At 34.7% G+C, this 57,671-nt stretch carries 51 protein-coding genes, 1 tRNA gene and 4 pseudogenes (1 of these 56 running past the window's edge); 21 read left to right on the top strand and 35 right to left on the bottom strand.

Annotated elements, in window-relative coordinates; genetic code table 11:
• The 7 genes from selB to KHA94_RS03880 form a co-directional block, all read right to left on the bottom strand.
• A protein-coding gene (gene selB / locus KHA94_RS03910; RefSeq protein WP_213100812.1) for a selenocysteine-specific translation elongation factor crosses the window boundary here: on the bottom strand, positions 1–1,480 show its 5' portion. Its footprint begins 404 nt before the window's first position; 1,480 of the gene's 1,884 nt are visible here — the first part of the coding sequence; its start codon is at positions 1,478–1,480; its stop codon lies beyond the left edge, outside the window.
• Between the two features lie 9 nt (positions 1,481–1,489).
• On the bottom strand, positions 1,490–2,209 hold the full coding sequence (locus KHA94_RS03905; protein ID WP_213100811.1) for a YwaF family protein: 720 nt from the start codon (positions 2,207–2,209) through the stop codon (positions 1,490–1,492).
• 29 nt (positions 2,210–2,238) lie between these two features.
• Positions 2,239–2,931: a Dph6-related ATP pyrophosphatase gene (locus tag KHA94_RS03900; RefSeq protein WP_213100810.1), complete on the bottom strand. Its 693-nt coding sequence runs from the start codon at positions 2,929–2,931 to the stop codon at positions 2,239–2,241.
• A 159-nt stretch (positions 2,932–3,090) separates the two neighbouring features.
• Positions 3,091–6,222 (bottom strand): AAA family ATPase, encoded by a 3,132-nt coding sequence (locus tag KHA94_RS03895; protein ID WP_213100809.1) that lies wholly within the window; start codon positions 6,220–6,222, stop codon positions 3,091–3,093.
• Entirely contained in the window at positions 6,219–7,364 is a 1,146-nt protein-coding gene (locus tag KHA94_RS03890) for an exonuclease SbcCD subunit D (protein WP_213100808.1), read from the bottom strand. Before KHA94_RS03890 ends, KHA94_RS03895 begins: the two co-directional genes overlap by 4 nt.
• A gap of 194 nt (positions 7,365–7,558) precedes the next feature.
• A complete protein-coding gene (locus KHA94_RS03885) occupies positions 7,559–7,759 on the bottom strand; it encodes a cold-shock protein (protein ID WP_213100807.1) in 201 nt (66 codons plus the stop codon).
• A gap of 211 nt (positions 7,760–7,970) precedes the next feature.
• Positions 7,971–8,111 (bottom strand): YvrJ family protein, encoded by a 141-nt coding sequence (locus KHA94_RS03880; RefSeq protein ID WP_420828133.1) that lies wholly within the window; start codon positions 8,109–8,111, stop codon positions 7,971–7,973.
• A 323-nt stretch (positions 8,112–8,434) separates the two neighbouring features.
• Here KHA94_RS03880 and KHA94_RS03875 point away from each other — a divergent pair, with 323 nt between their 5' ends.
• Positions 8,435–8,698: a phage holin family protein gene (locus tag KHA94_RS03875; RefSeq protein ID WP_213100806.1), complete on the top strand. Its 264-nt coding sequence runs from the start codon at positions 8,435–8,437 to the stop codon at positions 8,696–8,698.
• 53 nt (positions 8,699–8,751) lie between these two features.
• Here the strand turns inward: KHA94_RS03875 and KHA94_RS03870 are convergent, their stop codons facing one another.
• Positions 8,752–10,443 (bottom strand): methyl-accepting chemotaxis protein, encoded by a 1,692-nt coding sequence (locus tag KHA94_RS03870; RefSeq protein ID WP_213100805.1) that lies wholly within the window; start codon positions 10,441–10,443, stop codon positions 8,752–8,754.
• Positions 10,444–10,759: 316 nt separating this feature from the next.
• On the opposite strand from KHA94_RS03870, the pseudogene KHA94_RS03865 reads away from it, so the two are divergent.
• The 3 genes and pseudogenes from KHA94_RS03865 to KHA94_RS03855 all read left to right on the top strand — a co-directional run bounded on the left by KHA94_RS03865 (position 10,760) and on the right by KHA94_RS03855 (position 14,696).
• Positions 10,760–11,854 (top strand): annotated as a pseudogene (locus KHA94_RS03865) (CdaR family transcriptional regulator).
• A 106-nt stretch (positions 11,855–11,960) separates the two neighbouring features.
• Positions 11,961–13,371, top strand: a pseudogene (glcD, locus tag KHA94_RS03860) (glycolate oxidase subunit GlcD).
• Entirely contained in the window at positions 13,368–14,696 is a 1,329-nt protein-coding gene (locus tag KHA94_RS03855; protein ID WP_213100804.1) for a (Fe-S)-binding protein, read from the top strand. The pseudogene glcD and the gene KHA94_RS03855 overlap by 4 nt, the downstream one beginning before the upstream one ends.
• Positions 14,697–14,911: 215 nt before the next feature.
• Here the strand turns inward: KHA94_RS03855 and kynU are convergent, their stop codons facing one another.
• Positions 14,912–16,231: a kynureninase gene (gene kynU, locus KHA94_RS03850; protein ID WP_420828132.1), complete on the bottom strand. Its 1,320-nt coding sequence runs from the start codon at positions 16,229–16,231 to the stop codon at positions 14,912–14,914.
• 147 nt (positions 16,232–16,378) lie between these two features.
• Positions 16,379–16,843, bottom strand: a complete 465-nt coding sequence (locus KHA94_RS03845) for an NUDIX domain-containing protein (RefSeq protein ID WP_213100802.1) — start codon at positions 16,841–16,843, stop codon at positions 16,379–16,381.
• 298 nt (positions 16,844–17,141) lie between these two features.
• Here KHA94_RS03845 and KHA94_RS03840 point away from each other — a divergent pair, with 298 nt between their 5' ends.
• The gene (locus KHA94_RS03840; protein WP_213100801.1) at positions 17,142–17,333 is read left to right on the top strand and encodes a hypothetical protein; all 192 of its coding nucleotides are present in this window, start codon (positions 17,142–17,144) and stop codon (positions 17,331–17,333) included.
• Positions 17,334–17,450: 117 nt separating this feature from the next.
• On the opposite strand, the gene KHA94_RS03835 is transcribed toward KHA94_RS03840, so the two are convergent.
• Positions 17,451–17,547, bottom strand: a tRNA-Sec gene (locus tag KHA94_RS03835).
• Between the two features lie 147 nt (positions 17,548–17,694).
• Between KHA94_RS03835 and KHA94_RS03830 the strand changes: the two genes are divergently transcribed.
• Entirely contained in the window at positions 17,695–18,120 is a 426-nt protein-coding gene (locus KHA94_RS03830; protein ID WP_213101282.1) for a DUF2621 domain-containing protein, read from the top strand.
• Positions 18,121–18,208: 88 nt separating this feature from the next.
• Here KHA94_RS03830 and KHA94_RS03825 read toward each other — a convergent pair whose 3' ends face one another.
• The 3 genes from KHA94_RS03825 to KHA94_RS03815 all read right to left on the bottom strand — a co-directional run bounded on the left by KHA94_RS03825 (position 18,209) and on the right by KHA94_RS03815 (position 20,134).
• Entirely contained in the window at positions 18,209–18,685 is a 477-nt protein-coding gene (locus tag KHA94_RS03825; RefSeq protein ID WP_213100800.1) for a CcdC family protein, read from the bottom strand.
• Positions 18,686–18,832: 147 nt separating this feature from the next.
• Positions 18,833–19,192, bottom strand: a complete 360-nt coding sequence (locus KHA94_RS03820) for a response regulator (protein ID WP_213100799.1) — start codon at positions 19,190–19,192, stop codon at positions 18,833–18,835.
• A 234-nt stretch (positions 19,193–19,426) separates the two neighbouring features.
• Positions 19,427–20,134, bottom strand: a complete 708-nt coding sequence (locus tag KHA94_RS03815; RefSeq protein ID WP_213100798.1) for a cytochrome c biogenesis CcdA family protein — start codon at positions 20,132–20,134, stop codon at positions 19,427–19,429.
• 315 nt (positions 20,135–20,449) lie between these two features.
• Here KHA94_RS03815 and KHA94_RS03810 point away from each other — a divergent pair, with 315 nt between their 5' ends.
• Complete coding sequence (locus KHA94_RS03810) at positions 20,450–20,605, top strand: Spo0E family sporulation regulatory protein-aspartic acid phosphatase (protein WP_213100797.1); 156 nt, start codon at positions 20,450–20,452, stop codon at positions 20,603–20,605.
• A gap of 92 nt (positions 20,606–20,697) precedes the next feature.
• On the opposite strand, the gene KHA94_RS03805 is transcribed toward KHA94_RS03810, so the two are convergent.
• Positions 20,698–22,488: an ABC transporter ATP-binding protein gene (locus KHA94_RS03805; protein ID WP_213100796.1), complete on the bottom strand. Its 1,791-nt coding sequence runs from the start codon at positions 22,486–22,488 to the stop codon at positions 20,698–20,700.
• 3 nt (positions 22,489–22,491) lie between these two features.
• Positions 22,492–24,217 (bottom strand): annotated as a pseudogene (locus KHA94_RS03800) (ABC transporter transmembrane domain-containing protein).
• 346 nt (positions 24,218–24,563) lie between these two features.
• Here KHA94_RS03800 and KHA94_RS03795 point away from each other — a divergent pair.
• Together KHA94_RS03795 and KHA94_RS03790 are read left to right on the top strand one after the other, a co-directional pair.
• On the top strand, positions 24,564–25,238 hold the full coding sequence (locus KHA94_RS03795) for a DUF421 domain-containing protein (protein ID WP_338030700.1): 675 nt from the start codon (positions 24,564–24,566) through the stop codon (positions 25,236–25,238).
• A gap of 137 nt (positions 25,239–25,375) precedes the next feature.
• Positions 25,376–25,528, top strand: coding sequence for a hypothetical protein (locus KHA94_RS03790; protein WP_213100794.1), 153 nt, complete (start codon positions 25,376–25,378; stop codon positions 25,526–25,528).
• Between the two features lie 682 nt (positions 25,529–26,210).
• Here the strand turns inward: KHA94_RS03790 and KHA94_RS03785 are convergent.
• The 7 genes from KHA94_RS03785 to yneA form a co-directional block, all read right to left on the bottom strand.
• Positions 26,211–27,674 carry a transposase gene (locus tag KHA94_RS03785; protein ID WP_213100793.1) on the bottom strand — a complete coding sequence of 488 codons (1,464 nt, stop codon included), beginning with the start codon at positions 27,672–27,674 and terminating at the stop codon, positions 26,211–26,213.
• A 623-nt stretch (positions 27,675–28,297) separates the two neighbouring features.
• Positions 28,298–28,513, bottom strand: a complete 216-nt coding sequence (locus KHA94_RS03780; protein ID WP_213100792.1) for a YneF family protein — start codon at positions 28,511–28,513, stop codon at positions 28,298–28,300.
• Between the two features lie 86 nt (positions 28,514–28,599).
• Complete coding sequence (sirA, locus tag KHA94_RS03775) at positions 28,600–29,037, bottom strand: sporulation inhibitor of replication protein SirA (RefSeq protein WP_213100791.1); 438 nt, start codon at positions 29,035–29,037, stop codon at positions 28,600–28,602.
• A gap of 235 nt (positions 29,038–29,272) precedes the next feature.
• Positions 29,273–31,279, bottom strand: a complete 2,007-nt coding sequence (tkt, locus tag KHA94_RS03770) for a transketolase (protein WP_213100790.1) — start codon at positions 31,277–31,279, stop codon at positions 29,273–29,275.
• 165 nt (positions 31,280–31,444) lie between these two features.
• A complete protein-coding gene (locus KHA94_RS03765; RefSeq protein ID WP_213100789.1) occupies positions 31,445–31,678 on the bottom strand; it encodes a DUF896 domain-containing protein in 234 nt (77 codons plus the stop codon).
• Positions 31,679–31,775: 97 nt separating this feature from the next.
• A complete protein-coding gene (locus KHA94_RS03760) occupies positions 31,776–32,432 on the bottom strand; it encodes a YneB family resolvase-like protein (protein ID WP_213100788.1) in 657 nt (218 codons plus the stop codon).
• A gap of 26 nt (positions 32,433–32,458) precedes the next feature.
• Positions 32,459–32,785 (bottom strand): cell division suppressor protein YneA, encoded by a 327-nt coding sequence (yneA, locus tag KHA94_RS03755; protein WP_213100787.1) that lies wholly within the window; start codon positions 32,783–32,785, stop codon positions 32,459–32,461.
• Between the two features lie 153 nt (positions 32,786–32,938).
• Between yneA and lexA the strand changes: the two genes are divergently transcribed.
• From lexA to KHA94_RS26790, 4 genes and pseudogenes are all read left to right on the top strand, one after another.
• Complete coding sequence (gene lexA / locus KHA94_RS03750; RefSeq protein WP_213101281.1) at positions 32,939–33,562, top strand: transcriptional repressor LexA; 624 nt, start codon at positions 32,939–32,941, stop codon at positions 33,560–33,562.
• Between the two features lie 358 nt (positions 33,563–33,920).
• Entirely contained in the window at positions 33,921–34,655 is a 735-nt protein-coding gene (locus KHA94_RS03745) for a polysaccharide deacetylase family protein (RefSeq protein ID WP_420828142.1), read from the top strand.
• A gap of 118 nt (positions 34,656–34,773) precedes the next feature.
• On the top strand, positions 34,774–35,163 hold the full coding sequence (locus tag KHA94_RS03740; protein ID WP_249365287.1) for a DUF1259 domain-containing protein: 390 nt from the start codon (positions 34,774–34,776) through the stop codon (positions 35,161–35,163).
• A 260-nt stretch (positions 35,164–35,423) separates the two neighbouring features.
• A pseudogene (locus tag KHA94_RS26790) lies at positions 35,424–35,607 on the top strand (site-specific integrase); the annotation flags it as partial.
• 140 nt (positions 35,608–35,747) lie between these two features.
• On the opposite strand, the gene glnA reads toward KHA94_RS26790, so the two are convergent.
• From glnA to hflX, 4 genes are all read right to left on the bottom strand, one after another.
• On the bottom strand, positions 35,748–37,082 hold the full coding sequence (glnA, locus tag KHA94_RS03735; protein ID WP_213100785.1) for a type I glutamate--ammonia ligase: 1,335 nt from the start codon (positions 37,080–37,082) through the stop codon (positions 35,748–35,750).
• Between the two features lie 35 nt (positions 37,083–37,117).
• On the bottom strand, positions 37,118–37,516 hold the full coding sequence (locus KHA94_RS03730) for a MerR family transcriptional regulator (protein ID WP_338030683.1): 399 nt from the start codon (positions 37,514–37,516) through the stop codon (positions 37,118–37,120).
• 136 nt (positions 37,517–37,652) lie between these two features.
• Positions 37,653–38,924: a methionine gamma-lyase family protein gene (locus KHA94_RS03725; protein ID WP_213100784.1), complete on the bottom strand. Its 1,272-nt coding sequence runs from the start codon at positions 38,922–38,924 to the stop codon at positions 37,653–37,655.
• A gap of 13 nt (positions 38,925–38,937) precedes the next feature.
• Positions 38,938–40,194 (bottom strand): GTPase HflX, encoded by a 1,257-nt coding sequence (hflX, locus tag KHA94_RS03720; RefSeq protein WP_213100783.1) that lies wholly within the window; start codon positions 40,192–40,194, stop codon positions 38,938–38,940.
• A gap of 225 nt (positions 40,195–40,419) precedes the next feature.
• Between hflX and KHA94_RS03715 the strand changes: the two genes are divergently transcribed.
• Positions 40,420–41,022 carry a trimeric intracellular cation channel family protein gene (locus tag KHA94_RS03715; RefSeq protein ID WP_213100782.1) on the top strand — a complete coding sequence of 201 codons (603 nt, stop codon included), beginning with the start codon at positions 40,420–40,422 and terminating at the stop codon, positions 41,020–41,022.
• 46 nt (positions 41,023–41,068) lie between these two features.
• On the opposite strand, the gene spoVK is transcribed toward KHA94_RS03715, so the two are convergent.
• From spoVK to miaA, 3 genes are all read right to left on the bottom strand, one after another.
• On the bottom strand, positions 41,069–42,016 hold the full coding sequence (gene spoVK, locus KHA94_RS03710) for a stage V sporulation protein K (protein WP_213100781.1): 948 nt from the start codon (positions 42,014–42,016) through the stop codon (positions 41,069–41,071).
• A 253-nt stretch (positions 42,017–42,269) separates the two neighbouring features.
• A complete protein-coding gene (gene hfq / locus KHA94_RS03705) occupies positions 42,270–42,500 on the bottom strand; it encodes an RNA chaperone Hfq (protein ID WP_213100780.1) in 231 nt (76 codons plus the stop codon).
• Between the two features lie 28 nt (positions 42,501–42,528).
• Entirely contained in the window at positions 42,529–43,497 is a 969-nt protein-coding gene (gene miaA / locus KHA94_RS03700) for a tRNA (adenosine(37)-N6)-dimethylallyltransferase MiaA (protein WP_213100779.1), read from the bottom strand.
• A gap of 370 nt (positions 43,498–43,867) precedes the next feature.
• Between miaA and mreBH the strand changes: the two genes are divergently transcribed.
• Positions 43,868–44,875: a rod-share determining protein MreBH gene (mreBH, locus tag KHA94_RS03695; protein ID WP_213100778.1), complete on the top strand. Its 1,008-nt coding sequence runs from the start codon at positions 43,868–43,870 to the stop codon at positions 44,873–44,875.
• 167 nt (positions 44,876–45,042) lie between these two features.
• Here the strand turns inward: mreBH and KHA94_RS03690 are convergent, their stop codons facing one another.
• Complete coding sequence (locus KHA94_RS03690) at positions 45,043–45,495, bottom strand: DUF1801 domain-containing protein (RefSeq protein ID WP_213100777.1); 453 nt, start codon at positions 45,493–45,495, stop codon at positions 45,043–45,045.
• Positions 45,496–45,939: 444 nt separating this feature from the next.
• On the opposite strand from KHA94_RS03690, the gene KHA94_RS03685 reads away from it, so the two are divergent.
• The 6 genes from KHA94_RS03685 (at position 45,940) to KHA94_RS03660 (ending at position 51,028) form a co-directional block, all read left to right on the top strand.
• Complete coding sequence (locus tag KHA94_RS03685) at positions 45,940–46,206, top strand: hypothetical protein (protein ID WP_213100776.1); 267 nt, start codon at positions 45,940–45,942, stop codon at positions 46,204–46,206.
• 220 nt (positions 46,207–46,426) lie between these two features.
• Positions 46,427–46,813, top strand: coding sequence for a RidA family protein (locus KHA94_RS03680; protein WP_213100775.1), 387 nt, complete (start codon positions 46,427–46,429; stop codon positions 46,811–46,813).
• Positions 46,814–47,063: 250 nt separating this feature from the next.
• Positions 47,064–47,708, top strand: coding sequence for a cupin domain-containing protein (locus KHA94_RS03675; RefSeq protein WP_213100774.1), 645 nt, complete (start codon positions 47,064–47,066; stop codon positions 47,706–47,708).
• Between the two features lie 492 nt (positions 47,709–48,200).
• Entirely contained in the window at positions 48,201–49,118 is a 918-nt protein-coding gene (locus KHA94_RS03670; RefSeq protein WP_213100773.1) for a class I SAM-dependent methyltransferase, read from the top strand.
• Between the two features lie 729 nt (positions 49,119–49,847).
• Positions 49,848–50,018, top strand: coding sequence for a hypothetical protein (locus KHA94_RS03665; RefSeq protein WP_213101330.1), 171 nt, complete (start codon positions 49,848–49,850; stop codon positions 50,016–50,018).
• An 800-nt stretch (positions 50,019–50,818) separates the two neighbouring features.
• Positions 50,819–51,028, top strand: coding sequence for a DUF4083 family protein (locus KHA94_RS03660; protein WP_338030699.1), 210 nt, complete (start codon positions 50,819–50,821; stop codon positions 51,026–51,028).
• Between the two features lie 281 nt (positions 51,029–51,309).
• Here the strand turns inward: KHA94_RS03660 and mutL are convergent, their stop codons facing one another.
• The 4 genes from mutL to KHA94_RS03640 all read right to left on the bottom strand — a co-directional run bounded on the left by mutL (position 51,310) and on the right by KHA94_RS03640 (position 57,364).
• Complete coding sequence (gene mutL, locus KHA94_RS03655) at positions 51,310–53,181, bottom strand: DNA mismatch repair endonuclease MutL (protein ID WP_213100772.1); 1,872 nt, start codon at positions 53,179–53,181, stop codon at positions 51,310–51,312.
• A gap of 43 nt (positions 53,182–53,224) precedes the next feature.
• Positions 53,225–55,822 carry a DNA mismatch repair protein MutS gene (gene mutS / locus KHA94_RS03650; RefSeq protein WP_213100771.1) on the bottom strand — a complete coding sequence of 866 codons (2,598 nt, stop codon included), beginning with the start codon at positions 55,820–55,822 and terminating at the stop codon, positions 53,225–53,227.
• Positions 55,823–56,054: 232 nt separating this feature from the next.
• On the bottom strand, positions 56,055–56,672 hold the full coding sequence (locus KHA94_RS03645; protein ID WP_213100770.1) for a PH domain-containing protein: 618 nt from the start codon (positions 56,670–56,672) through the stop codon (positions 56,055–56,057).
• A 65-nt stretch (positions 56,673–56,737) separates the two neighbouring features.
• The gene (locus KHA94_RS03640) at positions 56,738–57,364 is read right to left on the bottom strand and encodes a LysE family translocator (protein WP_213100769.1); all 627 of its coding nucleotides are present in this window, start codon (positions 57,362–57,364) and stop codon (positions 56,738–56,740) included.
• Positions 57,365–57,671: the final 307 nt, after the last annotated feature.

The following is a 57,671-nucleotide window of genomic DNA, read 5'->3' as shown; positions in this document are numbered from 1 at the left end:
CCTTCTTATCAAAAATAACCTCATTAATTCCTTGGTCTAATACAAAGTCAAGTAGTCTCTTAGGATATATGCTCTGCATTGACTGTAATAATTCTGCTTTATTTAAACCTTGTTTCATTGGATTAGCATTATGAAAATCCTTCAAACGATCAAATATTTCTTCTATTATTACTTCTTTGATAGATAGCAATGAATATTCATCTGCACCATACTTCAGAAAGACTTTATCGGATAAACAATTTAGCAGTTCTTGTTCATCAATAGAAGTTCTAGTCATTAACGCTGATAAAGAAAGACTTTTCGCCTCCACCAATGCAGCAATTACTCTTTCTTTCGGAGTACCTTCTTTTTTCTTTTCTAAATCTTCTACCGTTTTATTACCAAACTTATATTTCTCGCCTCTAGGATCTATTACCCAACCTCCGCCTATCGTTTCCTGTGGGCTAGGACGTCTTAATATAAAACGGTCTCCTCGTTTTGTAACGATCTCTTCTTCCAAGCGAATTTGACAAAGAACTTCTTCGTTGTCTTCCTTCAATTCATTGCGATCAAAAAATACAATCCTTCCCATTACTTCTGAGGTACCGATATGACATTTGATCGGCATCCTCTGTTTAACCATGTAATCCAAATCACCAGAAATTTTAAGTACTACATCGATTGTACGCGTAACGATAAAATGCTCTGAAGAAACTAGAACATCCCCTCTTTCTAAATCTTCCTTTGCAATACTAGACAAATTAATAGCTGTTCTTTGACCAGCAAAAGCGCTCTTTGCTGGCTGATGATGTACTTGCAGCTGACGTGCACGAGTCTCTAAGCGTTTGGGTAGAACCATTAAAGATTGTCCTTCTTCAACTGAACCTTCATAAACTGTCCCTCGAATAACAGTCCCCTGTCCCTTTACAGTAAAGACTTGATCGATTGGCAGACGAAAAGCTCCTCTTACATCTTTAGTGTCCTGCTCCTTAAGAAATTGAATAATTCGGTTTTTCAGTTCATCTACACCTTTATTCTTAATGCTGTCAACTAGTATGAATGGGGCTTTTTCAAAAACAGTCCCCTTTAGTTCTTCTTTAATGTCTTCCTTTACTAGGTCAATAAACTCATCTTCAACTCGATCGATTTTTGTAATGGCAACGATGCCACTTTCAATTCCTAAAAGCTCAAGAATATGTAAATGCTCTCTTGTCTGTGGCATGACTCCTTCATCCGCAGCAACAACAAGAACGACTAAATCAATCCCAGCTACTCCTGCAATCATTTGTCGAATAAATCGTTCATGACCTGGGACATCTACAACAGAGATCTGAACTTCATTATCTTCATATAATGGTGCAAAACCAAGCTCAATGGAGATTTGCCTTTCTTTTTCTTCTTTTAGCCTATCTGTATCAATATTTGTTAGCGCTTTCGTAAGCGTTGTCTTTCCATGATCAATATGACCTGCCATTCCAATCGTAAAATATCTTTTTCTCAAAACGCCCACCTACTTCTGTATCACTTTCATTATTACTTTATCGCAAATCAAAAACAGAAGAAAGAACAAAATCAAAGCCGATACTTCCAATGCTAATATATATAAAGGAAATGGACCAAAATAATCCAGTAAAGAACCATTCGTCGGTTTAGAGGCAAGAAACATATAATTTCCATTTGTTATCTTATTTGCAATATAGGCACACACCGCACTCAAATTTAGAAATAAGAACGAAGACAACATACCTCTTCTTGTTGGTGCTAATTGATGGATAAACAAAAAATATAAACAGGTCCAAATAATCAGTATATGCGTAATAAAAAATTGAAAATATCGAAAATGCGGAAACCCTAGAAAAAGTTCAGGGGTCAGAATCGCCATAAATGCTCCTGATATTCCTATGAAAAACACAATCTGAAATATTATTTTACATTGTGTATATAACAATATTAGACATAAAATAAGGCTTAATGAACAAAGCTGAAGAGGTAATGTAAAGGAAATATCCCAATAGCCATCTTTATACAGCCAAATATGATACAACGTCTCAAAAAGAAATAAACTTACAAACATAATTATTCTTGCAGTTTTGTCGTGTTTTCTCAAGAATTCTCTAAAATAATAGATTAAGACTGAACCTATGATTAACATAGTAATCATAAAAAAATGGGAAAAAGAATATGGTGAAAATGGGAAAGGATCGTATTCATGGCCAAAAAGATTGTGCATTGAATAAAACCTCTCTTTAAGAATGATTTTTATCCGTCTATCATTTCTTTTTCCTGAAGCTCATATTGATGAAACTCTAATTTTTTTGTCGTCTCAAATGAAATGATTTCTGGTTGTGTTAGAACTATTTTTTTGTTAAACAATGGGCCATCAAATACAAATGTATGGTATTCACCAGATTCACCCATTGGACATATTTCTGTCTTTTGGATATCTTCTAAAAATGACAAATCAAGATTTTTACCGAGCCAAGTTTCATCCAAGACATCTTCTCGTATACGTATAACTGTAGCTTGATAGCCTGAGTCAATAAAGGTTTGAAGTGCGTGAAGAGCTTCTTCTTTTTTTCCCCATAATGGATAAACTGCTTCAAGATTAGCAGCTTCAGCCACCTTTTCTCCCCATTCTCTATGGCCATCTAAATACAAATCACCAAATGCAATGCCATCAAGACAGTAATCTTCTTTAACCTTTTTTAGTACGGCCTCAAAACTTGAGGTATAATTTTCAAATGTGCATGGAATAAATTCAACTGGAACATTTAATGCTTTACCCTGAAGCTTCACTAAGGACATCTTTTCTCCATGCCCGAAGGTTCTTCCAAGTTCTCTTGGTACAGTTGTAATTAAACAAACCACATCAACGCCTTTTCCCTTTAAAACATCAAGTGCCAAGCAGCTATCTTTACCGCCACTCCAAGATAGTGCAACTCTCTTATTCATACTTATCATCCTTAATCTTTAAAAATTATAAAAAATACTTGGCATTTGTCGTCAATTTCTATCGACAAATGCCTTTGTTGCGCTCGTTTCACATTCTTGACTGAGAATTAATCGAAAACTTCATAATAATTTCTTCGTTAATTTAGTTGAACATACCTATTAGCTAAATTGAAACTCTGTCTGGCTTCCTGTTTGACTAGCATACACTTCAAGACGTGCATCAATTCTTTCCTTTAGCTCAGGTACATGCGAAATAATTCCAACAAGCCTTCCGCTGTTTTGTATTTCCATTAACGCTTCAATTGCTTGATCTAATGATTCCGGATCCAAAGTTCCAAACCCTTCATCAATAAACATCGTTTCCAAAGAAACACCTCCTGCAAATTGTTGAACAACATCCGCTAAACCTAATGCAAGAGCAAGTGCTGCTTTAAAGCTTTCCCCTCCTGAAAGTGTTTTTACATGCCTTTCCTGACCTGTATACTGATCAAACACAAGTAATTCTAACCCGCTTTGAACATTTCCTTTTGATCGATTTGTTTTCCGTAATAATTCATATCTCCCACTAGTCATTTTACTCAATCTACCATTCGCTTCGCGTAAAATATCATCTAAAAATGCTGCTAAGACAAATCGCTCAAAAGTAATACGATACGTATTTTGACCTTTAGTTATTTCGTAAAGATGTCCAATAATTTTGTATTTCTCTTCTAAGTCTTTAATTTGTCCATTAATAATAGTAATTTTTTCAACTATATCTTCATTTTGTCTTTTCTTAATAAATAGATTTGTATATTCTTCCTGTAACTGACTGATATGCTTTTCAATCTCTCTATATGCATCATTTAGTTTTTCTAAATCTGGCTTCTCCACATCTTTCAACAGCTTAGAAAGCTCTTCATATCTATCATTTACAGATCGGACCTCTTCACGATAATTTCTTAATGAATTCTCAAGCATTTTTATTTCATTTTCTGATTTTTTGGCTCCATTAAACTCACTATATGATTCAAATCCTTGATTCTTCATCCTTTGAACGAAGGCTTCTCTTTCATTAGCTAGATCTTCTTTCTTTTTTGCAGCCTGCTTTTCTATTATTTCGTATTTAGCTGTTTCAGCAAGAAATTTACCCTTTGTATCTTGAAAGCTTTGATTTGCTGATTCAAATCTTTTAATAAGATTGTCATGCTTATTCATCGCATTAAACAAGCGATCTTCAAAAACATCCATCGAACGAAGCTCAACAGGAATTTTTTCAGTCATTCTTGTTAAATTTGTTTTCTTTTCGGTGTATAAAATAGTAGCTTCATTCATTTGATCAATCAGTTTTTGAAGATTTATAGAATAATTCTCTTTATTTTTCTCCATATATTCCAATTCCTTTAAACATGAAGGCATTCTTTCAATTCTTTTTGAAAGTGAACTTTGAACCTTAGCAAGATCATTCCGTTCAGTTACAATTAAACTTTTATTGACTAAAAAATTTTCTTGAATAAGGTCAACTCGATGTTTCTGAATATCCGCCAAAAGTGAATTTAATGCATCCTTTACTGAGCGAACATTCGATTGAGACTCGTAGAAATCTGATTCAGCCTTTGCTTTTTCCTTTTCTACCTCTTCTACCTGCCTTTTTGCGGACTTTAAGTCTTTATCATTTGGAATAGTTTCTGTTAAAACAGCTGGATTCGGATGGTGCAAAGAGCCGCAAACCGGACAAGAATCCCCTTCTAGTAGCTTGCTTGCAAGTATTCCGGCTTGCCCATGCAGCCATTTTTGTTCTAAATGATCGATCATCTTCTTTCCATCTTCTAAACGTAAAAGAATGTTCTCAAGATATCCTTTTCTTTGCTCAAAATGATTTAATTCCTTTTCGTATCTTGTCTTTAACTCTTCAAATTTATCAAATCTTACTATTTCATCTTCTATTTTTTCTAATTTACTGGCATTTTCTAGAAACAACAGCTTATCTTTCTCTAATTGTTGTTTTTCTTCCAAGAGTATAATCAATGCTTGTCCCGATTTGGTCAAGAAATCAGCTATCTTCTCTTTCTCATTTTTTAGTGTTTCAAGTCTTTTCTCTATTATATGTGCTTCGTTGTTAATTATTGAAAAGGATTGAATGTCCTCTCTCATATTTTCAAGCATACGAATTTCATCAGCAAGAAGCTCTCTTTCATTTTCCCGAACTTTTTCTTCCTCCAGCCTAACTTCCTGCTCATGTAATTGGACACTAAGGATAGATTTCCGTGTTTGTAATGCAGATAGCTCGTGATTCGATATGTCTAATTCCTTTTTCAAGTGATGACAGAGTTCTTCCTGTTGAGCTAGAACTGCCGCTTTTTGAGCAAGAATAATAAGTCTTTCAACTTGAGAAAAGTTCTCCTTCTCTTCTTCAAGCTTAGCCTTTTTCAAAACCAAATCTTCCTTTGCCATTAGCTGTTTTACAATTGCTTCGGCTTCGTATAATTTCTGCTGGAGACTGTCTCTATTTTCTTGTTTCTCTTTTAATCTATTTGAAAGCTGTGCAAGTTCTCCTTCCATCAAATTAATTTCAGATTTTAAGAGTGGCATAATAATTTGGTCATTAATACTGCCTGCACCTAAATATGCTTGTAATTCTTCATTATAATGAGCTTGAATTTGCTGCATAGACTGATTTCGGTTTTCTATTTGGGTATCAACCGTTCTTTTTAATTCCACAGCATTTTCCTTTAGCTTTTCTTCAATCCTCTTATATATTTGCGTATGGAATAATCGCTGTAATATTACTTCCTTTTCTTTACTTTCCGAAGTTAATAGCTTTCTAAATTCCCCTTGAGGAATCATTAGGATTTGCCTAAATTGATTGCTATCTATAATCATAATTTCTTTAATTTTTTCATCAACATCACGAATATTTGCAGCAAGGAGCTGTTTGTCACCGTTCTTATCATAAATATATAATTCCGCTTTTGCACTTATCGTTGTATACCCATCGCCACGGTCTTTTTTCTTTTCTTGCTGTGGGGATCTAGTAATAAAATATGTTTTATTTCTTAAAGCAAATTCAAGAGAAACCTCTGTCAATAAATCATTCTTAGCAAATTGACTTCTTAAATCAGGTCCATTTCGATCTTCTCCGCTTGCTTTTCCATAAATAGCATAACTAATTCCATCAAAAATAGTCGTTTTTCCTGAGCCCGTTTTTCCTGATATAACGAACATCGTCCTATTACTAAGTTTTGTAAAATCAATCAGCTCTGTACTTGCATATGGACCGAATGCCTGCATCGTTAACTTTAACGGTCTCATTTCATCGCTTCCTCCTTCAGAACATTCTTAATTACATCTGTCATAACCGCTATTTTTTCATCTGTGAATTCAGAAGTTGTCATTTCTTGATAAAATTGTTTAAACAATTCGATCTCAGATTTTTTCTCTTCTTTAACAGAAGTAAAAAATTGCTTCTTCTTTTTGTCGATATTTTCTATTTTTCGTTCAAGATGAAGAATATTTGGGTAAATTTGTCTCAGCTTATTGATTGGATCAATTAAAGCTCCTTCATCATGCAAGATAATTTTTAAATAATCATCCAAGTTTTGTTTTTCATAAAAACCTGGATCCAAAACTTCATCAAGATATCCCTCAATTTCACGCATATTTTTTTTGGGAGTGAGTGAGCGAGAACGAATATCAAGTTGACCTTTTTCATCAATTTCAATTATTGAAACTGATTTTTCTTGCTTTGCTTCTGAAAAGGAATATTTAAGTAACGATCCAGAATACCGCACTTTTTCATGTTTAATCGCATCTGGGCTATGTAAATGTCCTAGGGCTGTATAGGAAAATGGTTCAAACAACTCTGTACCTACACAACCAGAGCCACCAACTGATAAAGTTCGTTCAGATTCACTCGTTTTTCCACCAAGAACAAAAGCATGACCAACAAATACGTTAGGCTCATTTGGATTCAATGAATCTTCAATTTTTCCTATTACACTTTTCATGGCATCCTGATGTGTATGGATTGTATCGTCGCCAAACAGTTGACGAACCATGCTTGGTTCCGCATAAGGTACTAGGTAAAAATTTACACCATTTATTTGTACAGGATGAATATCTATTTCAAGCTTTCCGGAAAGATAAAACTGACTTTTCCTATACCAAGAGCTCCCAAAAGAGAGCCTTTCAGCACTATCATGATTGCCGCCAATCGCAACAATTGGCGTCTTTAGTTCAACATTGATCTTGAACAATATTTCATTCAATAATTCAACAGCATCTGTCGGGGGAACAGAACGATCATATAAATCCCCAGCAATCACCACAGCATCGGGCTTTTCTTCCTCTACTAATTGAACAAATTGATCTAGAAAATAACGCTGATCCTCTGTCATATATATTCCATGCACAAGCTTACCCAAATGCCAATCTGCTGTATGGATAAATTTCATAATATTCACCCTCGTTTCTACTCATTTAATACAATACTATTATTATATCAAACAAAGATACTAAATAGCGGAACGTTCGTTCTCGAATCGCTTATTATATTGGAATTTTGACAAAAAATCTAAATAGGAGTCTAGTAACCAATAAAAAACAGCCTGGTCAAGAGACCAGACTGTCGATTATTGTTATCATTCTATTATAGTTTATTTACGTTAGCAGCTTGAGGTCCACGAGCTCCTTCAACAACTTCGAAAGATACTTCTTGACCTTCTTCTAATGATTTGAAGCCTTCAGTTTGGATAGCAGAGTAATGTACGAATACATCGTTTCCGTCTTCACCTTCGATGAATCCGAAACCTTTTTCAGCGTTAAACCATTTAACTTTACCATTTTTCATGAAAAAAATCCTCCTATTGGCCTTAAGGAAGCCATGTGTTAATTCACCATTTACAACGATTATAGCTTTCACTCATCATTACACATCCAAACTATATGATGCTTTGGAAAAAAACAGCTTGCAAAAATATAATACGATGCAGAACGGCTGATTTAAATTTAGCATTATTGGAATTGAAAGTCAATATAATGCGATTTTGTTGAATTTGGCATCATTCCTTTAGTCGATCAGGCAGGACCTGTATTGAATTCACCACTAAATCTAGTTTAGCTTCTATTCGATGAAGCAGAAATAGCGTAACAACGATAGGAAAGCCGACCTCGCTTATGAATGGTAGAAGTTCTTCCATCATCTGCACTCCTCTCTATATTATTTTATTATTGCCGTAACACTCCAAAAGCTTTATCACCATCAAAAATTCGCCTACTAAACTTCCGAACTCGAATTATTAATCTAGTTACAGCTACCCATATTACCCACCTCCCTTCAATTCTTATATATTGATAAGAATGAAAAAAGGACATAGGGATTTTGGTATTTCAAAATTTATCTGTACTAGAAAAAAAGGAAATACCTATTCATAAATTTTTTCTCTTTGTACTAGGGAACAAAACAAGCAAAATGAAGCTTACATACATTAAATATTAGTACTAAAAAGAATTGGGGGTGAAATATATGAATTTATTAGAGTATTTAAATCAAAATTATCTAATGCTTGTTCCAGCTCTATGGGTTTTAGGTTTTGCCATGAAACAAACTCCAGCATTTCCAAATTGGATGATTATTTGGGTACTTCTCTTTGTCTCTATTACAGTTGGAAGTTTAACATTTGGTTTTTCCTATGAGGGACTCATAAATGGGATTACTGCTGCTGGGGTTGCAGTTTTAGGACACCAAATGGTGAAACAAGCATTGCTTGGCTCGTCTAGAAAAAAATAAAAATGAAAAATATAAAGCACTAACCGATTCGGCTAGTGCTTCTAATGAAAAATCTAAATTTTAAAATGGGACACAACAGATTGCAATTCTTCCGCAAGGTTTGCTAGAGAGGTCGCAGAAGTTGAAACCTCCTCCATGGTAGCTAGTTGTTCTTCAGTTGCTGCAGAAGCTTTCTGTGTAGCAGCCACACTTTTTTTAGCTATCACTCTAACATTTGTAATTTCAGAAATTATTTGATCACTGATAGTTAATAGCTTACCTAATGCTGAAGATACAATCTCAACTTTATTCGTTACATTCTCCATTTCTTGAGCAATTTGCGAAAAGGCAAAATTCGCTACCTCTGTTTCTTTAAGTCCTTCATTAACTTGTTTATTTCCTTCTTCCATTACGTTCACTGCCTGAGAAGTCTCTAATTGAATCATTTCAAGCATTTGCTTAATTTGATCCGCGGAATTTTTTGATTCCTCAGCAAGTTTCCGGACTTCATCTGCAACGACTGCAAAGCCTTTCCCATGCTCACCTGCTCTTGCAGCTTCAATTGCTGAATTTAAAGCCAAAAGATTGGTTTGTTCAGCGATACTTGTAATAATGCCAATAATATTACTAATTTCATTGGATCTAATCTCTAATCCTTGAATGGAAGCAGTAGCATTACCAACAGTTCGGTTTACTTCGTTAATTTGCTTAACTACATTTTCAACCGATTGGAGCCCATTATTTGTAAGACCATTCGCGTGCTCTGTTACTTCTCTCATTTCATCACTGTTTGATGTAATTTCTTTTATACTTGCAGCCATTTCACCTATTGATGTTGATACTGAACGAAAGCTTAAAAGCTGTTGTTCAATATCTGTAGCATTTTGTTGAGAAATTTGGGCAACTTGCTCTGAAGCAAGTGAGCTCTGACCAGCACTTGCAGCTAATTCCTCACTGCTAGAAGAGACAAGTACAGAAGTCTCTCTTACTTGCCCAACTACTTTTCGCAAATCATAGAGCATTTTATTAAGGGATTGAATTAAAGATCCAATTTCATCCTTATTTTTTAATTTTATTTTCCCTATATTTAGTTCACCCTTAGCCACCCGATCAATCGCATTAGCGGCTGCTATGATGGGGTTTGTTATCATTTGGCTAATGAAATATGCAATTGTAAATGCCGCTATAAAAGCAATTATATTAAATATGAGTACGAATAATTTTGCTTCTTCTACATTTTTAGATGTATTTTTACTGTTTGCAATTAATTGTTCCTCATTGTAAGTAATAAGTTCATTAGCTACTCGATCGAATTCTTGCCCTATTTCCTTAGCTGAGGTATGCACAATTTTCATATATTCAGCTTCATTTTCTTCTATTTTGAACTTGATGGCATTATTAGCATTATTCTCGAATTCCTTATGTAAGTCATGAAGCCTATTTATTAAATCATGATTCTGATTATTTTTTGAAGTTTTAACCATTTCATCCAATTGCTGATTCAATCTTTTACTCGCCATATCATAATCAGACAAATATATGGATTCCCCAAAGAGTAAATATCCTCTGATCCCATTTGACTCGGCCATTATGTCTTCTTTTAAATTTTTCAAAAGAAGAAGATTCTTTACCTTATCTTCTATTAGGTCGGAGTACTCATTATTGATCTTATTTAGTTCATAATTAGATATCACACTATACAAGGCAAATAATAAAAGAACGGATACAAATCCAAATAAAAGCTTTTTTCTTACGGTAAATCTCATTTTACTTCCCCTTTTCATGCAGTAATACGGTCATTTTTATATATTACCATAATTCCAATGCAGTTGGGGATAATTACCTATTTTTCTTCTTATTAAAAAGACCGTTCACCAAATGATGAACGGCAAATGTAGTTCACACTAACCTAAGGGAGGAGATCTTCTATACTATATTATTAAAATGTTTCCATTTAGCTTGGACAGCCTCATCCGCTTATTCATTATTTTATAAAAATATTTAATTAATTCTTACAATGTCATTATTTCGGTAATTGTTAATGCTAAAATAGATATAATTCATTTATTTAGAGGTGCAGAAATGCTTTTACCTTCATTAGCAAAAAAAATTGTCATCGAAGTACGAAAACTTTTAGATGAGGATATCATCATTGTTGATACATCTGGCATTATCATCTCAAGCACTGACAACTCAAGGCTTGGAAACTTTCATGAAGGTGCACTTTTATCCATAAAGGAAAGAAAAAATGTAATTATTACAAAAGAAATGGAGATTACATTAAAAGGGGTAAAAGCTGGCATAAATTTACCCGTCTTTTTTCAACAAAAGGTTGTATGTGTTATCGGAATAACTGGGGATCCAGAGAAAGTCTCACAATATGGGGAACTATTAAAAAAAATGACAGAGCTTTTCGTCCAAGAAAGCTATTATGCCGAACAAATGGAATGGACATCAAGAGCACTTGAAGCATTTGTCTTTGATTGGTTACAGGACAAGAATTGGACTTCTGAGTTTTATGATCGAGCATCTATACTTGGAATAAACCTAAATGTTGATCGCCAATTAATATTAGGAAGCTTTGATAACCTCCCTACAATGACCGAAAGAGAACTATGGAACCAGCTGAAACAAAGACATTACGCAGATAAAAATAATATTTTTATAAGATGGGGAAATAATCGGTTTTTATTTTTACTTACTGCTCAGAAGAAACATGCCTTATTAGATTATCTAAAGCATTTAAAAACTCAAATGGAAACAAATTTCTCAGTCAATCTCTATTTCGGTGTCGGGAAAGCAGTAAAGCCAAACAATGTAAGTGAATCATTTAATTAAGCTGATAGAGCGTTATCTGTAGCCCAAAAAACGAAATCGATCATATTTGAAGAAGATTTAAAAATAGAAATGTTATTACAAGAAGTAAGTGAAAAAACAAAAAGAGAGTTTGTACAACGAACCCTCGGAAAACTTACTTCAGAAAAAGATTTAATTGAAACTTTATATGCATATATACAAGAAAATCAATCGATAAAAAATACAGCTGACTTGCTTCACATACATATAAATACCCTACATTACCGGATAAAAAGAATTGAAGAGCTGACGAATCTTAATCCAAAGGATTTCCAAAGCTTAGTAACACTCCATCTCTCCTTGCTTCTATTAGAGGAATAAACAAAAAATACCATTTAATATGATGCATCTTTGTATGTTTCACCATAGTCAAGGCTCCTTTATTTTCATATTCTTATAAATAATAGTTTAAAAGGAGGCCTTAAACATGATCTCAATTGATGCTCGTCAAAAATTAATTGAAATTGTCGGTCCTGTAAATTTCGATGATACAAAGGTGGGTCTACTCGTATACTCTTATGATGCAACTCCCCAATTTCAAGCAATGCCAGATGCAGTCATTGCCCCGAAATACGGAGGAGATTTCAAATGTACTTACACTTTGTAATGAATATAAAATCCCTATCGTTCCAAGGGGTTCAGGTACAAACCTATGCGCAGGAACATGCCCTACTGAAGGTGGAATTGTACTTCTTTTTAAGCATCTAAATAAGATTCTTGAAATTGATGAAGAAAACCTTACTGTTACTGTACAGCCAGGTGTAATCACTCTTGATATAACGAGAGCTGTGGAAGAGAAAGGTTTATTTTATCCACCAGATCCCAGCTCAATGAAAATCTCGACGATTGGCGGCAATATTAATGAAAATTCAGGGGGACTTCGTGGCTTAAAATACGGCGTGACTAGAGATTATGTTTTGGCTTTAGAGATAGTTTTAGCAAACGGCGAGATAATACGCACTGGAGGTAAACTCGCAAAAGATGTTGCTGGGTATGATTTAACACGTTTATTTGTCGGCTCAGAGGGAACATTGGGAATCATTACAGAAGCAACACTTAAGCTGATCCCTAAGCCTGAAACAAAGAAAACGATTTTAGCACATTATACTGATCTTGAAGCTGCAGCAAAATCCGTTTCAAAAATTATTGCTAGTAAAATTATCCCAACAACACTTGAATTTCTTGACCAACCAACTCTAGAAGCTGTTGAAGCTTTTGCACAAATAGGTCTGCCAACCGATGCAAAAGCTATTCTTCTTATCGAACAAGACGGACCAGCTGAAATAGTTGCAAAGGATATCGAAAGAATTATCGAAATATGCAAATCTGAAAATGCTGTATCTGTAGAAGCTGCGAAAACGGAAGAAGAAGCAGAAGCACTTCGAACCGCACGTCGAGCTGCACTCTCTGCACTAGCTCGCTTACGTCCTACGACTATTCTAGAAGACGCAACTGTCCCTCGTTCTGAAATTGCCAGTATGGTCAAAGCAATCAATGAAATTGCAGAAAAATATAAGCTATGGATCTGTACTTTTGGTCATGCAGGTGATGGAAATCTGCATCCAACTTGTTTAACCGATACGAGAAATAAAGATGAAATTGAACGAGTTGAGAAAGCATTTGAAGAAATTTTTGCAAAATCGATTGAGTTAGGTGGTACGATTACAGGCGAGCATGGAGTTGGAGTTATGAAAGCTCCCTATCTAGAAATGAAGCTTGGCCAAGCGGGGATTGCTGCCATGCAAGCTATTAAATCAAGCCTTGATCCAAACAATATTATGAATCCTGGTAAAATATTCGCGAAAGAGACTCGAAAGCGTGTGGTGGTCTCAAAATGAGTACATTAGAGGAAAAGCAGTTAATTCAAGCGGAATTTAAAAAGCGCATGGATGAAAATAAACTCCTAAACTGTATGCGGTGCGGATTTTGTTTGCCAACCTGTCCCACTTATATTGAATCAGGGTTTCAGGAATCTCATTCTCCTCGTGGACGTATTGCTTTAATGAAGGCTGTCGTTGATGGATTAATCGAACCGGATGAGGACTTTGAACGCTCGCTAAATATGTGTCTCGGATGCCGGGCATGCGAACCGGTATGTCCTTCTGGTGTCAATTATGGCCATATGCTCGAAGAAGCCCGAGATATTATTAACCAAAACAAAAAGCATTCTTTTTCGGCAAATCTGGTTCGAAATACGGTTTTTAAAGGTTTATTTCCATTTCAGAGCCGAATACGTACATTGACAAGTCTATTAAGCATTTACCAGCAATCAGGCATACAGAAAATGGTACAGAAAAGCGGCATGCTAAAGCTATTTCCAGAGAGCCTTGCAACAATGGAGAAAATCCTTCCTAAGGTCCCAAATAGAAAAGAAATGAAACAGCGTCCAGACCATCTCGAACCACTTGGTGTAAAAAAGAAAAAAGTCGCTTTTTTTTCTGGATGTTTAATGGATTCAATGTTCATGAAAACAAATGACGCAACAATGAAGCTCCTGCAGATTGCAGGCTGTGAAATTGTCATTCCAAAAACACAAACCTGCTGCGGAGCACTACATGCTCATAGCGGTGAGAAAAATGACGCTAGAGAGCTTGCTAAAAAGAATATAACTGCATTTGAAGAAGCAGATATAGATTATATTATTACAAACGCTGGTGGCTGCGGCGCCTTTCTTATCGATTATGACCACTTGCTAAAAGATGATTCAAATTGGTCAGATCGAGCTAAAGCATTTTCAAAGAAACTGAAAGACATTTCTTCTATATTAGTAGAATTAGATTTTCACCAAAAGGAGCTTACCCTCCCTTCACAAATCATTACGTATCAGGATTCATGTCATTTGCGAAACGTCATGAAGACAGCAACCGAGCCTCGAATGCTTCTAAAAGCTATACAAGGTTCAGCTTATATTGAAATGAAAAACGCCGATAGCTGCTGTGGCTCTGCTGGCATCTATAATATAGTCGAATCAGAAATGTCTATGAAAATATTAGATACTAAAATGGTGAATGTGAAGGAAGCAAACGCAAAAACGATCGTTACAGCCAATCCCGGCTGCCTTTTGCAAATGAAGCTTGGGATCGAGCGTGAGGGACTTACAGGAAACATGAGAGCTGTTCATATTGTAGATTTACTGTTGGAAGCTGTTGGAGAAAACAGTTAAAACTTAGGTGAAGAGCCTAAGGTTTAACTGTTCTTAATATTGTAAAAAACATTTTAAGGCATTGCTGAATTGACAGTGCCTTTTATCCTTCACAAATGATAGAACTTATATTTGTAAATCTAAGCAAGACCAGTTGCTCCGATTGGATGCACCCTTAAATCGTATTAACAGGAGCATTTCCACCCTGCGGCTAATAAATGGAATTCTATTTCAGATTATGCAATTACTCCACGCTTGTTTTCAAATTGCTTATATTGTTCATTAGCCATTATGTCTTTCAAAATATCCACGGATTTCCACACATCATCAAATGAATTATATAGAGCAACTGGAGCTAAACGAATTCCATTTGGGGCACGGAAATCTGGAATCACACCATTCATTTTTAATGCTTTACAAATCCGAGCTGCTTCCGAATGTTCAAGGTATATATGTCCCCCTCGCCTTCTCTCTTCAGCTGGATTTCCAAAAGAAAAGCCATAATCTTTTAACTTAAATGAAATAAGATTCATCATGTATCCGGTCATGTGTAATGATTTATCTCGTATTTTCTCTATACCTGCTTCTTCAAACATTCCAATCGAACCGATTAACGGAGCTATACTTAATACATGAGGTGTACCAATTTGGTATGCCCCAGCATTGGCTGCATGTAAAAATATATGCTCCATATCAAATTGTTTCTCCTTTTTAGAACCAAACCAACCAGCTAGCCCAGGTTTCTTTCCAAAATGCCTCTCATTCACATATAGGCCTCCAACACCTCCTGGACCGCTGTTTAAATATTTATAATGACACCACACTGCAAAATCAACATCCCATTCATTAAAATAGTGAGGTATCGCTCCAATTGAATGACAAAGATCAAACCCTATAATAATGTCTCGTTTATGAGCTTCCTCTGTTAATCGTTTCATATCAAGAACCTGTCCGCTGCGATATAATACACTTGGCAGAACAATTAACGCTATCTCATCTGACATTGCCGCAATGATATCCTCTTCTTCTAATAACCGACCATCTCGACTTTTTACTCTTATTAAGTGTGTATCAGGATTAAAGCCTCTAAGTAGTAGCTGGCTTTGTAATGAATAGATATCTGATGGAAAGGTTAACTCGTCAGCAAGAATTTTCGACTTTTTTCCGACTGGCTCATAAAATGTTGATACCATTTGATGAAGATTTGTTGTCGTAGATCCTGTTATGATTACTTCATCAGCTGATGCATGAATTAATGGTGCAACTAAACGTCCCAAATGTTCGGATAAAGTAAACCATGGATACTTACCTTCCGTCCACCCATCAATTCCATATTGCTTCCATGAATCTAGCATTTCTAATAACGCCTTTTCTGCCCTTTTGGAAAGTAGGCCTAGTGAATTACCATCTAGATAAATCGTGCCCTCTTTCATATAAAATTCACTTCGAAAGGAACGTAATTCATCTTGTTCATCTAATAAACATGCATATTCATAAGAAGCATCGAAGTCTTTTTCGTTCAAACGTCTCTCCTCCTTTATTTTTAGTATTTTCATAAATTATTACATTTTATAGAAATTAGAACAACAGATAACATCCTATTAGGTCTAAATATAAAAATAGAATGAGGATAAGTTGTAGCTCTCCTTCATTCCTTTAAAAACCAAATCATATAATCATAATTCAATAATTTATCAATATTTTCAATTAATATCTCCTAAATATGTAGGTGTCTCTTTTCCTGCAAAATAATCCTGTAAATATCCTCTCATTGTTTGTGGGTAAATTCTATATTCAAACAACTCAGATAGAGGTAACCACTCAACTCCAAGTTGTCCATCATCAGGGTTTGTTCCGTTACCTATTTTTTTATTACCCGCTTTTATCTTACATAAAAACATATACTCTGTTTGATGTAAATGTGAATCAAATTCAAAATGTTCATGATTTTTACCGATATATTCCCGAATGAATATTAAGTCACCAACCTCTACATCGGCATTAATTTCTTCTATACATTCTCTCTTTAATGCTTCATGTAAATTTTCACCGTGCTCTTGACCACCACCAGGTAAAATATAGTAATATCCATCACGATCCTGCTTCTTTATTGCTAATAACTTTTCATCTTGAAGGATAACTGCTTTTGCTGAGTTTCTTATGCCCATGTAATTCCACCTCATTTAGAATCTTAATATTATTAAATTCTGCAGAGGGAGCTTAATCCCTCTCTAATAATTACTTCCTTCAATTAACTTTCCATGCTATTTTTTAGGATATATTAAGAAAAAATTTTTTGCATACAAACATTTACTATTTATATATTTAATAACTATTGATGTTATGATAGAGACAGGTAATGCTCCCTAATATTTTTCGATTTCTTAATGAATTTCTATAAATTATATGGTGAAAAAAATTAATATCAAATGATATAAAGCAGAATAATTCAATAGAGGTTAGTCAATGAAGAAATATGAGCTGAAAAATGATTTTAAAGGTATGAAAAAGGGAACGAGATTTTACGTTATTGCTGAATCAGAGTTTATAGGTGTAAAAGAATTTGTATTACGCACTCAAGATTTTTTACATAGGATAACGGTTACAGAGGGAGAGCTGATGAACAATTTTATTTCTGTAGATTATTTCAGGCAGTAATTGTATGGAGTATAATTTCTATCAAGAGATTTGTGAAGATTATAGAGGTTAAGAAAGTAGTAGAGAAGAGATAGCTTAGACTCAACCATCAGAAGGAAGCCATAATAGCAATAATTATGGCGGGACTGCCTGGGAATCGAACCCAGCTAACCTGGCACGCAGGTCACAGATAGTTTTGAAGACTACGGAGGACACCAGTACCCCAATCAGCCCCATTAACGAACATGTTAATTATATTATTTTCATGTAACTTGAACAAGAGGAAGTTCTGAACTTTATGTGAAATCGACTACCTTGTCTTCGTATAACTAACCGTTTATAATCAAAATAGGAAAATTTATGTGTAGGTGAATAAAAAATGATGCTTGAAGGCTGGTTTTTGTGGTTTATTCTATTTTGGGTAGTCATATTAATTTCCTCTTTTGCAATTGGCGGATTCTTTATGTTCCGAAAATTTTTGAAAAAGATGCCCAAGGAAGATGGAAAATCCGATATGGATTGGGAAGAACACTATGTAAATGAAACGAGAAACCTTTGGAAACAAGAGGAAAAAGTTATGTTAGAAGAATTAGTGAGTCCTGTTCCGGAATTATTTCGAGATGTCGCACGTCATAAAATTGCAGGTAAAATTGGAGAACTAGCATTAAAAGAAAATGCTCCATCAATAAATAAAGATTTAGTCATTCGCGGATATATTTTAGCAACTCCAAAGCGAGATCATAAGTTTTTAAGAAAGAGATTAACTGAGAAACAAATTAATATGGCTCCTTATGAACATCTTTTTTAACCATTCCAATTTTAAGGAATGGTTTTTTATTTCAAAGATTTTTAGAAATGAATAAGCCACTGAAGGATTTCAGTGGCAATAAATTTCCTCATAGTTTTAATCCAATTAGCTGCTGCTGTAACTTACGAAAATCATAATACATCGCTAAACGCCATGGAACAATCATCCCAAAGGCGAGAATCCAAAACATACCACTTAATTGACCTACATCAATGGACGAGCTTAACATAAGCTTTCCAGCAATTCTAAGAATAAGCAATCCAATTAATATAAAAATAAATGCCCTCGAACGCTTTAAAAAGATTTGATTATCCCTTATTTCAAATTTAGATGTTTTAATCAACAAAATGGAGAAAAGCATTCCTACTGTTGCAGCCTCTAATATTTCAAGTGGAGTAACTCTGAAATAAGGAAATATAAACATTAGAGCGCCAGTACTCATGAAAATCGGCGGTAAAATGATTTTTTTTGCAGAAGCCGGCTTTTTGGAAGCCTTCATACGGAGGAACATGACAAATACAGCCATGCATACGGCCCCAACTGATGTTATTATAACCATGTCCATAATCTTACATCCCTTACCCTTTTATTTTCATTTCTCATTATATCTTATGATAGTGATAGGAGGAAAGTGAAAAATAAAAGCTGGCTCAAGAGATTCCCTAAAGTAGGTATACACCTGCTTTGGAATCGCCGAGTCAGCTTATGTAAATTAACTTAATACTCTATTTACCGCTTCCATTACGCGCCCATCATCAAACGGCTTTACAATAAAGTCCTTAGCACCTGATTCAATCGCTTCAACAACCATTTTTTGTTGTCCCATTGCTGAACACATTATTACTTTTGCACTAGGATATTTTTTTTTAATTTCTTTTACTGCCTCAAGCCCACTCATTTCCGGCATTGTAATATCCATTGTAACTAAGTCTGGCATTAATTCTTCATACAGTTGAACTGCGTCCTTCCCAGTTTCTCCTTCACCAACAATTTCATGATTAGCTTTTTTTAGTATATTGGATAATGTGATTCTCATAAATTTTGCATCATCCACTATTAAAATTCTTGCCATCGCTGTTTCCCCCTCGACAACTGCATCGGAAGTTCAATCTCAAAATCAAAAATAATATTTCCTTAAATTTAAGAAAATGGATAGTTAATAACATTCATACCTGATAACACTAAGAACACTTATTAAAATATAGCGAAAATTATGTGAAAACTCAATTTAAAGCGCACGACAAATTTCGCCTACTTTTTTAAACGTTTTTCACCATTCTATGAAATGAGTAATAATTACGTTTATTTAAAAGCCTGTGAATCCACCAAATAAAGGAGAAAGAATGGCAATGATTTTGGTCATCCAGTCAAAGAACAAGACAACTCCCATAACCATCATGATATAACCACCTATCTTCATTATTAGAAGACTGTTTCTTCGAATCCAATTCATTTTGCCAATAAAGAAGGATAGGATAAAAAACGGTATAGCAAAACCTAGAATATAAGCAATCATATAAACCATTGCCGAATTTGGGTTCGAAACGGCAAGAGAAAATACCGCACCTAAAATAGGACCTGTACATGGTGTCCACCCAGCTCCAAAAGCCATTCCTATTAAAATAGAACCCAACAACCCCGAAGGACGGTTTTTAAACTCAAATCTTTTTTCCTTCATTAAAAATTCTGGTTTAATAAACCCTACAACCATTAAACCAAAGAAAAAGATAAAAATAGCACCGATCTGTCTAATCAAATTTTGATAATCAATAAAGAAGGTTCCCAGGAAGGAAGAACTAAAACCAATCGCTATAAAAATTAGAGAGAACCCAATAAGAAAAAACAATGTATGTAGCATACTTCTTCTTTGGAGCATTGCATTTTCCTCTTTTAGCTCACCAACAGACATACCGGTAATATAGGATAAAAATGCTGGATACAAAGGTAAGCAACAAGGAGAAATAAAGCTTAAAAATCCCGCCGCTAATGCAATGAACACATTCAAATCTGTCATGTAAACATCTCCCGTTCAAAACAATTCATCTTTCATTTTAACAAATCTTCCTATGAAATGATAATGTTTAGTTTTGAATATTTTGTGTCGTCAAAGATAGAACCGTTTCAAAAAGTTTATTCTAAACTATTGTAACTTCTGTAAAAAATATTCATTTAAAGCATATCTTTCTTTTGAATTATTTCCCATAATTAGTTATACTATAGAATGTGTTAAACAATATTTGATATAATCTTTCATTCTTTTACTTGGATTCAATCATTTTAGACACTACACTGTAAATTTCTTTAATAACGACTGAAAGGATAACTCGACGTGTCGAATAAAGATTTACTTTCACTAATTGAACAAAAGAGGCTTGAATTAATACAAGTTGCCATGAAAAATGGGTTAGCTTCCTCTACAGCTATTAGTTACAGCCAAGAACTTGATCGTTTACTCAATGAATATAATCGACATTATAACAAATAAATCCCAACCCATTAAATAAACCAGCTCAGGTGATCATTCTCCAAGCTGGTTTTTCTTTTTATTATGATTATTACATCATTACTCATAATAAATTAAACAGCATCTTCCACTTTTTCCATCGAACTATTTTGCAGCAAATACATTTTATGATATAAACCTTGTTCTGCAAGAAGCTCTTGATGGTTTCCTCTTTCTACAATTTCTCCTTGGTGCAGGACTAGAATCTGATCAGCATCTTGAATAGTGGACAAGCGATGCGCAATCGCAATTGTCGTTCTTCCCTTTCTCATTTTCTCTAACGCAATTTGAATAGCCTCTTCTGTTTCTGTATCAATATTGGCTGTCGCTTCATCGAGAACAAGAATTTTTGGATTTGCCGCTATCGTTCTTGCAAAAGCAATTAGCTGCCTTTGACCGCTTGAAAACGTAGAGCCTCGTTCCACTACTTGCTGATTATAACCATTCTCTAATTTTTCTATAAAACCATGCGCCTGCACGAATTGTGCTGCAGCTTCGATTTCAGAATCGCTTATACTTTTATTATGAAGACAAATATTGTCCTTGATCGTTCCATAGAAGAGAAAAGGATCCTGTAACACTAGCCCCATTTTATCCCGCAATTCAGCTTTTCCGTAGGACTTGATTGACTGCCCATCAATCAAAATATCGCCTCTTTCAAATTCATAGAATCGCATCATTAAATTAATGATTGAGCTTTTTCCGCTTCCAGTGTGGCCGACAAGCGCGACGGTTTCCCCTGGTTTTGCGGTAAATGAAATATTTTTTAATATATCTCTTTGGCCATCGTAGGAAAAACTTACATTTCGAAATTCAATTTCACCTTCTTGAATATGTCTATTTTCACCATCTTGCTGTGCTGGTGCAAGTTCAGACTCATCTAATAATTTGAAAGCTCTTGATGCAGCCACAATTGCCTGCTGATACATCGAAAGCCTCATCATCATTTGGTTTACAGGCTCAAAAAATCGGTCTAAATAACTTATAAATACATAAATAACCCCGATTTCAATCGTGCTATTAAAAGAAGTTATTCCGAAAAAACTTAATATTAGAATTAAGGCGAAGAAATATACGAGATCGATTGCTGGTCTTAATAATAAACTATCAATCTTAATATTTTTCATACCAGCCTTATAATGCTGATCATTAATATCTCCAAATTCTTTTCTCAAGCGCTTTTCTTGACGAAAAACTTGGATAATCGCCATTCCTTGGAGAGATTCGCTTAATTTCGCATTCAGCTGGCTTAGTCGCTCCCTCATACCCTGGTAAATTAGTGAACTATACTTTCTATATGCTTGCATAATAAAGAAAAGAATTGGCAATATCAATGTACAAAATAAAGCCAATTTTGCATTTAATATAAACATAGCAATTAAAATACCAATGAGTAAAAACGCTCCTTGAATAAAGGTAACGATGACACTAACAAACATATCTTTTATTGCTTCTGTATCATTTGTTACCCTTGAAACGATGCTGCCAGCTGGTGTTTTATCAAAGTATTTTAACCCAAGCGACTGAACCTTTGTAAACACATCAACACGGAGCTGCTGAATAATCTTCAAGGCAATCTCCTGAAACTTCAATAATTGAAAGTAAGAAACAAGTACATTCATTATTTGAATGCCGATAAATGCTGCTCCAAGTGTAAAAAGCGGTTCAAAAGCTAGATTTCGTGGCCCTAAATGATCATCGATAAATATTTTTATTAATATTGGTCCGAGTATGTCTCCTATGGTAGCTACTAGCAATAACCCAAATGCTAGGGCCATCGTTTTCATGTGCGGTTTTGCGTAGGAAAGAAGTCGAAAAAGAATTTTACGCTGTTCTTTCCCATTTATTGCGGTTATCTTTTCCATTATCTATCCTCCATGCTCCACTAGCTCTTCTAGCTGTTGATGTAAGTACATGTCTTTATACCAGCCATACTCACTCATTAACTGTTCGTGAGAACCCCTTTGTACAATTCTTCCTTCTTCAAGAACGATAATCAAATTAGCATGTTGAATAGTACTCAAACGATGAGCTGTAATGATCGTTGTTTTTCCTTCTCTGTTTTGCCTCAATGCTGTTAAAATTGCTTCCTCCGTTTTTGCATCAACAGCAGACAATGAATCATCTAGAATTAATACTTCTGGATCCATTAATAATGCTCTTGCAATGGAAATTCGCTGCTTTTGTCCTCCAGAAAGCGAAACGCCTCTTTCACCAACGATCGTTTCGTATCCATCTGTAAATTGCAAAATATCTTCATGAATATTCGCAAGTGTAGCTGCCTCATGAATCTCTAATTCATCTGCGAAAGGGTTTGTAAATGCAATATTCTCAGCCACTGTTGCAGAGAATAAAAAATGATCCTGAGGAACATAACCAATTGATTCCCTTAGCTTTTCTAATTGGTAATGGCTTAACGGGTTTCCAGCGAATTCAATTATGCCATCAAAACCTTCAAACTCACGAATAAGCAGCTTTAAAAGTGTTGTTTTTCCAGCGCCAGTTCTGCCTACTATTCCTAAGGTTTCCCCTCTTTTTAACTCAAAGTGTATGTCCTTTAGTAATGGCTCTCTTTCCTCTGGATAAGCAAACTCTGAAATATTAAAAGTAATATCTCCACTAGGCACAAGCTCAAGAGCATTCGGATCATCATTAATGTCTATCTTTTCTGCCAGCAAAGCCGATATACGATCATTAGAAGCTCTGCCTCTCTCTACAATGTTAAATAACCAGCCAAAAGCAAGCATTGGCCAAATAAGCAGGGTTAAGTAAGTAGTAAACGACACAAGCTCTCCAATGGTTATTTCTTCAATCAGAACGTATTTTGCTCCAAAGGCAATGGATAAGAAAAAGGATATCCCAACAATAATCGAAATCGTCGGATCAAATAATGAATCAATTTTGGCAACAGAAACATTCTTTTGAACAACATCCTCAGATTGTTTTCTAAAATCCTCAATATCTTCAGCTTCTTGGCCGAAAGTTTTAATCACCTTTATCCCCGTTACACTTTCCTGTGTTTTATCGTTAAGAGATGAAAAGGCTTCCTGAGCTTTATGAAATCGCTTATGAAGCATTGTTCCATACCAGCTTGTTAAAAGAGCCATTAAAGGCATCGGAATCAAACTAATTAATGTCAGCTTCCAACTGATCGTCGCCGCCAGTAGCCATTGAGTCAACTAGGGTCAAAACACCAGAGCCAGCTGTTTGCTGAATAGCCTGTAAATCATTGGTTGCATGTGCCATCAAATCTCCCACCCGTTTTTTCTGATAAAAGGATTGGGACATTGATGTAAAATGATGATAAAGCTTATTCCTTAATATTTTTGATAGCTTTACAGCCGAACCGAATATCATGATCCGCCAATAATAACGCAATATATACATTAAGGCTGCCGTTGCAATTAACACACCTATTAATAACGAAAGGGTATCAGTTGTCAACGTATTCTCCTTTATATGGTCTACAAATAGTCCAATCACCTTAGGAGGCACTAGCTGAAGCATGGCTACAAATAGCAGCATCAAAGTTCCGATCATATAAGCTTTTTTCTCTTGTTTAAAAAACCACATTAAATCTAAAAACACTCTCATTTTACTGTCCTCCGACACATAAATAACCAGCTTTGAAATTCAATCACTTCATACCTAATACAATTATCTCTATTGTGATAGCTTAAATAGTTTATCAAATATTACAAAAATAAGGAAGATTTTTATTTCACTTAAATCGCGAAGACTTTTATTTCGAAAAAAGGCATGCAAAAAAAGAAAAAGCACTCAAGGCTGAGAGCTTTTACACCATTTTTTTGTTTGTTCATGGCGTATATCATGATTGAATAAAGAACGAATAAGGGACATAAAACTTGTATATTTATTGCTCATATTTAGCATAATAGTGATGCAGTAAAAGATTCTGGAGGAATCAAATTTGGATGGAATGAGTTTTGGTTTTATAATTATGAAATTGATTATTGGACTTATTTGTTTGTATTTTATTCTTATTGTGACTGGAAGAAAATCATTTTCTCAATTAACACCACTTCATTTTATTTTTATACTACTTCTTGATGACTTTTTAGGACATGTTATATATGAAAATGACGTAAGTATTTTTAAATTTTTATTTGCAATCGGATTTTGGACTTTGTTAATATTGACTCTGGATTTTATAACGTTAAAATATACAAAAATTAGAAATTTATTACACGGGAATCCAGTTATTATTATCAGAAATGGAATAATCGATCGAAACGCTGTTAAAAAAACAAAGCTGGACTTGAATCAAATATTAAGTTTGTTACGACAAAAAAGTGTATTTTCAGTAAGAGAAGTTGAATTTGCATTATTAGAGCCTAATGGACAAATTAGTATCTCGCTGAAATCTAAATACAAACCCCCAAGTATTGGAGATTTTAATCTTCCCGAAAGAAAAGTGAATTTGCCATTAACACTAATTATGGATGGAAACATATTACGGGATAATTTAAAAGAATGTGGAATGGATGAAAAATGGTTACTAGATGAATTATGTGCTAAAGGATTTAATAATACTAATAATATCTATTATGCTGAATGGAAAGAAATTGATGGATTACATATATCCCCAAAATAATAGTATGTTGCATTTTAAATTATTGAAGAGGTGATTTATTACCACTTCTTCAGTTGTGAATGAGATGAATATTAAAAGTAGTTTGATAGATACAGATGATAAAAAAATAAATTGATTCATTTATAAGGTGCTAGATAATGAATAAACTTGTAGTTAAATTTGATCAGTATGACAAGGAATATAATCAGGTAGAGACGCATGCAGAGGAAGTTGTAGATGGAGGTCTTCTTTTATCTGTTAGTTCCGAATATACTATTTCTTCCTTCATACTACTTTCTCCTCGTTTTTGAATTGTAGTCACCTACTTCCTGTTTTATTTAATAATGACATTATCTAATCCAATGTGAGATAATCCAGTACCTATATAGGATAAAAATTAATGTCCTGATGTTTCTTTTTCCTTAAAATAATGCTTTTTGATCCTTTCGTATTAAATTAATATTCTTTTTATAGCTGGACAGATAATGACAATTCATTCCTTATTAGCTTTTCCATTAACTAAGAAAGTCGTTTCCTTTACATTTTTAGATTGAAGCCCTCTAATTTCCATCGCTCGAAGCCCAAAGTCAGCCATCAATGCAATTATTGATTTGTTCTTTACTACTAGGAAAAAGCCTCTAACATACTTTGTACCTTATATTCAGTAAATTGCGTTAATACCTTGTTAGTGGATTTTGGATGTTCTACTTTTTTGCAATATTCTCTTTTAAATACTCTTCCTTTACACACCAAGAAAAGAAAGAACGAATCAACTTGAACATGGATACTATAACATTGTGGTTCTGAAACTCCCATAGCTAAAGCAACGGGGTTCTTGAGCGACTAGCTTGTTTCTTCTATACTCTCCCCTGCTTTAATATACAATAGGGTACAACATACAGACACTACAAAGCGTTTGCTCAAGACTTCTACAGCCAAACACCTCAGCGGTGCTTATCGACTGCATGGGCTCGTTTCTAACCCAACACTCCTTTAAATTCCAAAACTACTTATTTTGTTTTGATTACTTGATTTTATTCGTATAATTTCTATGTCATGTAGTTTCTTAAAATGATCATATTCATCCATACATAAATACCTATTAATGCTATCAAGAGATTCCGTTACATTTTTTATGAGATAAGCAGAGTACAAATCACGTTGGACACGTTCATTTCTTATAAGATTCCATCTTTCAGACAAGGATTTCTTTTGAAAGGTGTCCGTCTCGTGATGATACTGACTAGCTTTTACCTTCGAGGTGTTGATCTTTTTCAGTTCTATGCCGAAGATAGATAGCTTTTGTTCTAAAATGGTTATAAGCATAGAGGGCGCTTTCCTAGCTATAGATTTTCCAAACCGTTTCTTTCGGCTGAAACGTCCGTTCTTGTTTCTAGTTGTTTCTTTTGCCCGTTTTTGAAGGGCTTGAAAATTCATGGTTTCAATAAAGAATTCATCACCTTGCTCTAATATTTGATTAGCTAAAAGGCAATGGTCTTGTTTTCGATAGACGGAAAGAAGTCGATTTATCTCTTGAAATGTTGCCTTTAGCTTGCCGTATCTTTTGGAATGCACCCATTTCTTTGAGGAACGATTGATGGTTCCGTCTTTATTAAACTTCTCTGGATTCATGGCCCTTCGGCTTCGGTCCATGGACCGTTGAATTAGACGGATTTCTTTTTGAATATGTATGACACTGGGAGCTAGTTCAACTAAAGATGCTTTAGAATCTGACACAATCGCGGCTGTTTGTGTACCAATGTCAATGCCAACTCTGCCTTTTCCAAGTTTGCCTTTTATTCCAACTTGATTATATTTTTGAGGAGGTGTACCTTCCAAGATCAGTTGAATTTGATATCGAATGGTTCCTTTCATAAAGGTTCGCAAAATCCGGGAATATTTTACTCTGCTTTCTAGAGCAAGAAACGCATAGTCATCCTTTGGTTTTATTCGAACAGGCAACTCTAATCCCAGCCAATAAATCTTTCTGTCCTTATAACGAATCCCAGCGGCGTTCGTTTTTCCCTCTACAGAATTCAATTTTCCAAATCCTTTAAAAGAAACTTTTGTCGCCATCCCTATTTGTTTCTTTTTAACTGTATGAAATGCACGAGATGCGAGTTTTTGAGCTGTATGGGAATCGATTAAATGTTTAAATCGAGTTTGCATGGACTTTACATATGTATGGAGTGCATATTCCTCCAATTTAAATCGTTTGTGCAAATGACGGAATGTAGTGGATCGTAGTTTGCGTTCTGATGGGGTCGATGAAGGAAGTTTACGGGCTTTCTGATAATCCTTAGATTCTTGCATGACTCGCAATCGTTTATCCGCTACTGCTAAACATGCATTATAGATTTTTCGAGCAATCTCAAACCTTTTTTCAAGAATATGGGCCTCATGATGTCGAGTTTGAAGAGGAAGTGTTAATACATAACTGGACGTAGAAGAAGCCATGCAGCAGCCTCCTTTCCTTCTCATGCATTTTATTGATTATTCACCACAGTTGGAACCTAAAGACCATTTCTAACATAGTATATCAGATTCAAAGAATAAAGAACATATGTTTCTGTACGAATTTTCAGATACTTGAAGTTCCGCTAACGATTTTGACCTTTTAGCGGTACTCCGTATCTGACCTCACTTTCATCCCGCGTCTAAAGACGGGCTATGCCCGGTGTGGGCTTTCTCGTTCGGGAAATCTGTAATCCAGATATTTGTTTTAATCTCCTATAAGCTAATAAATCATGAACAGTTATAGTTTCTAATTCTGATATCCCCATTTCACTATTAGAAACTCTTTTTAGTTGCCTTAATTCTTTATTGTCTTTTTAGTAAATCCTTTTGCTCGGCAATGATTAAAATATTCTTCTAATAACAACAAAAAAACCACCCATTCTGCTGAATCTTTTAACAGAAAAAGTGGTTTTAAGTTGCAAATAAGACAGTTTCACCAATTTGTATCAAAATTTCTGAGGAAGGATACACCTTTGGACCTTCTTTTTAAGAAAAATTAATCATCATAATGGTAATTTATCATGCAATAATCACTTAAATATAAAGAGCTAGATCGTACACCATTATTTTGTTTGTTTGTTCATGGCGTTCATCATCTGATTGATTTTCTTTTGCGAAGGTTTTTGACCCATTTGCATCATCATCATTTTTAACATTTGCTCATTAATTGGCGGATTTTTCTTTAAATAGCTCATCATGTATTTTCGAGCGATGAAAAACCCTAGGGCTACACCAGCAATAAGTGCCAGTAGACCAACTAGAATAAATTGCCAAACCATACAGACTTCCTCCTTCATGTTGTCTATCATACAGTGTACTAGACAAAAGGCTATTATACAATATTTGCTTGATTATTTTATCATTTTTAAACTAATTTTCTTTCCTTAATTGGTTTAAGCCAGCCATATCGATGATGTTTCATATCAATTGCTAAGAACGAGGTTTCACTTTTTCGAAGCACTTCAAAAAAACATGTTTCTGCATCATAATTCCCGCTCGCCTTTAATATCAAGTACTTATCTTTTATTTCAAGGCTGGCCTTGCTTCGTTTTCCTTTTTCAATATAGTATGCACCTTTTTTTGTTTGAAAATCTTTCTTTCGATACAGTTGTTGATTAATATATTGGTGTAATTTCAATCCCGGTATCGGCTTTGTTATATATTGAATTTGTTTTGCAAGGATGGATTTCAATGATCCAGTCGAATTCTCATACTCCTGAAATAGCTGAAAAAACATCCTCTCTCTCCCAAAATAGTGAGAGGCAAACTCTTCCTCTATTAAATATAACTGATAGGCTCTCATTTAAACCACTCCTTCCGGGATAACCCCCTTTCATTCATTATAAAGAAGTGAAATTGAACAATGTGTCTGAAGACGTCAAAAAATTCAGTGTATTTTGTCGAATAGAATCCTTTTTACTAGTAAAACATGATGTTAGCCAATTTTTCCATCAAATTACTTTGTTTTTCTGATATAAATTGAAACTTTCATAGTAGTATAAAAAAGAAGAGCAAAATTCGCTCTTCTTCGATTATCATTAATCTTGTAATAATTGCTTTACGCGTCCAACTACATTATCAACCGAAAATCCGTATTCCTCCATGATTTTCTCACCAGGAGCAGATGCACCAAATTGATCAATTGAAAGCACTTCACCTTCATCTCCAGCATATCGGTGCCAGCCTAATGAAGAGCCCATTTCAATTGCTAATCTTTTCTTTACATCTTTAGAAATAATACTTTCCTTGTATTCCTTCGTTTGCGCTTCAAATCGGTCCCAAGATGGCATGCTGATAACTGTAGCGGATATCCCTTCAGCCTCTAATGCTTTTTGAGCATCCACAGCCAAGTTTACTTCTGAACCTGAGGCAAGTAATAATACATCTGCCTTTTCTTTACTTGCAGGGGATACAATATATGCGCCTTTTGAAACTCCCTCGTATGCTGCTACATCTGTGTCTTTTAATGTTGGAAGGTCTTGACGAGTTAAAACGAGTGCTGTTGGTTGATCTGTTGATTCAACAGCTAGTTTCCAAGCTGCAGCTGTTTCATTTCCGTCTGCAGGACGAATGACAGATAAGTTAGGCATTGCACGTAATGCCGCTAATTGCTCGATTGGCTCATGTGTTGGGCCATCTTCTCCAACTGCAATACTGTCATGAGTAAAAACGTAAGTTACTGGAAGCTTCATCAATGCAGCAAGACGGATAGCAGGGCGTAAATAGTCAGAGAATACAAAGAAAGTTCCTCCGAATACTTTCAAACCTCCATGAAGGGCCATACCATTTAGAGCGGCTCCCATTGCAAATTCACGAACACCGAACCAAATATTCCTTCCATCAAAAGTTTCAGGTGTGAAGTCCGATGTTCCTTTAATCATAGTCTTATTCGAGCCAGCAAGGTCTGCAGATCCACCCATAAATGAAGGTAAGTTCTTAGCGATTGCATTCAATGCTTCCCCAGAAGATGCACGGCTTGCAAGACTTTTCCCTTCCGCATAAACAGGTACTTCATGATCCCAACCCTCTTTAAGATCACCATTCATGACTTGTTCGAGCTGTTTAGCAAGTTCTGGATACTTATTTTTATATTGAGAGAAGGAATCCACCCATTCTTGTTCTTTCTTTCCACCTTGCTCAGCTACATGCTTATTGAAATGATCATATACTTCTGTAGGAACATGGAAATCTTCTTCAAATGTCCATTCATATGCAGCCTTTGTTAATTTTAATTCGTTTGCACCTAGTGGAGCACCATGAACATCTGATTTTCCAGACTTATTCGGTGACCCAAATCCAATCACTGTTTTTACTTCAATTAGTGTTGGATGGTTCTCATCTTGTTTTGCCTCTTCAATTGCTTTAGAAATCTCGTCTAAATTATTCCCATCTTCTACCCTTAAATATTGCCAGCCATATGATTTAAATCTCTGTTCTACACTTTCTGAGAAGGACTTATTTAAATCACCGTCAAGTGAAATATCATTGGAATCATAAAGTACTATTAATCTTCCAAGCTTTAAATGGCCAGCAAGTGAAGCAGCTTCAGCTGACACACCTTCCATTAAATCACCATCACCGCAAATACTGTATGTATAATGATCAATCATTTTAAATTGGTCTTTGTTATAAACAGCTGCTAAATGACGCTCTGCCATTGCCATTCCAACAGACATGGCAATTCCCTGTCCAAGAGGACCTGTTGTTGCATCAACTCCTGGTGTATGAGCAAACTCTGGATGTCCAGGGGTTTTACTTCCCCATTGTCTAAAATTTTTAATATCATCCATAGTTACATCATAACCAGACAGATGAAGTAGGCTATATAATAGCATTGAACCGTGTCCTGCAGATAGGACAAAACGGTCACGATTAAACCAGTTTGGATTATTTGGATTTTGGTTCATAAAACGAGTCCAAAGGGTGTAAGCCATTGGAGCAGCCCCCATCGGCATTCCTGGGTGACCTGAATTAGCCTTTTCTATAGCATCGATAGATAAAGTACGAATGGAGTTTATCGATAAAGCATCAATTTTATCAAACATATTTTACATCCTCTCTGCATGTATTATTACACTTCTAATATTATAGTCAGGATCATTTTAATACAACATATTGGGTCAAATAATTATAAAACAGTTAGTCTTTATTTTGTCACAATATTAAAGGGATATGTAAAGAAGGAATACAAAATCGATGTATTCCTTCTATTAATGCAATTGATCTTTATCTTGTATCTTTTTTAATTTGTTTGGAGTTACATCATTTCCTTGAGGGTCGATGATTGTAACCCCTTTAAGGGTGGTTAACATAGAAGAACGAAAAGTTTCTAAGTATTCCCTTCTAAGAGTGGATTGTTCCTTCGCTTCATCCTTAGTCAAACCGGTTTCTTTCGCCTTCTTTGCGAGTGCATTAATACGATTTAGTTTATCTTTTGGCAGCATTATTTAAGCTCCTTTAAAATTTCATCGAATCCAATTGCCATCTTACTAAAAAAGAGCGCATTTGACAAGAAATGCACCCTCATAAAATCTTATAAAATTATTCTTTGCTTGTTGAAATGGAATCAATATATTCTTGATATCGTCTATGTACGGTTGCCTTTGAAATTTTGTAACCAAAACCTCTTAATGTTGCTGATATTTCTGAAAATGTTAATTCATTTTTCCGTAGGCGTACGATTTCTTCAATTGGAACTTCAATTCGTTCCCTTCCCGAATTGACTCCCGTATTTGATAAGTTATTTTCAGGTCTATAACCATTTTCAATAGCACGTTTCATTCCACGTTTAATTTTAATATTATGTAGCTTTCTTTGGTATTCTTCCACTATACCAACTATATTTAATACCATTGAGTCAGATTCAGATAGCTGAAGCTCTCCATTGTGAGAAATACTATAAAGTAAAACCTCTTCTTTAAGAATACAATGAAGAATAGCGATTTTTGCATTACCTCTTCCTATCCTAGTTTCATCCTGTATTAAAACTACTTGAACTTCCTTTTTTTTAATAAGAGAAAGCAATTCTAGTATTCCATCTCGTTCTAGATCATAACCACTTGCTTGTTCACGAATCACTTTAGTAATTTCAAAATTATTTATCTTTGCAAGCTCAGTTAACTCTTCCTCCTGTCTAGAAAGTGATGTTTCCTGTGATTCTTTTGTTGTACTAACCCTGCAGTAGATGATTGCTTTCATAAGTAATTCCTCACTTTAAAGTTTTATTAATTTTGAGAACTCGCTAATTCTGTTGGTTTTTTCGCACTATTCTCCTGAACAACAGGAATAACAAGCTCATCACCTGGAAATATCCTACCACTTAAAATCCCGTTATTCTGTTCGACCCAAACGACAAACTCTTTTACAGAAAGCGTGTGTTCATTAGAAAATTCCTCAGCAATTTGCCAAAGTGTGTCACCTTCATTGACGGTAATTTTAATATAATCACTTTTTCCCGATCCACCAAGTTGGATAATCATGATAAGTGCAGTAATAAAACTTAAAACGAATAGAATAATAGCATATGAATATAAGTTCCACAATTTTTTCATTGAGATTCACCTCTACGAGAATATATGTTCGATTTTTGTTTAATCATAAAACAGAACATATGTTTTTGTCAACATAAATTCGAACTTATGTTTGTACTCAGTTGTAAGAGATGCTATAATTAGGTAAAGAAAATCATAAGAGGTGTATTTATGATGGCGAAATTATCAAAACGACAACAGGATATTTTAAGTTTTATAAAAGATGAAGTTAGACAAAAAGGATATCCACCCTCAGTCCGCGAAATCGGTGAAGCGGTTGGACTTGCTTCAAGCTCGACAGTGCACGGTCATCTTGCTAGGCTTGAAAGCAAAGGATTAATTCGAAGAGACCCTACTAAACCACGTGCAATTGAAATATTAGATTTAGATGAGGCTTCACAAACACCAGATTATAAGATTGTAAATGTCCCAATCGTAGGAAAGGTAACTGCTGGACAACCAATAACAGCGATTGAAAATGTCGATGAATACTTCCCTCTTCCTGAAAGATTTGCTCCCGCAGATGAACAGGTATTTATGCTAGAAATTATGGGGGAAAGTATGATCGAAGCAGGTATACTAGATGGTGATTATGTAATAGTCAAGCAGCAAAGCACAGCAAACAATGGTGATATTATCGTTGCGATGACAGAAGATGATGAGGCAACTGTAAAAAGATTCTTTAAAGAGAAAGATTATATAAGACTACAACCTGAAAATTCTACTATGGAACCTATCATTTTGCGTAATGTATCCATATTAGGTAAAGTAATTGGCGTTTATCGCAATATCCATTAAATGAATTAAACCGGGCAAAACTGCCCGGTCCTTTTTTGTTTAGCGAAGAACCGATAATATAAACCCTATACTTTATACTTCCTTATAATAAGACAGTTGGGAGGACCGTTTCCCATGATAGGACTATCACCTAATTTTTATTAGTGAACCCTTTCTAATTACTCCGTTCATCCAATACTGCAGCTTGCTATTATCAAGCCAATACCCCAAATCAACTTTTTGCTTACATAAGTATTTATATCTCTCCATAGCTTTGATAAATAATATTTTCAAATTCACATAAACTATTGAGGATAATTTCTTGAATGAGAGGTGACTTTACTTGAAAAAAAATACTTTATTTGTCTTTGCCCTTTTCATTTTTTATTTTTCATTTTGTTTAACTACAGTAGCCCAAACTCGTAGTCGTGAAGATTACGAAAAATTAGGACATGTTGTATGGGAAGTAGATACAAAAGAAAAGATCGTGGCTATAACGTTCGATGATGGACCTCATCCTGTCTTCACTCCTCAAATTCTTTACATATTAGCTAAATACAATGCAAAAGCTACATTTTTTGTAGCAGGTAATAAAGTAAAAAGATTTCCATCTGTTTTAGAAAGGATTGCAAAAGAAGGACACGAAATTGCTAATCACACTTATAATCATATTATTAACAGAAATATTACATCTTCTACATTACATTCTGAATTAGAGCAAACTGATGAAATTATTCAGAGTATCATTGGATATAAACCAACTCTTTATCGACCAGTAGGAGGTATGCACAATGATCTAATTATTAACACAGCTGTAAAAAACGGCAAACTTGTTATACTTTGGTCGTGGCATCTAGATGCAGAGGACTGGAAAAACCCTGCAGCCAGCCAAATATCCAGACATATCACTAAAGGAATCAGGCCTGGTAATATCGTTCTACTTCATGATTGGATTGGAACAGAATATTCTCGAACATCTCAAACTGTAAAAGGATTAGAAACTACTTTGAGATTTTTATACCAAAATGGATACGAATGTGTGACGGTGTCTGAATTGTTATTTCGTTCTGAAATAATAGATCAAGATTATTTTAATACCTTTCCTATAGAATAAAACTGAGCTTGGACTATTTCTTTGAAATATTCATGAACCTTCACTTGATTTTCTCAGCCGTTCTAAACACCTGACATACCTCATAAACTATAAAAAAATTATGAGGTGGCATTTGATAATGAACTTTCAAAACCTTTGTCAACAGTGCGCTCAGATACTTAATGGAAAAGCAAGTGTGAAGAATGGCATATGTTCAATTGAAATCACTCGTAATCTTCAAGTTACTATTCAAGGTCGCCCTAGTCGAGGTGAACTTCATGCTGGTATAACCTTTGAATCAATGGATTATGAAGGCAATGCACTTAATCTAGGAGAAGTTGTCCTTCTTGAAGAAGAGCTATCCCCTTTTGTTAATGTTCTTGTTAGAAATCGTTTAATCGTTAGTGCAATTCATAACCACTGGGTATTTACTAAACCAAATATTTTATATGTTCATTTTCAGTCTGTTGAGCCTCCATTAGCCTTTGCTCAAAAGGTTTCACAAGCTTTTTTGGCTTTAAACAATTAAATAATATTTTTGTAATAACCGGCAATTATGACGGCTTTTTTTAATGTCTTTCTATCCCGAGTATTCCTCAAAACAATATCCACTTTTTCGATCAAAAACCCTTAAAGATTAGTAAATTTCTAGGAGCGATTTTCGGAATTCTTGCTATCATTGCTTGCCAATTGGAATTAATTATTCATAGCCTTAAAAAACCCTAAAAAACAAAATTCTTCAAGCGTTGGACCTAAAAAATAAGTCTTTTTTTTTATGAAATATAAAACTTTGCAAGAATTTTAAAGAAGAGTGGACTCCCTTCCAATTCACTCAACAAGATACACTCATACTGTTCTTCAACTAGAAGCTGGTGCTGATATGAAATATCTCCAAGAACGCTTATGACATGGTAGCATACAATTTGCAGCTGATGTTTACTCTCATATTAGCAAAAGGATTGAAAAAGATTGAATGAATAAATTCGAGGAGCATATGAAAAACATTATCTTTTGGGGGCATTTTCGAGGCAATAGAAATATTTTTATCATATTCATAAAACCGTTAAACAATAGAAAAACCCTCAATACCAATGGTATCAAGGGTTAAATTTATTAATACATCGTCATATACTGCTCGCGCTCCCAAGGGTGAACTTGTGAACGGAACATATCCCATTCAATTTCTTTTGCCTCAACAAAATGCTCGAAAATATGGCCGCCTAATGCTGAAACAATTACTTCATTTGCTTTTAATTTATCTAAGGCTTCTGCTAGTGTTGAAGGAAGATCTTCGATTCCTTCTGCAATACGCTCTTCTTTAGACATTACGTAAATATTACGATCAACAGATGCAGATGGAACAAGTTTGTTCTTAATTCCATCGAGGCCTGCTTTTAATAACACCGCCATCGCAAGGTAAGGATTGGCTGCTGGATCGACACTGCGAACCTCTACACGAGTGCTAATTCCTCTTGAAGAAGGAATTCGAATTAGTGGAGAACGGTTCTGAGCAGACCATGCAACATAGCATGGTGCCTCATATCCTGGAACTAATCGTTTGTATGAGTTGACTGTCGGATTCGTGACTGCAGTGAATCCTGTCGAATGCTTCAGGATACCAGCGATAAATTGACTAGCATATTCACTTAATTGCAATTCGCCTTTTTCATCAAAAAAGGCATTTATTCCTTCTTTAAAAAGGGATACATTGCAGTGCATACCTGAACCCGCAACTCCAAATAAAGGTTTCGGCATAAATGTTGCATGTAGGCCATGCTTGCGCGCAATTGTCTTTACAACTAATTTAAATGTTTGAATTTGATCACATGCAGTTAAAACATCAGCATATTTAAAATCAATTTCATGCTGACCAGGTGCCACTTCATGGTGAGAAGCTTCAATTTCAAATCCCATCTCTTCCAATTCAAGAACGATATCACGTCGGCAATTTTCACCTAGGTCAGTTGGCGCTAAGTCAAAGTAGCCCCCATTATCATTAAGTTCAAGTGAAGGTTCACCATTTTGATCAAGCTTAAACAAGAAGAACTCTGGCTCAGGACCAAGGTTAAAATCTGTAAATCCTAATTCTTCCATCTCCCTTAAAACCCTTTTTAAATTATTCCGTGGATCTCCTTGGAATGGTGTTCCATCTGCATTATGGATATCACAAATTAAACGTGCAACCTTACCCTTCTCAGCTGTCCATGGAAATACAACCCAAGTATCTAAGTCAGGATATAAGTACATATCAGATTCTTCAATTCGTACAAAACCTTCAATAGAGGAACCGTCAAACATCATCTTATTATCTAAGGCCTTCTCTAGTTGACTAATCGGAATTTCAACATTTTTAATTGTTCCTAAAATATCTGTAAACTGTAGACGAATGAATTTTACATTTTCTTCTTGAGAGATTCGTTTAATATCTTCTTTAGTGAATTTTGCCATTAGAAAAGTTCCTCCTTAGTTGTTAAAGAATACCATCAGTGAAAAAAGCGGTTCATATTCCCTGGGTTGGATGTTGGTAGATTAAATCTTCCAGCCTGCACGATTTCCTTGCGTAATAATCTTCTAACATCATCATTTGAAAGCTCTCGTTCTGTTTTCTCTGCCTTTAATATTGGATTTGCTTCCTGATTTTTCAAAGCAAAGAGATGTTTGATTCCAGCCATATTCACGCCTTGGTCAATTAAATCTTTCACTTCAAGAAGCTTATCAATATCATTCAGAGAAAACATCCTTCTATTTCCATCAGTTCTTGCTGGAGAAATCAATTGGTGCTCTTCATAGTACCGAATTTGGCGTGCAGTCAATTCGGTTAACTGCATGACAGGTCCAATTGGAAAAAGCGGCATGGAACGGCGAATATTGCTGCCAGTCACTTATTTCTCCTCCTTTTCTTATTTTCAATAATAAATATAACTCAATGTAAGGTTTATTGTCAATAACATGTCAGATTTCCTCACATGATTTTAAAAAAGGAAAAGGACAGCAAAATTGCTGCCCTTAGTATTTTACTTATTTAATATGAATTAACCCCTTTTCAATTAATCCATTCAATGCAATGCAAATAGCAATTTTTACATGTGAATACGTTAGTCCACCTTGAACATATGCTACATATGGTGGTCTTATTGGGCCATCAGCTGACAGCTCAATACTTGCACCTTGGATAAAAGCACCAGCTGCCATTATGACATCATCTTCATAGCCTGGCATGGCACTTGGATAAGGAGTTACATGAGAATTGATCGGGGCTGCATATTGAATCGCCTGGCAAAATGCAATCATTTTTTCACGGTCATCAAATTGAACCGATTGAATCAGGTCCGTTCTAGTTGCATCCCATTTTGGAGAAGAGTTCATTCCAAGCCTTTCTAATATTGCAGCAGTAAAAACAGCACCTTTTAATGCTTGGCCAACGATATGAGGTGCAAGAAAAAAGCCTTGATACATTTCCTGTAAGCTATATAATGTGGCACCTGCTTCTGCACCAATTCCCGGTGAAGTCATTCTATATGAACATGCTTCAACCCATTTCTCTTTGCCGACTATATAACCTCCTGTTTTAGCGAGGCCTCCTCCTGGATTCTTAATTAGTGAACCAGCCATTAGATCTGCACCCACATGACATGGTTCCTTATCTTCAACAAACTCACCATAGCAATTATCCACAAAGACAACAACATTTGGATTGATCTCTTTTACAAATTTTATCATTTCTTCAATTTGTGAAATCGTAAAAGATGGTCTTGTTGCATAACCTTTTGAGCGTTGAATCCCAATCATTTTTGTATGTGGATTCATGGCATTTGCTACCTGTTGATAATCAACATTTCCATCATCCCTTAAGTTAACTGAATTATATGTAATCCCAAATTCCTTCAAGGATCCTACACCATTGCCTCTTATGCCGACAATTTCTTCTAATGTATCGTAAGGCTTTCCGGTAATATAAAGCAATTCATCACCAGGACGAAGTACTCCAAATAAAGCGATGGATATAGCATGTGTTCCAGAAATGATTTGAGGACGTACAAGAGCAGATTCACCCCCAAACACTTCAGCATATATTTTCTCGAGTGTATCTCTGCCAAAATCATCGTACCCATACCCTGTTGTTGGGATGAAGTGAGAATCACTTACTTTGTGGTTTTGAAAGCTTGACAGGACACGGAATTGATTTTCATCAATCCCTTGATCTATTTTTTTTAGTACAGTTGCAATTTGCTGCTCAATCTCAGTAACTATTGGCTGCAGTTTTTCCCCATTAGATAATTGTTGAAACATGTTGTTCTCCTATCTATATTGTAAATTTATTTAATAGTCCAGAAATGAAATGATCCTCTAAATAATATCCTTTACAAACATATATTTGCTTCTCTTCGTGAAAGGATAGTTTACGAAGAATTGTTTCATTTTTCAGCTGTGAAAGTAGCTTTCCTTCGGTGGAAGGCACCTCAACATGGTAGTAGTTCATCATATCTAGAACCATATCTTCTATTTCAGCTTTTAATTTATTTCGGTCAGATTCGTTGAATGCACTAATTTCTATTACCTTCGTATTCGCCGATGGAACAAAATCCGGGTGCTTTATGTCCCTCTTATTATATACTGTGATTTGAGGAATTTTCTCATTATCCATTTCCTCTAACAGCTTGTTCACTGTCTGTTCATGCTGAAAGTAATCCGGGCTAGAACTATCGACTAGATGAAGCAGCAAATCTGCTTCCTTCACCTCTTCAAGTGTTGAGCGAAATGCCGCAATTAAGGTTGTTGGTAAATCTTGTATAAAACCAACTGTATCCGTAAGCAGAGTAATAAATCCACTTGGCAGTATTACTTTTCTTGTCATAGGATCAAGAGTGGCGAATAATTGGTTTTCTTCATAAGATTCTGCTTCTGTAAGACGATTGAATAGAGTTGATTTGCCAGCATTTGTATAGCCAACGATTGCAATCTGAAAGGCTTTATTCTTTTTTCTTCTCTCCCGGTATCGTTCACGATGCTGTACGATGACTGAAAGCTGATTTTTGATTTCATTGATTCGATTTCGTATATGACGCCTATCAGATTCTAGCTTTGTTTCACCAGGACCCCTTGTTCCAATTCCACCTCCTAGTCGGGATAACTGTATCCCTTGACCAGCTAAGCGCGGGAGTAAGTATTGTAATTGTGCCAATTCTACTTGGAGCTTCCCCTCTTTAGAACGAGCTCTTTGTGCAAATATATCTAAAATTAATTGAGTTCGATCAATAATTTTTGCATTTAGTTCAGCTGAAAGATTTCTAACTTGGCTAGGTGATAATTCATCATTAAAAATGACTAAATCCGCATCTAGTTCCTCTTGTATAGCAGTTAATTCGAAAACCTTCCCTTTTCCTATATATGTAGCCGAGTGGATGCGATCTCGTTTTTGCGTTAATGTTGTTAATACTTTTCCTTTAGCCGTTTCAGTTAGCGAACCAAGCTCTTCCATTGAATATATAAACCGTTGATCATCTTCATTGGTTTGACATCCAACAAGAATAACATTTTCAAATTCAGTATTTTGCTTCAATCAAGATCCTTCTTTCCTAAAGTACTTTAACATATCATAACAAAAACAGCTATTTAACACTAATTTTGCAAAATAGTTGAAATTAATATCTCATTTGATTAAAATCATCTTGTTTGCCTTCAGCAGAAATCAATAAAACTACTACTATATTAACTAAGCTTTCAGTCTGAAGGATTACATCATACAATGCTTAATTATAAAAAGCATCATTGAGAGGATAAAAATATGACTTGGGAAGTTTTAAGTATGATTGGAACAATTGCCTTTGCTATTAGTGGAGCAATTGTAGCTATGGAAGAGGAATATGATATTTTGGGTGTATATATTTTAGGAATTGTTACTGCATTCGGCGGTGGAGCGATTCGGAATTTACTAATTGGTGTCCCCGTATCTGCCTTATGGGAACAAGGGATGTATTTTCAAATTGCTTTATTATCGATTACCGCCGTCTTTCTATTTCCGCATAATTTGCTTAAGCATTGGCAAAGATGGGGGAATTTTTTCGATGCGATCGGTCTTTCTGCGTTTGCTATCCAAGGGGCTATATATGCTTCAGAAATGAATCATCCTATTAGCGCCATAATAGTTGCTGCTGTCCTAACAGGTAGTGGCGGTGGAATTATTCGCGATCTACTCGCGCGAAGAAAACCACTTGTTCTAAATTCCGAAATATATGCGGTTTGGGCCATTATTTGTGGACTTGTAATTGGACTTAAGTTCGCAACTTCACCAGCAGAGATCTTTACATTATTTATTGTCATAACTGGATTAAGAGTTCTTTCATATACATTTGACTGGAAGCTCCCATCAAAACGATTACGAACATAATAATAAATTATTAAAGGATTCCTTAGTTAGGGAATCCTTTTAATAACTAATCCTCTTCAAATACTAAGTCATTACTTCTTATTGTTACTAATTCATGCCGATCATAGCTATTTTGCATTAATAGTCTCATAGCCTGAGTCCTTATTGATTTTTCTAATACATTTCTTATATATCGTCCATTAGAAAAGCTAATTGGATTTAATTGAGTTTTAATCCATAGTAAATGATCACGCAATTTTTTTTCTGCTTCGTGACTTAATGTGTATTCCCGTTCTTTTAACATTCTGTCACCGATTTCCATGAGCTGTACAACTGAATAATCTGGAAAGTCGATTACTAATGGGAATCGCGAGTGCAGTCCAGGATTTAATGTTAGGAAATAATCCATTTCTCTTGAATAGCCTGCAAGGATGAGAATAAATTCGTGGTGCCTATCTTCCATATGCTTGACAAGGGTATCAATAGCCTCCTTACCAAAATCCTTTTCTCCCCCTCTGCCTAGTGAATAGGCTTCATCAATAAAGAGGATTCCACCAATCGCTTTCTTTATTAAATCTCGAGTTTTTTGCGCTGTATGGCCTATATATTCCCCGACGAGATCCGCTCGTTCAGCTTCTATTAAGTGGCCTTTCGATAAAACATTCATCTTTAGGAAAAGTTTACCAATCAATCGGGCAACTGTTGTTTTTCCAGTTCCAGGATTCCCTTTGAACATCATATGGAGTGCCTGTTTCCCAGCCTTTAGTCCGGCATTCTCCCGCTTTTTATTTACGTAAATCCACGCATATATTTCTTTAATCATCCGTTTCATTTCTTCCATTCCAACTAGAGCATTTAATTCTTCTTCAATCTCTTTTAAAGCTGAATGCTCAGGTGGAAAATCCTTTTGTACAAGTTGCGATTCAATCGGTTCTTTTGCTAATGATTTTCGTTTTTGTGAATTAAGGACGATGCTGATCTGGCCATTATTTTTCATTCGAATCGGCTGGTCCAAAAGCTTTCACCTCTCGTTCTCAGGAACAGTATACGCTTAAATACTTTGTTTGTGACAAAAGCCTATATCAAATTTTTCCTATTATCTTCAAATAATTGTACAATATTGTTTTAAAGCAACCTATTATACATTTCCTTACCTATATGTATTCAATTGCTTCTAACTTCATTAAAGGTTTTTTTATGCTTAAAAAACGAAAAAAAGAAGGTTCCTCTTCCGAAGAAGCTGAACCTTCTATAATTTAATTTTTTTATTATTGGTTTTCAATATCTAGTTGTACATTGCGCTGAGGTGCAAATGTAGAAATAGCGTGTTTAAAAACAAGCTGTTGCTTGCCTTCTGATTCAAAAAGAACTGTAAAATTATCAAATCCTTTGATTTGGCCTCTAATTTGAAATCCATTTAATAAAAAAACAGTAACATTTGTACAATCCTTACGAAGCTGGTTTAAATACTGGTCTTGAATATTAATAGATGTTTTCATCTTACATCCTCCTCTTTTATCTCTATTATTATGTATTCGATTTTATTTGCAGCTTTCCTTCAATATGAGTGGAAATTTCATGAAGTTTTTTTTCAAACTCTTTCGAATCTGACAGATTTGACATATCGAACCAGTCTACTTCCATCTTATTTCGAAACCAAGTTAGCTGCCTTTTCGCATAACGCCTGGAATTTTGCTTTAACTGGGAAACTGCCTCTTCTAGAGTAACATGACAATTAAAATATTCATACAGTTCTTTATAGCCAATAGCCTGTATAGATTGACAATTCTTTAATCCTTGTTTGAAAAATCCTTCGACCTCATGGAGTAGCCCTTCATTGATCATCATTTCTACTCTTTGATTGATACGGTTATATAATTTTTCCCTATCCATTGTTAACCCAATTAAAGCAGTGTTATACATTAACTCTGGATTCTGTCCACTCTGGTAATCGCTTATCGTCCTTCCAGTACAATGAAAAACTTCTAACGCTCTAATAACTCGGCGAATATTATTAGGGTGAATTTTCTGTGCACTTTCAGGGTCAACTTGCATCAATTCATTATGCAACGCTTCATATCCTTCTATTTCAGCTCTTTTTTCAAGTAGTACTCGAAAGGCTTCATCAGATGGGGCATCAGAAAATTGATAATCGTAAATAACGGATTGGATATACAACCCCGTTCCTCCAACGATCATCGGAAGCTTCCCTCTGAGTGTTATTTCTTTAATTTTTTTTCTGACTAATTCTTGAAACTCAGCAACAGAAAATGGCTCCTCTGGATCTTTTATATCAATTAAATGGTGAATAATTCCTTCCATTTCACTTTTTTTAATTTTAGCAGTACCAATATCCATTCCCCTATAAATTTGCATCGAGTCTCCGCTTATAATTTCTCCATTCAGTCTCTTTGCTAATTCGATGCTTAATTTGGTTTTTCCAACTGCAGTTGGACCAATTAGCACGACAAGCTTCTCTTTTCCTTTTTCCCCCAATATATTCACACAGCCTTTTATTCAACTTCCAATTAATTATCCCTATCGTATCACAAACTTAAATTACTTTCAGCGATTTAAATTATGTGAAGTTTTCATTCCTTATCCAACATTTAACCATTATTTACAGAAATTCTAATTCCTATACTTTCTATGATTTTAGTTTATTTTAGATTTGCGAATTGTAAGGGCCCTCCGTCTCGAAGTTACACGTTATTTTGGGATTGGAATACTTGGATATTTTTTCATCTTAAATTACAATTTATTAACGATTCAATAACAATCAAATGAATACCCCCTAATTCATGGTACTTTATTAGAAGATTATGTAGAGTAGAAGATTAAGAGAAATAGATTAGGTGGGAAAAATATGATTTCGAACTCTGAATTAGGAATTGACCTTGGAACAGCTAATATCCTCGTATATTGTAAAAATAAAGGAATAACTTTTAATGAACCTTCAGTTGTAGCAATTGACACGAATACAAAAAAGGTTCTAGCTGTAGGAAAAGAAGCAAAAGAAATGATCGGTAAAACACCTGGAAGGATTATTGCGATTAGGCCGTTGAAGGATGGCGTCATTGCTGATTTTGATACAACAACTGAAATGCTTAGCTATGTAATAGCTAAGGCAACGAAAAAAGCTGGCTTCTCAATCAGAAAACCTAATGTGGTGATATGCACCCCTTCTGGATCAACAAGTGTAGAAAGAAGAGCAATACATGATGCTGTCCGTCATGCTGGTGCTAAGCAAGTTCATTTAATTGAAGAACCAGTTGCAGCAGCTATTGGTGCAGGCTTGCCAGTAGACGAACCTGTTGCCAATGTAGTTGTTGATATTGGCGGAGGGTCTACAGAGGTAGCAATTATTTCATATGGCGGTGTCGTTGCCTGTCATTCTATCCGTGTAGGTGGAGACAGATTAGATGATGATATTATTCAGTATGTTCGTAAGGAGTTTAATGTTCTAATTGGTGAAAGAACAGCTGAACAAGTAAAAATTGAGATTGGCTACGCACTTATTGATCATGATGAAATGACAATGGAAATTCGAGGAAGAGATCTAGTCACAGGACTTCCTAAAACGATAACTTTGACTTCTTATATGATTCGTGATGCCATAAAAGAGTCATTACTCCATATTCTAGAAGCTATCCGTGCTACTTTAGAAGACAGCCCTGCAGAATTAAGCGGCGATATTGTAGATAGAGGAGTAATAATATCAGGCGGTGGTGCCCTAATAAACGGAATGCAGGATTGGATAACTAAAGAAATCTCTGTTCCAGTCCATCTAGCTCCAAATCCACTTGAATCTGTAGCGGTTGGAACAGGAAAAGCGTTAAAATTTATTGGAAAATTACAAAGCGCTGTCAAATAATGTATACTTAAACATTTAGAGTCCAAAAAATAATTATTGGACTCTATTTTTATTGTTTTTTAGTTTACATAAAAATATTATTGTAACTTAGTTTAAGCTATTACACTGATAATTTATCTAAAATCAAATCGAAATGAGCCAATAACTAGATAATTTTTTTGGCTTTATTAATTTTCAATATTACTCGTCACTTCTATCCACTTAGTTATTACTTCTACAATCAAATCTTTCTTACCTATCACTTCATCCATATCAATAATTTTAACAATAGCCCTATCATCAGAAACCCAATCCAATAAACCAGTAGTGTCTTCAAACAAATGTCCCTTCTTTTTTCTATCTCTTACCTTGGCACCACAATGAAAAACAAGTCGAAAATATCCTTGTCCTTGCAAATTTAAAGTAATCCTATCTTCATTATTAAAACAGAAACTCGGGGCATTCCATTTTATATGTTCAGTTAATTGGTTATTAGCACTTAAGATGATTTTTCGAACTTCCTCTATCTCCTTTTTTAGAGGATGTTTGAGATTGTCCATAAATTCAACTACTTTTTGATAACCTGACAATTTTAGAGGTTTCTTGCCAATTTCTTCTGATTGCTTTTTATTTGTTGTCATATAATGATCCACTCCTTTTTAATGCTTCAATAAATGTTATCCGCACAGAAGCAGAATGACCTTAGAGAGGATTGCCACCCTAATTGATGCGACTCTTTTTTTTCTGTAAAATCCAAAGTCCAATTAATAAACATTTGATCAATCATTTAGTTCATTAAATCCAAAAAGAAAATATTGCAGGTAATCTGTTTTCCCTATTTTTATTCCCTTCATGTACTGTCAATAAATTTCTTTCTTCAAATTGATAAGATATATTTATCATAAACGTTTCAAAGTCATATCATATCCGTATTTTCGTCATTACATTCCTCAAAAACCCCTTAACCATTTCTTCGGACTGTTCATTTTTAATTACTGAAGTCATAAATAATTATCTTTTGGACAAAATGAATGTTGGCAGTGCTAAAATTGTGATTTATGGAAAAACAAAAGGAGGAATCAGTGATGTCAAGTGCAAATGATCTTTCTTTACAAAAGAAAATGGAAAATATTTTTCATAACACTTGTGGAACATGGCAAAACTGTACGGAGTCGAACATCCAATCATTCTTAGAACAGTGCCAAGAACATAATATAGACTCCCAATATTGTATGAGTTGGGTAGAGCAGCATAAATCACAAATACCCGACTGGCAAGTTGTTTCAAAAGTTTCTCTTGACTGGATTAATCAGCATACTTCAACTGGATCCCCCATTTCGTTTACTGAATAGTATCCTCATGAAAAAGTGGAGAGATTTTCTAGTTCTCCACTTTTTTTACATTTTATTTCAATAAATAAACTCCCTACTTCCCGTAAACATTTGTACCTCATCATCACTTGTATAGACTGCGTAAATCATATTCAATTCCTCCCTATATAGACTGAATTTTATTGATATTAAAAATCTTAATGTGTATCATGAAATTAAAATCAATCTTAGGAGATAAAATATGGAGATTAAAAAAACAAATCCTGAAAACTTATCACCCCCAATAGCTCAATACCATCATGTTACAGTCATTCCTAGGGACGCTGAATTAGTTGTACTTTCTGGACAAATTGGTAATGATAAAAATGGCAATCTACCTAAAGATATTGAAAGCCAATTTGTCAATGCACTTGAAAATATTAAAGCAATTCTTGAAAGTGAAAGTGTAAATATAAATAACATTTTTAAAATTAATTTTTGGTTAACAGAAGATATTGATAGAAATGTATTTTTAGAGAAATGGAAAGAGTTTCATAACGAGAATCCACCTGCAACGACATTTGCATATGTGGCCGGATTAGCAAACCCTGATATTAAGATTGAAATTGAGGCATGGGCAGCAAAATAAGTTAAATAAAAGAGTTTCTAATAACGCTCATTATTTTTATACATATCAATTAACAATTGAACAGTTGGTGCAAAAAAAGCATGAGTTTCTTTATGAACTATCAATGAAGTTTCATACAATTTTGCATAATATTAATTTTACAACATATTAACCTTTTTCAAATCCTTTATAAAGATGGGTACATGCACTATTACTAAGTTATTGAATAGTTTACTTGTGAGAATAACCTATTATAAAGGAATGAATACAAATGGTTTCATATTTGGATTACACCTCTCCATTAGTACGTTTCTCTTTTGATGTAAATAAAAGTCCAATAATGAAAAAAGATAATCAAAACTATATAAATGTATTAAGTGTTAATCAATTAAACACCCTTGAAAATGTATCATTACTCGATATTTTTCTTAGTGCCAACAATGTTGTTGAACCACATTATCACCAAAATGCAGCAGAATTAGTTTATTGTATTTCGGGTGCTGCTATTGTTTCATTATTGAATCCATTTACAAAGCAAATTCAAAATTACCCTATTACACCGGGCCAAGTAGCAAATGTTCCCCAAGGTTGGTGGCATTATGAAGTAGCGACTGTTGATAACACACATCTTCTGGCAATATTTAATGCTCCGATACCAGAGGTCATTCTAGGTTCAGATATTTTGAAATTGACCCCATCGGAAATTATGGCACACACCTATTGCTTGGATGAAAATCAGTGGAAACAAGCAATTGCACCAGTTAAACCGTCTACATTTATTGGGCCACCTAAAAGCTGTAATAGAGTCGGCGGAAACATGTCTCACAATCATTCACATTATATTAATCACTACGGTATTCAAAAGTATCCTAATTCAGAATATAATCAGCAAAACCACCAATATTTTTATTACTAAGAGACAGATATATAACTAAGAATTCAAGTAATGTTATTGACTATTTTCCTTGTCTCTATTTTTGTCACTGTATAGGTTAAGCGTGCATTAGCCTTTTCCTCTTTGATAGCTCACATATTGCGACAAATTCTTTTAATTTTAAAACCTTAAACATGAATAAACCCGTTCTGATTTTAGGACGTGGAGAAAATAATGTTGTTTAATTTTTTATAACAAATCCTTCAAATCACATAAAAATATAACAATAAAATCGTTTATTTCTAAGGATTCTTCGATAATCGCTCCCTTTTTTGAGCAATATCCTTTTTCTTCTATAATATATAGAAAAATATCTTTATTTACTACAAGGGAAATTATTAGTCACTATAAAAAGTGTTTTTTATTGACAAAATTATATATTTATGCTATAATTTACAATTAAAATATTCCTGTGTATAATAAGATTCTCCTGGCCAGGGGAATCTTATTTTTGTTATATGGGAGGATTAATGTATGAAGAAAAATGAATCAAGTTTAACTTCCTTAATATCAACCTTTGCTCGAGCATACCACAGTAAATATGACACACCCAAAATTTTTGATGATTTTATTGCAAAAGATTTTATTACCCAAAAAGAATTTGCAGATATAAGCGAGAACATGATGAAAGGAATTCAATTCTTTAATCATGAAATTGCAAAGAAGTTTCAAGATTATCCAGATGAAATTTTAAAATGGATTACACAAGTTCAACTATCTCCAACTCCTTTAGCACGTGCTGCCTATTGCGAAAATGTTTTATTTCATGAGATTTTGCTAGGTGTTAAACAGTATGTCATTTTAGGTGCTGGATTAGATAGCTTTTGTTTTCGACACCCAGAATTAAATGACAGCTTAGAAATATTTGAAGTTGATTATCCAGCCTCACAAGATTTTAAAAAGATAAGGTTAGCAAATGCTAATTATCAAATTCCGGATAATCTTCATTTTGTTTCTATGGATTTTACCAAAGAATTTACTGTTCAAAATCTTGTTGAGGAAGGTTTTATGCCAAACAAAAAAACTTTCTTTAGTCTTTTAGGTGTTTCTTATTATTTAACAAAAGAGGAAAATGCCAACTTGATTAATAAATTATTTACCAAAGTTCCATCAGGAAGTTCTATCGTTTTTGATTATGCTGACGACAAACTTTTTGAAGAAAAAGGAGTATCTAATCGAGTTCAAAATATGGTTCAAATGGCTTCAGCAAGTGGTGAGCAAATGAAATCATGTTTTACTTATGATGAAGTGGAGAAAATGTTAGAAAACTCAGGTTTACTCATTTATGAACATTTATCACCTGTTACTATTAATAATCAATTCTTTCGCAATCGTACAGACTATTTGTCTGCATTCGAAACGATTCATTATATCCATTCTGTAAAAAAATAACATTTCAGTTAATAACAGACTTACCCCCCAATTTACCTATAATTGGGGGGCTTTCCTCATTTATATCTAAGATTTATATATTTTAATTTTTCTTACTATTAGCAATTCCCATAGTCTGCCCCATTATATGAATAAAGACGCGTTCCTAAAAAAACGCACACTTTTGATAAATAAATAACTAAACGGCTTTTTTATTTTTTAAATGACAGTTTAATAAATTAAACATTTTTTCTAATAATCTTATACATTCTGGCCATAGATAAGGTCATTTTGTGCCTTTTCATTAGCCTGCCGTCTTTCTAGTTAACATAATAATATTATTAATACATCTTTAAATCCAATACAGGGATTCAATTCCTTTCAAGTAAATTAAATGCTTTTGAATGAGTGACTAACTTTCCCTTTACCAAATAAAATCATATACATAATCGGTTAGTCAGTAGAAATATCATTATCGAATGGACAAGGGAAATCAGGAATTCTAATAGATACATCTGACGGGGGAAAGGTCCTTGTAATTGTATATTTATATCAATCTCAATTCGCTTTAAAACAAACAATTATTATTTGGTTTAAGATATTTATCCATTTCCTCTATCCCTCAAGTTACTAGAGGAATTTAGTGATATCCTTTTTAATGAAACATAATAATTCATAGAATATTCAAATTTACCTTTTCCATTATGTGTTATAATTACTATAATCATGTACATTGGAGCTGAAATGAATATGGCAAGTTTTCCGTTTTTATTTATACTTGTTATTTATTTAGCTATTATTGGTTTCATCATTTGGTTTTGTAGGAATCTAATCCAAGCACAAAGAGATAGAAATCAAGTACTAAGAGAAATTTCAACTAAATTAGATGGTACTGACTTTGGAAAAAAGGAAGATCAATAGTTCTCCCCTTTTTAATTCCATTCCTTAGTTTCATTTCTATTAAACTTAATCCAAATTAAGGAATATGCTTTTCTTTTTTTAGAAGGCTTGCTGAATAAAAAAACTCTCATTTCGGTCTAATATCATTGCATAAGTTGTTGCATATTATCATCCTAATATACACAAAAATAGGTACTCTACGATTCATAACTTGTCTTTTCCGCTTCCATTTGCTATTTGAGATTTCATTATTCCAATTTCCCCATTCAGTAACGGATAATTTCGGTGGATCACACATTCAGAACATGAAGCCTTACCCCCTTTTACTTTTATCTTCAAAGCAAACAATTCTGGATTTTCACTCCCCAATATTGACCGAAGGCTGTAAAATATCTTCGCAATCATTGCAGACAAAAAATGGTATCCTCTTTCCTTCTAATTCATCTAATCTATCATTTTGTTAAACATCTCACATACTAATTAACAATAAATTTACAACTAAAATATACAGCCTAAATAATCAAACGATATTATTAGATTATTAAAATACTCAATATCATAAGGAGTTGGAATCATGCTTCAGTTTCTTTCTAAACTTGTTATTTTAACTACTTTTTGCATACTTTTTCCTTAATAAGAAAATAAGTTAAACACTAACCTTTTCGCATTCTACTTGTACATTTTTATCTGATACTGTGCACTAAATGATTTCTTCAACTTCTGATTTTTCAAAATAAAATTTGAATCAATTTCCCCTAAATCTATCCTCAATACCATGTCATTCTCATTCCCACTCATCAAAACAGAATACATGCAAGTAAATCTACCCAAAGCTTCTGTATAAGATAGCAGTACTGAGTTCCCACATCGTAATATTTCAACTTTTAATGTTTATTTTTATTATCGGGATATTTTTTGCTGTTTTTTTTGTTGTTCGTTCACTCCTTACAAAACAACCCAGCAATAAAGATAGTATTGAACAAAAACTTGATAGAATTATCGAATTACTTGAAAAGGAAAAAAGAAATTAATCATTTTTATTCTTTTTCTTACTCTTGAATTCGTGAAAAACACTTTTACCCCCAACAACCGTTTTCATTTGAAAAGTTATGTGCTGGAGTGAGGAGGATTCGGGTTCATGATCTTCGCCATACACATGCAGCGAACTCGAAATTTACAGGATTCATCAGCAGAAATTTTTTCAAAAGCTATTCAAAAAATGAGCTCTGAGCAATAAAAGTGGTCAAATTGTGGCCATATCAGTAAAATATCAAAGGAGAATCCTCTAAATACAAGGATTCTCCTTTAGATATTACATGACTCTTTTAAACATCTTTTCCATTTCGTATGTTGTAAATTGAATAATAATCGGGCGACCATGTGGACATGTAAATGGATCAGAAGTCTGCCTTAGTTCATCTATTAAACTCTGAATTTCATCATTTCTTAAGTGACGATTAGCTTTAATCGATGCCTTGCAGCTCATCATAATAGCCGCTTCTTCCCTAAGTTTCTTAATATCTACCCTTTTCATTAAAAGCAGTTGTTCAATCATATCCTCGATAATGACCTGTTCCTCACCTTTCGGAAGCCATTGTGGATGTGAACGGATAATAAAGCTGTTATGGCCGAATGGCTCTAGGAAAACACCAACCTTCTCTAATTCATCTTTATATTCGTTAATCTTAATATAATCATCTGTTGAATATTCGAAGGTAAGTGGGATTAGGATTTCCTGCAGCTCGCTTGCCACTTTGCCAACCTTTTCTTTAAAATATTCATATTTTATTCGTTCCTGTGCTGCATGCTGATCAATGATATATAGACCTTTTTCATTTTGCGCAATTATATACGTTCCATGCATTTGGCCGATTGGATACAATGGAGGTACACGCAATAACTGTATCTGATCCTCTTGTTCCATATATGAATCGTTGAAACTTGAGTCGCTAGTTTCAACGAATTGGGTATTGGGTAAATCTCTTTCAATTTGCTCTTGTTGCTTTTCTATCATTTGAGCAGAATAATCGGTCTTAATAGGCTCCGTTGGAATTCTATTTTCACGAACAAAAGAAGGAATCTGATCTTGCTCTGAGCTTTCCATGGTATTTATTTTCTCAGGGATATGATCTAGCTTTAAAAAGGTTTGTTCTTGTTTTGGCTGAATGGCTTTTGGTTGGGTAAAGCTAGTTGGAATTAACTCTTGTGATTTAAATTCTGCTTTAATTGTATCAGTAACAAGCTCATTCAATTCCTGCTCCTTACTTAAACGAACCTCCATTTTAGAAGGATGGACATTTACATCAACAAGCATCGGGTCCATATCAATATTTAAGAGTACAATTGGATATCTGCCTATTGGCAAAAGTGTATGATAACCTTCCTGGATTGCTTTAGCAAGAGCATAATTCTTGATAAATCGACCGTTAATCATTGTGGATATATAATTCCTAGATGCTCTCGTTACTTCTGGTAAAACTGCATATCCATTAATACGAAAATCAAGAGAATTCCCTTCAATGTGGACCATTTTTTTTACAACATTCATTCCATATATCGCCGCTAATACTTGCCTGACATCTCCGTTGCCGTTCGTATGAAGCAGATTTCTTCCATTATGAGAGAGACGAATCGAAACCTTAGGGTGAGCAAGGGCAAGCCGATTAACGACATCTGTAATATTGCCAAGCTCTGTATGGATTGTTTTCATATATTTCAATCTGGCAGGTGTATTGAAGAAAAGATCAGTAACTATTATGTCTGTCCCTTTTCTGCCTGGTGCCTTTTCAATCGTATTTACCTTGCCGCCTTCAACAATTACACAAGTTCCAATGTCTCCTGTTGAGGTTCTCATTTCGATTCTTGAAACAGATGCAATACTTGGCAAAGCTTCTCCACGAAATCCGAGACTCCTAATCCGAAAAAGATCATTTTCATCTTTGATTTTACTTGTGGCATGGCGCTGTAAGGCTGTTAACACATCTTCCTCTTCAATTCCATCTCCATTATCTATGATGCGTATTTTCGCAAGACCTGCTTCTTCCATTTCGACTTCAATGATTGTACTGCCTGCATCAATCGAATTCTCCATGAGTTCTTTTACAACTGATGCCGGTCTTTCCACCACTTCCCCAGCTGCAATTTTATTGGAAAGTGCATCATCAAGCTGAATTATTTTACCCATTTGGCAACACCCCCTTACTCATTGTGAAATATTCTCATCAAAACTAACCTTTTAATTTTTTGTGAAGCTCATATAAAGTATTTAATGCCTGCATAGGTGTCATTTCTAAAATATCAAGTGTTTTCACTTTACTTAAAATACTTTTTTCTTTTGAGGATAAGGTAGATTCCTTCACCACACTCGGATCTTCAAAGAGTGATAGTTGAGTATCTCCCTTTACTGCGTTTGGTAATTCCATTTCTTTCGCTGCATTAATCTGTTCATCCTGTTGTTCAAACCTTGTTAAAATTTCATTCGCCCTATTTATTAGTTCCTCTGGTAATTCAGCGAGCTGTGCGACATGAATCCCATAACTTTTATCAGCTGCTCCTTCTTTAATTTTATGAAGGAATACCACTTTTCCGTTTTGTTCAATTGCACTTACATGCACATTTTTCACTCTTGTAAGTTCTTCTTCTAAAACTGTTAATTCATGATAATGGGTTGAAAATAATGTTTTCGCACCAATTCGATGATGGATGTATTCAATAATCGCCTGAGCTAGAGACATCCCATCATATGTAGATGTTCCACGCCCGATTTCATCAAATAGAATGAGACTATTCTGGGTCGCATTTACAATGGCGTTTTTTGCTTCTAGCATTTCTACCATGAACGTACTTTGTCCAGAAATTAAATCATCTGCTGCCCCGATTCTTGTAAAAACCTGATCAAAAATTGGCAGTACAGCTTCTGATGCCGGCACATAGCAACCAATTTGTGCAAGGATAGCAGTTAAGGCAATTTGCCTCATATACGTACTTTTACCTGACATATTCGGCCCTGTAATTAAGAGCACTTCTCTCTCGGCATCCATATAACAATCATTTGGAACATATTCTTGAGCGTTCATTACTTTTTCCACAACGGGATGTCGGCCATCCCTTATCATAATCAGGCGCTCTTTTGAAAATGCAGGCTTTACGTAATGTCTCTTTTCACTTATTGTTGCAAAGCATTGTAGAACATCTAATTCACTTACTGATTTTGCTAATAATTGAAGACGTGGAATAAATTCTTTTACGTGTTCACGAACAGCCGTAAAAAGCTCATATTCAAGCTCGATGCTTTTTTCCTCAGCCTGAAGAATGAGTGCCTCTTTTTCCTTTAATTCTGGTGTGACGAATCTTTCTGCATTCGTTAATGTCTGCTTTCTTTCATACTGGCCTTCCTGTAATAGGTGAAGGTTCGCTTTCGTTACCTCAATATAATAGCCAAAAACTCGATTATAGCCTACTTTTAGCGATTTTATTCCTGTTTTTTCACGTTCCTGCTTCTCTAGTAATGCAATCCATGTCTTCCCATTGCGAGTTGCATCACGATATTTGTCTAGCTCCTCATGATACCCATCTTTTATCATATTGCCATCTTTAATAGATAATGGGGGGGTATCCATTATCGCGCTTTCTAAAAGATCGACAATTTCTTCACATGAATCAAGACGATCGGAAAGAGTTTCAGCCTCGACACTTGAAAGATTTTTAAGCAGTTCCTTTAATTCAGGAATCTGAAGTAATGAACGTCTCAGCTGAACTAAATCGCGAGCATTAACATTTCCGAACGCAACTCTCCCTGCTAATCGCTCAAGGTCGTACACTTCTTTTAATTTTTCTCTAAGTTCTTCCCGTTCAAAATAAGCGTTAATGAAGGTTTCAACAAGTTTCTGTCGGCGAATAATTTCGTCTTCATTAACAAGCGGCCTATCAACCCATTGCTTTAATAATCTTCCTCCCATTGCGGTTTGCGTTTCATCTAGCAGCCATAGCAATGACCCTTTTTTCCCCTTGGAACGAATCGTTTCAGTCAGTTCTAAATTCCGTTTTGAAAAATAGTCAATTTTAAGGTAATGATGAGGTTGATAGATTGTTACCTTTTGCAAATGGTCTAAGCTTCTCTTTTGCGTACGATATAAATAGTTAAATAGTCTTACAATGGTTAGACGTAGCTTGTCTTGATTCACTTCTTCAATTAAATGATGATATTGGGCCATAGGGCTGCAATCATCTTCAAATGAAAAAGTCATAACAGAACGCTCTTTAATTTTTCGCTTCCATTCCTCTTTAAAGTTGGATTCAACTACTAATTCCTTTGCCCCAGAAACAGAAAGCTCATTTAATACTTCATCAAAACCTGTGCTAAGAAGCGAAACCTTTGTTTCACCTGTAGAAAGATCATTATAGGCAAAGCCAAATGTGTCATCTTCAAAATGTGTAATGGAAGCTATATAGTTGTTTTCTTTATCATGCAGGACTTTGCCTTCCATCATCGTTCCTGGTGTAATCAGCTGAACGACTTCTCTCCTTACTACACCTTTCGCTTGCTTCGGATCTTCTGTTTGCTCACAAATCGCTACTTTATACCCGCGCTCTATTAATTGTTCGATATAATTTGGGGCAGAATGATAAGGCACACCACACATTGGAATGCGTTCCTCCGTGCCTCCCTCCCTGCTTGTTAATGTAATCTCTAATTCCTGTGATGCTTTGATAGCATCGTCAAAAAACATCTCATAAAAATCACCGAGACGAAAAAATAAAAAGGCATCCTCATACTCTGCCTTTACTCTTAAATATTGCTGTATCATTGGCGTATAAGCTGCCATAGTACCCTCCAAATATCTGTTAATATCATATTGCGCTTTTTTCAATTGCGTAATTGAAAATGCATAGACCTATTATATCATAAAGTGAATCTTCCATCAGTGGAGGTTCCCAAAGTGCAGGACATGTTGTGAGGTTTTACTGGACATGAATCTGAAACACCCCTTTTGTTCTAATTATCAAACTAAATATAAAAAAGCAGTATCCATTATGATAGATAACTGCTTTCTCTCATTAATTATTAATATATTTCTCAAAAACAAATCCAAAGTCTTTGACGCAATATTTTTTCCTGCTATTCATAAGCCAATTGAATGCCGTTTCATTTATTATTCTAAAATTATCAACTAGATTATGATCTTGAGGTATCGCAGAGCGGCTGAAAGTATTAGATGTAAGACTTAAGCTCTTCTCAGCATATCCCATTGATACTTCGTTTTCATGACAAATTTCAGATATTCTAATTAGTGCTTTGTATAAATCTTTTAACTCCTCTATATGCTTCTTGTGTACATCAATTGAATAATGCTCAGAGCCCAACACAAACTTAATCTCAACATCCAGATCAACTGTACCAGCTGTTTCAAGGGTAACATTTGAAATAGAGTGTTCCTTATAGCTAAGCCTTTTTAAAGTTCGCTTTTTACTTATTGCACTTGTACCATCTAAATGAATTAAGGCTTTATTTGTAAAGCAATATTCGTCTGTTTTCGATTTGATCAGAAAGTAAATTTTTTCATTATCCTCGTGAAGTACATAATCATCGGCATCCACTTTATCATAATCAGTTGGATTGATTACACTTCCGATATCACTAAGACCTAATACATCTGCCGCTACTCGTTTAAACATTTTTCTCACCCTTTTAAGTATCTTTTTTTCCTTTTTCATTTTAGCATAAAAAGAAATAGACAATTTTAATTTTGTTCAAAAGCTAATTTAATTCCAAATAGGATTAGTACCCCTCCTGTTAACCCTTCGACAACTCTTATTGTTGAAGGCTTCTTCATAAATTCACTTATTAAGTTAATTAAGTAAATATAAATAAGGAACCAAAATAATGTTAATACCGTATAAGTTAAGCCTAAAGCTAAAAATTCTAAAAGAGCATTATCGCCTGTCCCAGCAAATTGTGGCAAAAAGGTCAGAAAAAACACGGCCACCTTTGGATTGAGAAGATTTGTTAAAAATCCTTGACGGTAAAAAGATCTATTCTCATATTTTGTTTGTTGATCATTAACATCAGGAGCATTATTTTGTTTTTTCATCAAAATCATAATCGATTTACATCCAAGAAAAATTAAATAAATAGCTCCAACATATTTTAGGATAGAAAAAAGAAAAGCTGATTTTACAATAAGTGCAGATAGACCAAACACGGCAGCGAGAGAATGAATTAGGAGTGCTGTAAGTGTACCAAAAGTTGTTTTCATACCTGCTGCTTTTCGATTCGATATCGTGTTCTTTGTAATAATCGCAGTATCAGGTCCTGGTAGAATAATAAGTAGAATAGACATAAAGACAAAAAACAAATAATTATCCATTTAAAAACCTCCTAATAAATTTCTCATTATTATATAATAGATTCAGAAATTTTAAAATTAAAAGTCCGGTTGTGAAATCAAATGCGCAAGCGCCTTCGGAACAATTAAAGGACAAATTGTTCCTGAGATGAATATTCAAAGAAGCTTTCCTTTGTGCTCACCTCCGACAAGCACAAGACGAGCCTCACGGAAAGGTGTTCTTTACCTTTCTAGGAGGATTGATCGAAAAGTGGAGGCGACTGTTTAGGGACGACAGCATAAGACGAGCTCAGCTAGAAGACGTTCTTTGTCTTCTGGCTGGGATTGG

The organism is Cytobacillus citreus, from assembly GCF_018343665.1.
Lineage (GTDB): Bacteria > Bacillota > Bacilli > Bacillales > Cytobacillaceae > Cytobacillus > Cytobacillus citreus.
This window is presented reverse-complemented; position numbering and strand designations above follow the sequence as displayed.

Bases quoted from the DNA above. Each gene is read 5' to 3' on its own strand.
- KHA94_RS03905 (WP_213100811.1), bottom strand. From the start codon at position 2,209: ATGCACAATCTTTTTGGCCATGAATACGATCCTTTCCCATTTTCACCA.
- KHA94_RS03900 (WP_213100810.1), bottom strand. From the start codon at position 2,931: ATGAATAAGAGAGTTGCACTATCTTGGAGTGGCGGTAAAGATAGCTGC.
- KHA94_RS03895 (WP_213100809.1), bottom strand. From the start codon at position 6,222: ATGAGACCGTTAAAGTTAACGATGCAGGCATTCGGTCCATATGCAAGT.
- KHA94_RS03890 (WP_213100808.1), bottom strand. From the start codon at position 7,364: ATGAAATTTATCCATACAGCAGATTGGCATTTGGGTAAGCTTGTGCAT.
- KHA94_RS03885 (WP_213100807.1), bottom strand. From the start codon at position 7,759: ATGAAAAATGGTAAAGTTAAATGGTTTAACGCTGAAAAAGGTTTCGGA.
- KHA94_RS03880 (WP_420828133.1), bottom strand. From the start codon at position 8,111: ATGATGGAAGAACTTCTACCATTCATAAGCGAGGTCGGCTTTCCTATC.
- KHA94_RS03875 (WP_213100806.1), top strand. From the start codon at position 8,435: ATGAATTTATTAGAGTATTTAAATCAAAATTATCTAATGCTTGTTCCA.
- KHA94_RS03870 (WP_213100805.1), bottom strand. From the start codon at position 10,443: ATGAGATTTACCGTAAGAAAAAAGCTTTTATTTGGATTTGTATCCGTT.
- KHA94_RS03855 (WP_213100804.1), top strand. From the start codon at position 13,368: ATGAGTACATTAGAGGAAAAGCAGTTAATTCAAGCGGAATTTAAAAAG.
- kynU (WP_420828132.1), bottom strand. From the start codon at position 16,231: ATGAAAATACTAAAAATAAAGGAGGAGAGACGTTTGAACGAAAAAGAC.
- KHA94_RS03845 (WP_213100802.1), bottom strand. From the start codon at position 16,843: ATGGGCATAAGAAACTCAGCAAAAGCAGTTATCCTTCAAGATGAAAAG.
- KHA94_RS03840 (WP_213100801.1), top strand. From the start codon at position 17,142: ATGAAGAAATATGAGCTGAAAAATGATTTTAAAGGTATGAAAAAGGGA.
- KHA94_RS03830 (WP_213101282.1), top strand. From the start codon at position 17,695: ATGCTTGAAGGCTGGTTTTTGTGGTTTATTCTATTTTGGGTAGTCATA.
- KHA94_RS03825 (WP_213100800.1), bottom strand. From the start codon at position 18,685: ATGGACATGGTTATAATAACATCAGTTGGGGCCGTATGCATGGCTGTA.
- KHA94_RS03820 (WP_213100799.1), bottom strand. From the start codon at position 19,192: ATGGCAAGAATTTTAATAGTGGATGATGCAAAATTTATGAGAATCACA.
- KHA94_RS03815 (WP_213100798.1), bottom strand. From the start codon at position 20,134: ATGACAGATTTGAATGTGTTCATTGCATTAGCGGCGGGATTTTTAAGC.
- KHA94_RS03805 (WP_213100796.1), bottom strand. From the start codon at position 22,488: ATGGAAAAGATAACCGCAATAAATGGGAAAGAACAGCGTAAAATTCTT.
- KHA94_RS03795 (WP_338030700.1), top strand. From the start codon at position 24,564: ATGAGTTTTGGTTTTATAATTATGAAATTGATTATTGGACTTATTTGT.
- KHA94_RS03790 (WP_213100794.1), top strand. From the start codon at position 25,376: ATGAATAAACTTGTAGTTAAATTTGATCAGTATGACAAGGAATATAAT.
- KHA94_RS03785 (WP_213100793.1), bottom strand. From the start codon at position 27,674: ATGGCTTCTTCTACGTCCAGTTATGTATTAACACTTCCTCTTCAAACT.
- KHA94_RS03780 (WP_213100792.1), bottom strand. From the start codon at position 28,513: ATGGTTTGGCAATTTATTCTAGTTGGTCTACTGGCACTTATTGCTGGT.
- sirA (WP_213100791.1), bottom strand. From the start codon at position 29,037: ATGAGAGCCTATCAGTTATATTTAATAGAGGAAGAGTTTGCCTCTCAC.
- tkt (WP_213100790.1), bottom strand. From the start codon at position 31,279: ATGTTTGATAAAATTGATGCTTTATCGATAAACTCCATTCGTACTTTA.
- KHA94_RS03765 (WP_213100789.1), bottom strand. From the start codon at position 31,678: ATGCTGCCAAAAGATAAACTAAATCGTATTAATGCACTCGCAAAGAAG.
- KHA94_RS03760 (WP_213100788.1), bottom strand. From the start codon at position 32,432: ATGAAAGCAATCATCTACTGCAGGGTTAGTACAACAAAAGAATCACAG.
- yneA (WP_213100787.1), bottom strand. From the start codon at position 32,785: ATGAAAAAATTGTGGAACTTATATTCATATGCTATTATTCTATTCGTT.
- lexA (WP_213101281.1), top strand. From the start codon at position 32,939: ATGGCGAAATTATCAAAACGACAACAGGATATTTTAAGTTTTATAAAA.
- KHA94_RS03740 (WP_249365287.1), top strand. From the start codon at position 34,774: ATGAACTTTCAAAACCTTTGTCAACAGTGCGCTCAGATACTTAATGGA.
- glnA (WP_213100785.1), bottom strand. From the start codon at position 37,082: ATGGCAAAATTCACTAAAGAAGATATTAAACGAATCTCTCAAGAAGAA.
- KHA94_RS03725 (WP_213100784.1), bottom strand. From the start codon at position 38,924: ATGTTTCAACAATTATCTAATGGGGAAAAACTGCAGCCAATAGTTACT.
- KHA94_RS03715 (WP_213100782.1), top strand. From the start codon at position 40,420: ATGACTTGGGAAGTTTTAAGTATGATTGGAACAATTGCCTTTGCTATT.
- hfq (WP_213100780.1), bottom strand. From the start codon at position 42,500: ATGAAAACATCTATTAATATTCAAGACCAGTATTTAAACCAGCTTCGT.
- mreBH (WP_213100778.1), top strand. From the start codon at position 43,868: ATGATTTCGAACTCTGAATTAGGAATTGACCTTGGAACAGCTAATATC.
- KHA94_RS03690 (WP_213100777.1), bottom strand. From the start codon at position 45,495: ATGACAACAAATAAAAAGCAATCAGAAGAAATTGGCAAGAAACCTCTA.
- KHA94_RS03685 (WP_213100776.1), top strand. From the start codon at position 45,940: ATGTCAAGTGCAAATGATCTTTCTTTACAAAAGAAAATGGAAAATATT.
- KHA94_RS03680 (WP_213100775.1), top strand. From the start codon at position 46,427: ATGGAGATTAAAAAAACAAATCCTGAAAACTTATCACCCCCAATAGCT.
- KHA94_RS03675 (WP_213100774.1), top strand. From the start codon at position 47,064: ATGGTTTCATATTTGGATTACACCTCTCCATTAGTACGTTTCTCTTTT.
- KHA94_RS03670 (WP_213100773.1), top strand. From the start codon at position 48,201: ATGAAGAAAAATGAATCAAGTTTAACTTCCTTAATATCAACCTTTGCT.
- KHA94_RS03665 (WP_213101330.1), top strand. From the start codon at position 49,848: ATGGCAAGTTTTCCGTTTTTATTTATACTTGTTATTTATTTAGCTATT.
- mutL (WP_213100772.1), bottom strand. From the start codon at position 53,181: ATGGGTAAAATAATTCAGCTTGATGATGCACTTTCCAATAAAATTGCA.
- mutS (WP_213100771.1), bottom strand. From the start codon at position 55,822: ATGGCAGCTTATACGCCAATGATACAGCAATATTTAAGAGTAAAGGCA.
- KHA94_RS03645 (WP_213100770.1), bottom strand. From the start codon at position 56,672: ATGTTTAAACGAGTAGCGGCAGATGTATTAGGTCTTAGTGATATCGGA.
- KHA94_RS03640 (WP_213100769.1), bottom strand. From the start codon at position 57,364: ATGGATAATTATTTGTTTTTTGTCTTTATGTCTATTCTACTTATTATT.